Here is a 54,588-nt window from a genome sequence, read left to right as displayed (position 1 = left end):
GGTCGCCCGCCGGCCAGATGTCGGTCCGGCCTTCTGCGAACAGCAGATAGATTTCGGCGGACCAGCGCCCGATGCCCTTGACCGCGACCAGCTTGGCGATGGCTTCCTCGTCATCCGCAGGCAGATGGTGCAGATCGAGTTCGCCGCTCGCCACCAACGCCGCGAGGCTGCGCGCATAACCCGCTTTCTGGCGCGACAGGCCCGCCTCGCGCAGCGTCTCGTCGGTTGCGCCAGTGATATTGGCCGGGTTGTCGAGCGAGCCGACCAGCCCCTCCAGCTTGTTCCACACACTTTGCGCGGCCTTGGTGCTGACCTGTTGCCCGATGATCGTGCGCAGCAGCGTGGCATAGCCGCGCTCGCGCAGACGCGGTTCGGGATAGCCGACCCGGGCGAGTGCGGCCGCAAAGGCGGGTTCCCGCTCCGCCAGCGCGTCCAGCGCGGTTTTCAACTGATCGGCGCTGAGGCCCATGCGGTGATACCTTGATCGGGGCCGCATCTGGCGGCATGGCGGTGGAGACAGTCGCTATCGCAAAGGAACGTTCATGCCCAAGCTTATCGTCGTGACCCGCGAAGGGGAAGAACGCGAGCTCGCCGGTGAGGCCGGTCTTTCTGTGATGGAAGTCATTCGGGACGCGGGGATCGATGAAATTCTGGCGCTGTGCGGCGGCTGCTGTTCATGCGCGACCTGCCACGTTCATGTCGACCCGGACTTTGCGGCCAAACTGCCCAAGATGAGCGAAGACGAGAACGATCTGCTCGATTCCTCGGCCGACCGCGACGCGACCTCGCGCCTGTCGTGCCAGATCGAACTGACCGATGCGCTGGACGGGTTGAAGGTCCGCATCGCCGCCGAGGATTGAGGCGACAAGCGGGCGGCGCGGTCGCCGCCCGTACCCTCTATTTGAAGCGTAACACCGCCGTCGGTGCATCCTTGGTGGTCGGTGTCGCTTTCCACGTCACGGTCTTGCGCGTGCCCGTCGTCACCGCGCCGTCTTCCTGATTCTGGCTGACGATCTCGGCATCGGTATCGAGCGTGAAGGTGCCGTCGAGCTGGCTTGTCGGCCCCTTGTCGGTCATGCCGCCTGCCAGCCCCTTGCTGGCGTCGCTTTGATTGGCATAGCCCGGTGCCTTGATCCGCACCGTATTGTTCGCCCGCACTTCCAGCGCGATGAACGGAAACAGCACCTCCGCGTCCAGATTATACGGCCACAGAAAGCCGCGATCGAGCGTGCCGGAAATGGCATAATCGATGCTGAACTTGCCGTCGCCGAGATAGGTCACCTTGCGATAGCCAATTTCCTTGGCGAGCGTCGCGGCGATCGCGCGGTTCTTGGCATCGGTTGCGGTCTTGTCATCGGTTTCGGCGGGCTTGGTGTCCTTCGGGACCGGTTTCTGCTTAGCGATTTTCTGGAGCGTGGGCTCTTCATCGTCGGTGGCGGCGGGGTCGGTCCCCTTGGCATCGCCGTCGCCGCCATCCTTCATACCCTTGGCGAACTCGCCGCCCAGATCGACCGCGATCACCTCCCCGACATAGGTGAAGGTGAAGTGCCGGTCGGCGTCGATCCGCAAGCTCGACACGAACGTGCCGGGGGGTCAGCACGCAGCTGGCCAAGGCAAAGGGCAAGAGCAGCACGCCGAGCAGCTTTGGTGTCAGCCGCCGCGCGAGACGTGCCGCCATGTCGAACCTCCCGTTCAGCGTGACGCCACCGCGTACAGCGCGATGGCCGCTGCGTTCGACACGTTCAGGCTTTCAACCTTATGGGAGATCGGCAAACGCGCAAGCTCGTCGCAATGCGATGCCGTATTCTGCCGCATCCCTTCGCCCTCGGCACCCAGCACCAGCGCGACGCGCTGCGTGCCCATCGCCTGGGTTAAGGTCTGCGTGGCCTCGCCGGTCAGCCCGACGCGCCAGAAACCGGCTTCAGCGATCTCCTCGAGCGCGCGCGCGAGGTTGACCACACGCACCCATGGCACGATTTCGAGCGCACCCGAGGCCGCCCGCGCGATCGTGCCCGATTCGGGTGGCGCATGCCGGTCGGGCGTGACGATGCCGAGCGCATCGAACGCGGCGGCCGAGCGCATGATCGCGCCGACATTGTGCGGGTCGGTCACCTGGTCGAGCACCAGCAACGGGCGCTGGTCGCCTTCGCCCTGCTGCAGCAAATCGCCGAGCCACATATCCTCCAGCGGATCGACCTCAGCCACCAGCCCCTGATGCGGGGCATCGCCCGGCACCAGCCGTGCGAGATCGGCAACATCGGCATAGACGATCGGGATCACCGGCGGGATGTCGAGGCTGGCGGCGGCCTCACGCGTCACCCAGAGTTTGCGCACTACCCGTTCGGGGTTGGCGAGTGCTGCGGTGACGGCGTGGCGTCCCCAAAAACGGGGGCGACCGGCAGGGGCCTGTGACGGGCGATGTCCACGGCGAGCCATCAGTTGGTCTCCACGATCGAAGCGCGCAGCGCGCGCGCAGTAAGCATAAGGTCAAAGGCAAGCGGTACAGACACGGGTTTATTCATCCTCGTCGGAATAAGCGAAAGGCTCGGTCACCGCCGGTTTGGTCGGCAAGGGCGGGCGGGGCAGGGCCTTTTCGGCATTGGCGGCATTGACCAGGAACGACGCGAGAATGGTCGAGGCCTGGCGCATGTCATTGCCCTTCAAATGGTCGAAGGTGTCGATGCTGGAATGGTGGACGCGGCTGTCATAGTCGAGCGGATCCTGGATGAACTGGAAGCCGGGCGCGCCGACCGCCTGCATGAAGACATGGTCTGTGCCGCCGGTGGTGCGGATCACCACGTCCTTCGCCCCCATCGGGCCGAACGGGGCGAGCCACTCGCGGAAGATCGGCACCACCGCCGGATTGTTCTCGGCATAGATGCCGCGCACCTTGCCCGAGCCATTGTCGAGGTTGAAATACGCGGCCAGCTCGCCCCAGCCGGGCTTTGGCGTGATCGGCCAACGGTTGGACCAGCCCATGTACAGCGCAAGCCCGGTCTGTTTCGGGTCGCTCGGGTTGCCACGCGTGGCGAGGTGGCTTTCGACATAAGAAAGCGAGCCGAGCAAGCCCTGCTCCTCGCCCGCCCACAAGGCGAAGCGGATCGTGCGCTTGGGGCGGATGCCGGTTTTGGCGATGATCCGCGCGGCTTCCATCACCATTGCCGAGCCGGCACCATTGTCGGCAGCACCATCGCCCGCGACCCACGAATCGAGATGGGCACCGGCCATCACATAACCGGCCTTGGGATCGGAACCGGGGATTTCGGCGATGACGTTATAGGCGCGCGTGTCGCTATCGTCGAAGCGCACGTCGCTGTTGATCTCCACTGTCGGTGCAGGGCCGATCTTGGCGAGGCGGGCAAGGCGGCGATAATCCTCCGCTGCGATCTGAACTGCGGGCAGCGACGGCGTATCGCCGACCCCGAAGGTGTAGCCCTCGCCGCTGACGAGTTTGCCGTCGCGATACGCCATCGTCGCCATTGCGACCGCCCCCTCGCTCTTCAGGAAGGCATCGAGCTTCTTCGCAAAATCGAGGCGCTTCAGGCGGCGGTCGGCGGCTTCGGGATTGTAGGTGGGCTGTTGATATTGGTCGAGCTTGCCAAGTTCTTCGCCGGTATAGCGCTGGAAGGGAGCCTCGCCCGGTTCGGAGCCAGTGTTGGGCAGCGTGACCATGACGATCTTGCCCGACAGCTTGCCGCGCCACTTGTCGAAATCGCGCACGCGTGAAATCGGCGCGACGATGACCGGTGCCGCAATCGGCCCGTTGGTGCCGGGCGTCCACGCAATGGGGATCGCGGTGAGCTGGATCGGGCGCGGGGTCAGCATCTTCACGCTGGAACTGACGATGGACCAGCCGCGACCGAAATCGAAGCCTTCCTTGTGGACGTTCTTCAGCCCCCATTCGGTGAACTTCGCCTGGGTCCAGGTCTCCGCCGTGCGCATCGCGGGGGAATTGGTCATGCGCGGGCCGATCACGTCGGCGAGATGTTCTGCGGTCAGCATCACTTCGCTATGGGCAATGCCCTCGTCGATGATTCGCGTGGTTTGCGTGCGATCAACCGACTGGCCGAGCGCGGGCGCGGTGACGAGCGCTGCGCAGGTGGCAAGAAGCAAGACACGACGCATGATGAAACCCCCAACGAAAAATGACTGTGTCCGCGTGGGTATGCGCGGCGCGAGGCGCGTGCAAGGTCGCTCTTGTCGCAATGTGGTTGACCTTAGCCGTTGACAGGGGCGCATGTGGTCGGCATTGGCACGCCTCGCTTTTTTTGAAGCGACCATCCTTTCCCAAAGGATGCGCGCCTGGGGACAGGTGGCCGAGTGGTTAAAGGCAGCAGACTGTAAATCTGCCCGTGCAAGCGTACGCTGGTTCGAATCCAGCCCTGTCCACCAACCTTCTTGCCGGAAGGAAGCAAGCGATGAACTCGGTTTACACCGCGCTCGGCACCACCATTTTCGAAGCGATGTCGGCGCGTGCTCGGGCGACCGGCGCGATCAATCTTGGCCAGGGTTTCCCCGACGGGCGCGGCCCCGAGGATGTGCTCGCCGAAGCGGCGCGCGCGCTGATCGAGGAGTCGAACCAATATCCGCCGATGGCAGGCACGCCCGCGCTGCGGCAGGCGGTGGCGGACCATTACCGCGTGCATCAGGGGCTCGATCTCGATCCGAGCGAGGTAATCGTTACGTCTGGTGCGACCGAGGCGCTGGCAGCGGCGATCTTCGCTTTGGTGTCGCCGGGCGACGAAGTGGTGATGTTCCAGCCGCTCTACGACGCCTATCTGCCGCTAGTGCAGCGCGCCGGGGGCGTGGCGAAGCTGGTTCGGCTCGAGCCGCCTGAATGGCGCATCACCGCCGATGCGTTGGCGGCGGTGGCCAGCGACCGGACGCGGTTGGTGCTGCTCAATTCGCCGCTCAACCCGACGGGTACGATGATCGCGCCCGATGAACTCGCGTTGCTCGCCGATTTCTGTGTGAGCCATGATGCGATCGCGATCTGCGATGAAGTGTGGGAGCATGTCGTGTTCGACGGGCGGCACCACCGCTCGCTGATGGCGCAGCCCGGGATGCGGGCTCGCACGGTCAAGATCGGTTCGGCCGGCAAGATCTTCTCGCTGACGGGGTGGAAGGTCGGCTGGATGTGCGCCGCGCCCGCGATCTCCTCGGTGCTGGCCAAGGCGCATCAGTTCCTGACCTTCACCACGCCCCCCAATTTGCAGGCGGCGGCGGCGTTCGGGCTGTGCAAAAATATCGGGTATTTCGAGGACATGCGCGCGGGCTATCAGCGCTCGCGCGATCGTCTGGCGGCGGGGTTGACCGGACTCGGTTATAGCGTGCTGCCGAGTGCGGCGACCTATTTCCTCAATATCGACCTGATCGCCTCGGGCGTCGACATGGACGATGTCCTGTTCGCGCGCTGGCTGCTGGAGGAGGCGGGAGTGGCGACGATCCCGGTGTCTGCCTTTTATGCCGAGGACGCGGTACGGAGCGTCGTGCGACTGTGCTTCGCCAAGCAGGACGCGACGCTGGATGCTGCGCTGGAACGGATGGCGCGGCGACCGTGATGCGCTCGCGTCAAATCGTTTTCAGTAGCCCCCGCTCGGTCAGGTAGCCCGTCACCAGCCGCGCGGGCGTCACGTCGAAGGCCGGGTTCGCGGTGCCGGAGGCGGTGACGCGGATGCGCCCGCCTTCCCCTGCGACATGGGTCACTTCGTCGCCCGAGCGCTCCTCGATCGGAATGTCCGCCCCCGTCGCGGTGCTTGCGTCGAAGGTGGTGTAGGGCAAAGCGACATAGAAGGGCACGCCATTGTCCCGGGCGGCGAGCGCTTTCAGATAGGTGCCGATCTTGTTGCAAACATCGCCATTGGCGGTCACGCGGTCGGTGCCCACAATGACGGCATCGACCTGGCCCGTCATCATCAAATGGCCACCGGCATTGTCGGCGATCACGGTGTGCGGCACGCCATGCCCGGCAAGTTCAAAGGCGGTGAGCAACGCGCCTGATTGCGCGGGCGCGTCTCGTCGACCCAGACATGCACCGGAATGCCGGCGTCATGCGCCAGATAGATGGGCGCGGTGGCGGTGCCGTAATCGACCGTCGCCAGCCACCCGGCATTGCAATGCGTCAGGATGTTGAGCGGACGATCGGGGTGCTTCGCATGAAGCGCGCGGAACAGCGCGAGGCCGTGTTCGCCGATCGCCTGGTTCAGCGCGACATCCTCGTCGCAAATGGCATCGGCGCGCGCGAACGCGGCTTGGGCACGGTCAGTGGCGGGGAGGGGGCGTACCGTCTCCATAACCTGATCGAGCGCCCATTTCAGATTGACCGCAGTCGGGCGCGAGTCGAGCAACAACGTGTAGGCCGCATCAAGCGCGCCGTCCGATCCGTCCTCCGCCAGTGCCATCGCCAGCCCATAGGCTGCGGTCGCACCGATCAGTGGCGCGCCGCGCGTCCACATCTCCCGGATTGCCCGCTCGGCATCGCGCGCTGAGCGGAGTTCGACCCATTTCACGGTCCACGGCAGTTCGCGCTGGTCAAGAATGCGCGCGCCGGCACCATCGGCGGTGCGCGTGATCGAGCGTTGATGCGTGCCTTGGAGGATCATCGCGGGTCCTTAAAAGAGATCGTCGAAGGTGATGATATCCCCGCCGTCGCCCGAGCGATCGATCAGTCGCGCGTTCATCCCCGCACCGCGTGCTGCTGCGATTTCCTCGGGCGTGTCCGACAGGAACAGCACCTCGCCCGGCGACATCCCGATCGCCGCGGCGATCCTGGCATAGGAGGAGGCCTCACGCTTCGGCCCGGTGGTGGTGTCGAAATAGCCCGAAAAGAGCGGGGTCAGATCACCTGCCTCACTATGTCCGAAAAGCAGTTTCTGCGCGGGCACTGAGCCGGACGAAAAGACGTAGAGCTTGATCCCCGCCGCGTGCCAGCGATGCAAGCCTGCGGCCGCATCGGGATAGATATGCCCGGTAAAAGCGCCGGAGGCATAGCCATCGGCCCAGATCATGCCTTGCAGCGCCTTGAGCGGGGTCGCCTTTCGATCTTCATCGATCCAGCGCAGCAGCGTGGCGACCGCGTCGCCGGGTTCGCTGGCGGCGACTTCGGCCAGGATCGGCGCGGTTTCCGCCGGGTGCGCCGCAATATAGTCGGCCAGGCGTGTACGGGCATACGGAAACAACACCTCCGCGACGAAGGCGATGCTTGACGTGGTGCCCTCGATATCGGTGAGGATCGCCTTCACGCGGTTGCGGGTTCCAGGCGCGGGAAGCGCTCGGCAATGTCGCTGCCGGTAAAGGCGGCGACCCAGCCATCGGGGTTCACGAACAGCCGGATCGCGGTAAAGCGCGGGGCTGCCCCCATATCGAACCAATGCCGCATCCCGGCTGGCACCGAGATCAAATCCCCCGCGCAGCACAGCATGTTGAACACGCGCCCGTCATGGTGGAGCGTGAACAGCCCTTCGCCGTCGATGAAGAAGCGCACTTCATCCTCGCCATGCGTGTGTTCGGACAGGAATTTTTCGCGCAGCGTCGCGCGGTCGGGATGATCGGGCGCGATCCGCGCGACATCGATCGACTGATAGCCGCCCTCTGCCGTCAGCCGCGCCACTTCGTCCGCATAGACCGTGAGCACATCGCTGTCGGTTGTGACGGGCTTGAGCGGCCAGCGTTCGAAGCGGACTCCCGCCTGCTGCAGTGTCGCCTCGATCTCAGCAGCGTCGGTGGTGTCGAGCAGCGGCGTCGCGGCATCATCCTCGGCAAAGACTTGCAGGCGGCTCATCGAAAGCTCCTTTCGGCCAGTTCGGCGGCGATCATCCATTCCACCGCCTCGATCACGCGCTCGGCCTCGGCCATGTCCTGGCCCCAGCCATACAAACCGTGGCTGCGGATGAGATAGGCCGGGATTGCACCCGGTGCCAGCAGGCGAGGGGTGATTGCCGCGTCGAGCACGGCCATGTCCTGGCTGTTGTCGACGATCGGCAGCACCGCCGATGTCTCATGCGTCACGATGCCGGGCAGGGCCTTCAGCATTTCGTGGCCGGTAAGGGTATATCCATCGCCTGGCGTCGCGCGGCTGAGGCCTACTGCGGTGGCCGAGTGGCTGTGCAGTATTGCGCCGCATGCGGGAAACAGACGGTATAGCGTCAGGTGCAGCGCGGTTTCGGCGGAGGGTTTCTTTCCGTCGAGCGACACGCCTTCGGCATCCACGCGCATCACATCGTCACGCGTCAGGCGTCCCTTGTGCGACCGGATACGGTGACGGCGAAGCTGCCGTCGTCCAGCCGCGCCGAATAATTGCCCGATGTCGCGGGAGCCCAGCCTTTGCCATCAAGCCAGCGCCCGACCGCGACGATCGCGTCCTGCGCCTTGGGAAAGGAGATTGCGGTCATGCCTGTGCCGGGACACGGGCTGGAGCGGGTAACGGGAATCGAACCCGTGTATTCAGCTTGGAAGGCTGCTGTACTACCATTGTACTATACCCGCTAAGCCCAGCAATTCCGCCATTCTGTGGCGTCTCGTCAGACTGCGTTCCGACATTCCGATTGTCGGAATTCCGACAATCCGCGTCGATGCGCGTTTGCGATAGCGTGCACATGGCGTTGACGCAAGCCGCGCGGCTGGGGGTGCTGGTCACGCACTCGCCCCGTTGCGCTTGGCATTGCGCGCGTCGCGTTCGGCGCTCATCATGATCGCGCGCGCGGCCATGCCGGTGGTGCGCGGCATGTACACCTCCAGAATGCGCTTCGTTTCGTCGAGACTGTGGCCGGTGATCGCGGCGATCAGTTGATCGGCCAAGCCCAGCTCTCCAAGCACGACGACACAGGTGCGGCGGAAATCGCGGAATTGCAGATCCAGCAAATCGGCGGACAATTCGGCAAGGCCGTCGCGCTTTGCCTTGTCCGCTGCGCTCTGGCGGAGTTCGGCGAAGCGACGCTGGAAATACATCGCCCGGCTGCGGCGCTCCTTATTGTCGCCGCTGGTCCACGTCTTATTGTCGCGCTCGTCATACAGGAGCGTCGCAATGCCGACCGCACGCGCCCGCTCGATCGCGGCCTCGATGCGCGTGCGCTCATCAGCGACCACGGGCACCTCGATCCAGACCCTCGTCTTTCCCTGGCGCAGGCGAATGCCCATGACGCGCCCGTCGGGGGCCATGGCAGCCAAAGAGGCAAATACCTCCGCATCGAGCTTGTAGGACGGGATTTCGACATATTGCGTCTGGAGCGTGCGCAGCAAATCGCCTTCGCGTTGGCCGATCTTCCAGCCCAACAGCATGGCCAGCGCCATATTCGGCTCCCCGGCATCGTCTGCAGCGGCGAGCAAGGCCGCACGCGCCTCGGGACTTGCCACCTGCTGGCGCGGTGGCGGAGCGGGCAAATCGAAATCAAGCGCCGGGTTGGTCTCGATCCATTTCTTGCTCTTGGCATAGGCGCACAGCGTTCGCAGCACGCGCAGCGTGCCATGTGCCGTAGTGAGCCGAACGACACCCTTTTTGGGGACGAGCAGCGCATCGCGGAACACCGCGACATTGTCTGGCGTGATCGCCGCGATCGGCTCCGATCCTGCCCAGGCGGAAATCGCCTTCAACTTGCTGTCATATTCGATGCGGGTGTTTTCGCCGATGAACCGGTCATCGCCAAAGCGGCCGCCCTTCTTCACGCGCGGATAGCCATCGGCCTTATACTGGGCGATGACATGATCGACGGTGGCGCGCGCGACGAACTTGGCGATGGCGCGCGGTTTGGCACCGCCGGTGCGCCAGTTGGCGACTTCCTCGTTGCGCTTCTTCGCTGCGGCGATCGCGGCCTCGATGTCGCGGCCAAGCGCCTGGCTCTTCCATCCCGCCTTGCTGAGCGTGGGCGATGGCGTCCAATAATAGCGCGTGCCCGTGGCGGTTTTCTTGGCGACCAGACCGGGAACGGAGATTTTCATGGTGGCGGGCCCTCAGATGGTGGCGCGAAGGGTGTCCTAATGTCCGCCCATTTGGGCGGAACGGTCAAGCGGCGTGTTGCAGTGGCTTTGTCGGGTTCCGGACCTGCGCGCGCGCCATCGTCTCGGCCCGCGCGGCAATGGCTTCGGCGCTTTGACTGCCAAACCAGTAGAGTTCGTGCAGTTCCTCCAGGAGGGTGAGCCGCGTATCGGCGATGGCCGGATCGATGCGACCGGCAAGGATCCAGCGCGGGTACAGTGTGCGCCGCAGCCCGATCTCGCGGCGCAAGGCGTGCACCTTCTCCGTCCAGGTGGCGAACGGTTGCTTGGCTCCGCGTGCCTCGATCGGGAAAATATGTTCCCACAGAATGGCCGACATCACCCGCAACTCCCGCGCCATCGCCTCGTTGGTCATCCGCCCCTTGGCCACCAACGCCGGATAGAGTTCGCGCCGCGCCGCCATTTCCTCGCGCAGCTCGTTCGCGCAATCGTCAAGGCTATGCGCGCAGGGGCGGGACTGCGGATCCTCGCGATAGAAGCGGAAGTGCGGGTCGAAGGTCACAGCAAGCTACCCTGCCGCTCGCTCATAACGGCATGCCGTCATGCCACAGCCCCGCGCATGGCAGCATCGACGCGTCGCGATGTGGGCGCGGGGTGCTGCGATACATCCGCAGGACGGTAGGTAGAGCTGCGGTTATCCCCTTCCCCGTAGCCCCGGCCGGCCCTCACCAGTCCCGCTGTCTGCGACGCGTCGGCTACACAGACAACGGCGGTTTCACGCGCGTCGCGTCTACCGACATAGTAATTCGATCCGCAGCGGATTGAAATGGATCCGCTCACGACGGCATCCCGTCATGCTGCACGCCGTCGAGAAGGCGACCGGCAGCCTTCTTGCCGAGCATCGCGACCTTGTATTCGTGATAGATAGATCCCAGTTCAGAGATCGGGCGAAGGACACCTGCGCTATTCAGCCAGTGCGTGCCAGCACCCACTGCGCGATGGTGACTGGTCGTCTTGGGGCCATTAGTCTCACGCCAATCCCCCCATTGCTTGAACAGGAACGGCACGCTCGCAGCCGCGCACTGGTCGCGCAGGGAGCGTGCCCAGTCCGGATGCATCGGTCGCGCGCCGGGGCCGCTCTCTCCACCGACAATTACCCAGTCAAGCTTGCCCCAAGCAATCGAAGGAGCACCTACCAGTGCGTTTACGTTGAAGCGGACCGATTTGATCGCTTTCCACTCGGGCCCTGCATCCGAGGCAGGATCGAATCCCCCCTCGCCAAGAAAGACACGGGTCAGATCGATCGGTCCTAACAGGGGCTCGCACGAGAGGAACCGCGTCGCCGCCGGTGTCGCCAGCAAATCGGGAATGCGTTCGTCGGCACGCTGCTGATCCTCGACCGAGACGCCCAGCCAGACGTTCGGCAACGGCCATTGCCACTGCGACAGTATTAGCGATCCGTCGTCGGTCCAGAGCGCATCATTCTCGGTGTCGGCCAAATCGAGGTCAAGGATCAGCTCCTCGCATGCTATCTCAATCTGATATCGCCTTCCTGTTTCGCCACCGGCGGGAATATCGATGATCCCGGCAGACCCGCAATCGATCTGGCGAGCAGGCGTGCCCTGCCACCGCTCCGCGAAATAAGCCCGCATCCGCGCCGACCGCTTGGTCAGCACTTGGTGCTGGTGCTGCGGCGTGAGCGCCATCACCGCAAAGCAGCGGTCGATCCAGTCGTCTGGCACGTTCTCGTGGAACAGGTCGCCATGGGCGTTCCAGAAGATGCGCCGTGGGCGCTTCCACCGCAGCGGTTGGAGCAAGGCCCGCTCATTGAACCGCACTTCGCCCGTCCAGACATGCCCGGCCTTGCTCGGCTTTGTGAGCCCGGTAGACGGGTGCCCCGGAAGATTACGACCGCCTGCGCGCATCGCGTAGCAGTTGGTGCAACCGGGCGAACACACGGTACAGCCATTGACGACATTTACCGTCGCATCGGTCCATTCGATCTGGGTGCCGTCACCCATCCCCTCACCCTCCCTTGCGCGAGAGGGCGGCGGCGGCGACATACGAGAACCGGGCATTCTTGATTGCTAGGGGTAGAGCGTCGAAACGGGCCACATTCTCTGCAAGCACCTTCGCCAGCCATTCAGGTACGGCAGGCACTTCCTCCACCATCCCCCGGTCCACCCCCTCGCGCATGGCGGCTAGTGCGGCGCGTGCTTCGTCTTCGTAGCCTTCCCATTGGTCGCCATCGTGATCCCACGGATTGACGACATGCGAGATCGCCCTCGCCACCCGCTCGACCTCATCCCCGGCGTCGGGGCGGGCGCGAAGACCTGCGTACTCGGCTTCAGTGATTGCCAACCACCCACGCCCTAGTTTCTTCGTTCCCTCAACAGTGCGGACTTCGAACGGGTTTTCGTCGGTGAAGTGATACCGACCGGCATCCCCGGCATCGGGGTGGGCGGTGTGGGCGAGGCGAAAACGCGCAGCAAGCTGAATAGCGGTATGGCCGTCGTTGGGGAGGCGCACAGCATATCCTCGGGTATGCGAAACGATCGCCTCAGCAAGATCACGATCAGCCTGCGTCACATCCTCGCGCACCCGCGCTATAGCCTCTTCGAAACGGTCAGAACGATCGCCCTTCATCGGATCAGGGCCGATATCGGGATACGCCACCCGGTCCACCCCTTCGCGCATGGCGGCGGAATACTGCGCGGCAATCGCCTCGGCCTGCTTGCGATAGCGGCCCCTTGCAACATCCGGATCATGGTCTTCGTAATGTGCTGCCACGCACGTGCTGCTGTTGCAGCTCGCGTCGCCGATTTCCTCTGCGGTGCCCTTTTCGTAAGCGCACACCTCGTCCCAATCGAGGCCATCCGCCTTGGCTAGAACACGGCACACCCGCTCGACCTCATCCCCGGCGTCGGGGCGGGCGGTGTAGGAACGCGTATTCCATGCATCGGCTGCCTCGGCACGGGACGCGCGTGGAGGAAGTTTAAGGCACCTATCGGTGCGGCACCAAACCTCAAAATTGATCGTTAAAAAACGCCCTGTTACCGCACCGGGGGCACGGTAGAAGTTGCGTCACATCCTCGCGCATCGGCGCGGCTTCGGGCGGGGTCATGCCACTTGCCCCGTCAAATGCTTTTGGACAGCCAGGCCGTCGGCATTCAGCGCGAACAGCAGGATGCCAGCTTCACTTTTCCGGCTGGTGGTGAGGGCTGGGCGGAGGCCGTAAGGCTTGCTCAGGCGGATCGCCGTCGCTTCGCTGCAGCCGAGCATGCGAAACTCGGCATCCATATGCAGCACGGTTGATTTCTGGCCGCGCGACAGGCCGCGCGCCACTTTGGCATGGTCGATCATGCGTTGGCCTTTCGATAGAGGGTATCGCGATCGTAGCCGGAGCCGGCGATCCCGAATTTGGTGAAGCCGCGCTTGCGCAACAGCGTCGAGACAAGGCGGCGGGTGACGGCGAAACCGAGCGCATGGCGTGGCTGATCGAGGGCGCGCGCGGCATCCCCCAGCTCGACCTCGATGCGATCGGCCAGCCAGTCGCCAAGAATGGCGTTGGCGCGCTCGAGCTGCGCGGGCGTGAGAAGAGCGGCCATCACGCGTCTCGCTCCGCTACGGTGCAGACGGCGATCGGCGGGCGCTCGATGGTGCAGGACAGCTTTATTCCGCAGTCCTCGCATTGCGACACCCTGGCCGTATGATCGTGATAGCAGTTCGGGCAGGTCCAGCACTCGACGTGCGGGCCATTGCTGCAGCGGTCGCCCGGCTTGGCGTCGTTCATCGGACGGCTCCGATCCCGATTTCAATCAGGATGCCGAGCCATTGGACGCAAAGAATGCATCCTCGAGCCTCGTCACCGTGCGGGCGGCCGTCATTCGTGAGCGCGGAGCCGCGCCAATGGCCGTATTCGATGTGGGGAATGAGGTGGCGCATCAGAACGGCACCTCATCCAGCGTGATCTCTTCGGCGAAGCGCTTTCCAGCTTTATAAATCAGCTCCTCGACGTGCTCGATTGCTAGTTGGTCGCTGATCTTATTATCGATGATAATGCGCAAAATGGCCGATGATCGGAGCGCTTCGTCACCACACTCCCACTGGCATCCATCTTGGTGACCAATCAGACTATCCGCCAATTCCTTAAAGTGATCTCGATCCGGTATCGTTTTACATACTTGAACCTGTTCCCCGGTCCTGAGGTTGCTCACCTTCATCTCAAGGATTTCGACTTGTCTTTGCAGCGCAGTTAGCGCGTCTTCCATCTCGCTCATGCGGACTTCCTTTCGTGGTGGCACATGGCGGCGATCAACTCGTGGCCATGCTGGTTGAGGGTGAAAAAGGGCATGGTGCGGGCGTGCCAGTTGCGTTCGCCAAGCTGATGCTCGCGCACCAGCGCCGGGCGATCCGGGCGATCGAGCAAGAGCGTGCCGATCGTCCGCCAGCGAATGCCGTCGCGTTTCTGCAAATCGGTCTGGTGGCGCGGCACGGCGCGATCGAGCGCCCGCAGCGCGACGCGTTGCGCGGCGGACAGGCTGTGCCAGACGCGCGCGCGGGCCGATCGGCACGGGGCACAACGACAACCGGCCCGCGGGGTGCGAGCGTCATGCTTCACAGGCCGTACCCCATGGCAGTGAGCGCTTTCGCGACCAAATTCCACACATGAAGGCGCAAGCGCTCATGGCCGAATACCTTCCCTTCGCGCTGGATGGTGTTCGAGAGCATGGCCTTGTGCAGCGCCTCGAGCGAACGACCTCGCATCGTGCGCGCGCGATAGTCGCCGCGCTGCACCGTTCCACCGATATTATCGATGGTCATGCGAGCGATCTCGCTCTTCTCTCCTGTGATCGCTGACCAAAGCTCCACCCTGATGACGATCATGCCGCGTCTCCCGTCATCGGGTGGAAGCGCGCGACGCGGACGCGGCCATCGCGGCAGGGCGCGCAGCGACCGTCGACAAGGCGGGGCATATCCTCGCCGCATGTCTCGCATTCGCCGGGTACGCCTTCGGGCACCGGCACGCGGGCGGCGCGGATCGAGCGGGCGAGGTGTTCGCTTTCCAGTTGCTGGGCAGCGTCGACAAGATCAGCCATGGGGAACGCTTTCGGGAAGAGGCAGCCCGATCTGGCGGGCATAGGTTTCGAGCTCGCGCGCACGGTCGCGCGCGGCGGCGACGCGACTGGCCAGCCGACGCCAGAGCTGATCGCGCGCGTCGATCAGACGGCCAAGTTCATGGTCCTGCTCGCGCGTGCGGTTGCGGCACCCGATCGCCTCGAGCTGGGCGATGCGCGCATCGCGGCGTTGGAGATCATCGAGACCCATTACCGGCCTCCATGTTCTCGGAGCGATCCTCGGTTTGCAGACAGGTCCGCGCCTGGCGATAGTCGCGATAACCGCCCGCCTGCGCTATTTGTTCGAGCGCTTCATGGTGCGGCACTCCTGTCGTGCGGCTCAGCTTCTTCGCGCGCCGTTTCAGCCCCTCTAAAGTGGTGAAAAGACTGTTGTTCAGACCGGCCACCATCAGCCAAGCCTCCCCTGCGACCAGGCGATGACGACGCGCAGCAACATCATGCCGATCAGGCAGGCGGCGATGGCGACGGCCGCGCGGCCGACCAATCGATCATAGGCCTGCGCATCGTGGATCAGCGGTGCGAGCCGCGACCGCTGGCGCAGCCACATGGGATGCAGCGACCGGGGATGCACCGCGCGGTAGCGCGGACGGCGCGGGAGCGGCTTCATGCGGCGCGCCCTCCGTCGATCACGCTCACGCCCGCGCCCGCATATCGAGGCGGGCGCTGGCGGCGGCGAGGTGCGAGGTATCAACCACCGCGACCAGCCCGGCCGGGATCTGACCGGCAAGCCACGCATCGACGGCGGCGGCGGGCCAACGGCTGTCGCGATGCGCGGCGCGGCTGGTGGTGCCATCCGCCTGGCGCAGCGGGAGCGGTTGCGGAAAGCCATCATGCGCGATCAGCGCATCGACCAGCCTGCACAACCACGAGACCGCGCGGTCGCGATGGCCCAGCATACCGCCCACGGCGAACAGGCCGTATAGCGTGCCATTGGCGAAGGTGGGGAGCGACGGCAGCGGCGTGATGGCAGCGGCGTCGAAGGTTTCGGTGTCGGGCGGCTGTAGCCGCCGGTCGTGCAAGCTCATGATGCGCCTCCGTTGAGAACGGAGCGCGTTGTAACGCATAACGTTACTGTGTCAAACTAAAAAGTAACGTTATGCGTTACCAGCGCATTGCGTCAGTCGTCGCCGCCCTCTTCGCACGGGTGGTGCGTCTCGCGTTCGCAATGGATGTTGTCCAAAATGCGTGCGGCGCTGTAGCAGGCCGCGATCGCGGCGATGCACAGTCCGATCGCGGGCCATACCAGCCACCATTTGCCGGGAATGCCCAGTCGCTCCCACGCCTTTGACACCAGGATCGGTAGCGTGAAGAGCGACAGGGCCAGCCATGCGCTGGCGATCACGACATCATATTGGAGAAGGCGGTGAAGCACTTCTCGGTTATGCCGCGTCGCGCTGCCGTTGGTTGAAGGGCACAAGGGCCTCGGTGACCCGTTCAATATTGCGCTGCTGTTCCGGATCGGCGGCGCGGTAGCGCGACAGCAAGGCGCGCTCGTCGGTGGCGAGGCGCATCGGGTTGTCCTCGTCGCACAGCAAGTCGGCGGGGGAAACGTCCAGCGCTTCCGCCAGCCGACGCATCATGCCGAGCGACAGTTCGCGCTTGCCGCGTTCCATCCCCGATATCTGCATCTTGGACACGCCGACGCGAAAGCCGAGCTCTTCCTGGCTCAGCTTGGCCGCACGGCGCAGCTCGAGAATGCGGTTCGGCATGTCCTCCATACGAAGGAAAGATAGAACGGTCGCGGTCACAACGCAGCTACGTATCGCGTTACACGGGATTGTCAAATTGTAACGCATAGTGTTACCAGCTTTGGAATGAAGGCTGCTCCCGGAAAATTGAAGCAATGGCAACGGGAGCGCGCGCTCACCGATGCCGAGGCCGGTGCGCATTTTGGGACGACGCGGATGACGTGGCTGCGCTGGAAAAACGGCGACATGATCCCCGGACCCGCCTTCATGGTTGAGCTGTACGTCGAAGGCGTCGCGCAGCCCAACGACTTTTACGACCTCCCGGCGCTCCGGGTCGATCGGAAGGCGGCGTGATGGAAATGGCAAGACGTTCGCGGTCATGTGCGGGCCCCCTGGCGAATCATTCGCCTATGTTCCGCATTTGTTCCTCATTTCGTTCCAACAAGTCAAATGGCTCCGTAGGAAAAATCCTAGACGGATGTGCGTGGTGAGCGCGCGCGGCGGCCCGCTCGGCTGGCTCGACAAACCGTTCGATCGCACCGCCGACGGCACCCCCGCCCGCCCAGCTATGGAGCAAGACCTATGTCGCTGAACATCACGGCGTTTTCGCTGCGCACCTTGCGCAACGGCGCATTGCCGCTGACCCCGTTGCTTGATGCCACTGCAGGCGCGACGGTAGTGGCGCTCGGCGCGCAATCCGGCCCTATCCCTGGCCCTTGCCTGATCCGGCTGATCGCCGATGAGGATCAGCGCATTTCCGCCAGCAAGGCGGCGGGCTATGTCGCACCGGCGGCGACCGGGATCAAGCTCAAGGCGGGCATCGCCCAGGATTACGAGCTCCCGGCCGGTGTCTGGTATATCAACGCGGTGGCCGGTTAATCCCGTGTCGCCTTCGGTCATCACCGTTCGCGAAATCGAGCTGCAATTGCGCGCGCGCTGCGAAAGCGTGGTGCGCGATTGCCTGCCCAATGCGGTGCGCGACGGGCATTTCCTGCGCGTCGGATCGATCGCGGGCGAGCGCGGGCAATCGCTGGCGGTGACGGTCGATGGCCCGAACAAGGGGTTGTGGACCGATTTTCGGGCAAGCCCCGGCATGGTCGGGGCGAGCGGCGACATGCTGCACATGATCGCGCTGACCAAATTCGGCGGCAATCTGGGCGATGCGGTGCAATATGCCAAATCGTGGCTGGGGATCGACCATCTCGACCCGGCGCGGCTGGCGACGATCCGGGCCGAGACCATCGCGATCGATGCCGACGCCCAGGCCCGCGCGGCGCAGGAAACCGAGGCCAAGAAGCGCGGCGCGCGGTCGCTGTGGCTTAACGGCGTGCCGCTGACCGGCGATTGCCCGGCCTCGCGCTATTTGGAGGGGCGCGGCATCGATGTCGCGCGGTTGGGGCATTGGCCGAACGCGCTGCGCTACCATGACGCGGTGTGGAACCGCGACGCGGGCATGAAGCTGCCCTGCATGGTGTCGCAGATGATCACGCCCGATGGCGTCCATGTCGCGACGCATCGCACCTGGCTTGGCCGCGATCGGCATGGGCAATGGGTCAAGGCCGATGGTGCCGATCTGGGCGTGCCGCGCGGCAACGCCAAAAAGGTGCTGGGCAAATCGGGCGGCGCGTTCGTGCCGCTGCGCAAGGGCGCGTCGCGCAAGACGCTGGGCGCGCTTTCCGGCAGCAAGAGCGGGCGGCCCGAAACGATCTACATGACCGAGGGGATCGAGGACGCGCTCACCGTGGCGATGATCAAGCCCGATCTGCGCGTGCTGGCGGGCTATTCGTTGCGCAACCTCGGGCTGATCGCCTTTCCCGCCGCCATCGCGACGATCGTCATCGTGTGCGACCGCGACGACGCGCCACCCGGTGCCGACGAGACCGAGCGGCGCAAAGCGGCCGACAAGCTCGAAGCGCTCGAACAGGCCATGGCGCGGCAACAGGCGCGTGGCCATCACGTCCAGTTCGTGATGCCGCCAAGGGGCGTGAAGGACATCAACGCCTGGCTGCTGTCGGATCTTGGGGAGCGTGTCGCATGACCCGGCGCGCGCGCCCCGACCCGGCCACATTGCCCGATAATGTCGTGTCGATCGCAGCGGCGCTCGATGCGCCAGTCGATGCGCCCGCGCTCGCCCAGGCGGGCGATGCCGCGCCCTTTGGCGGGTATGATGAGGATGACGGGCTCGATCGCCCGCGCATTCCGCCGGGATGTCCGGTCAAGCCGCTCGGTATTGGCACCGATGGCCAGACCTGTTTCTATCTCAACGTGCTTGGTCAGCTCGTGGCGCTCGGCCCGCGCGACCATGGCAAGAATAACTTCAACGCATTGTTTGCGCCGCAGACGCATTTACTGTCGAAATATTGGCCGCGTTGGTCGGAGCCGAAGGTCAGCGCCAAGACGGGCGAAATCATCAAGCCCAGCGAAATCGTCGGGTTCAAGCAAGACGAAGCAAGCGAAGCCCTTATTGGCGCATGTGGCCTGGCGGGGATTTTTGATCCGCAGGGCCGGGTGCGCGGGCGCGGCGCGCATAAGGGGCGCGGCGGCGCGCTGATCGTCCATTTCGGCGACAAGGTGATGGTCGGGCGGCGGCGTATCAACGGCACCGCCGCTGACGCCGAATGGTTCCCGACCGGCCTTATCGACGGCTATGTCTATCCGGCCGGCGAAGCCACGCCGCGCCCGCATCACGAGCCGGTCGACGAACAGCCGGTCGAGCAATTGCTGGCGCTGATCGGCACATGGCCGTGGCGGCGTCGGCTCGTCGACCAGATGCTGGCCTTGGGGTGGATTGCGCAGACCTCGATTTCCGGCGCGCTCCCCTGGCGCTCGCATCTCTTCGTGACCGGCGGGCGCGGCACGGGCAAATCGAGCTTTAACGGCAAGGATGGCCTGATCGACCGGCTGCTGGGCAGCGCGGTGCTGCGCACGGGCGGCGCGACCGAGGCGGCGGTGCGGCAGAAGCTGCGCAACCAGACGATCGCAGTCATTTTCGACGAGTTCGAACCCAACGCGTTCAACGCGCACAAGCTGTCGGCAGTGCTCGAGCTGGCGCGCGTCGCCTCGTCGGGCAGCGACATGCACAAGGGATCCTCGGACCATCAAGCGGCCGATTTCACGCTCAATTCCTGCTTCCAATTCTCGGCGATCCTGATGCCGCAAATGGAGCCGCAGGACCGTAGCCGCTTTGCCGTGCTCGAGCTCGAGCCGTTGCCGCGCGACGCGCGCAAGCTGGATCTGGAGAGCGCGAAATTGCCCGCGATCGGCGCGGCGTTGATGCGCCGCATGTTCGATGGATGGTGGCGCTACAAAGAGACCTATGACCTCTATCACGACGCTTTGACGAGCGGCGGCCATGACGCGCGTGGTGCGGATACCTTCGGCACCTTGCTCGCCTGCGCCGATCTGGCGCTGTACGATCATGTGCCCGATGCCGACTTGCTCGACCATTGGGCGCGGCTGTGCGCACCCGAAAGCCTCGCTGAGATCAACGACGCAGTGCAGGACCATGATGCCTGCCTCAACCACCTGCGCACCACGCCGCATCAATTTCGCGGTGGCGATCTGCGCGAGGGGCTGGGCACGTGGATCGGCCGTGCGGTACGCGCCGGAGAAGGCGACCAGGGCGCGCGCGACAAGATCCAGGAGCTTGGGCTCAAGATCGTCAATCGCAAGCCGCTCGGCCCCGGCCCGGATGGGCGGGAACGGTGGGGCGCAATCGACGCGATGCCGGGCCAGCCGACCTATCTTGCGGTCGCGCTGTCGCACCGCGAGCTTGCCACGATCTATGGCCCGACCAAATGGGCGGGCGGCGGCTGGGCAACCACGCTCGCCCGTGCGCCTGGCGCAACGCGTGGCATCAAGACCAAGTTCGCCCGCGCATCGCTGACCGCCGTGCTCGTGCCGATCGAGCTGGTGATCGACCCCGACGAGGTGCCCGCTTTCGTTGCCTGCCCAGGCGGGCCGCTGGCATGATGGGCGCACCAAACCCAACGCGCGCGGGCAGCGTAGCGCAGCGGAGCGGTGCGCCCGCGCTCCGCCTCCACTACTATCGCGAGGGCGACGCTATCTATCGATCGCGCCCGTTTCGACTTGTTTTTTTACTTTGTCCCTTGCCCCCGGCCCAGTTGGGGCAGATAAGAGTGTGGCGCAGCCAGCCTCGCGGTGCCTACGGGCCGGGGGGGCGCGGTTCTAGAGTTCTGGAGCGACGAACGCACAGAACCAGCAACACATTGGTATTCAACGGTTCTGCGGTTCTGTTCCAAACCGCTACGCGTGATGTGCGCGTGTGCGTGCGTATGCGTGCGTGTAGGGAAGATACCGAGAACTACAGAACTTCAGAACCCAATCAAGAAAACGGGAGAAATACGCCATTTGCCGGGCGGCGCGCGGTTCTCTACCGGTTCTGCGGTTCTGGCGCGAATATAATATGGGGTGGATATGCGCTGCCCGGTCGCATCGTCGCCGAAACGCCCGATCCACAGTGTTACGGAGGGGCTGCGCCGCAAAACTTTTTGGGCTTGGTGCGCGGTGGATCTGGCCCGGCTGGCCTGCGATCGGGGTGGCCTGGCGCGGCTGGGTCGCGCGGGCGGAAACGGCGGATTTCTGCGGGTTTGCGGGGGGCGGATCGGGCATGTCGGAATGCCGGTGTCGGAATGCGGCGCGCAACATGCTGTAAAATCAGAGCTTTCCGGGGATGGTCATAAGCTTTCTAGGTTGAGCCCATGCGGCACGCTGGGCGGCGCAGGCGGGCCGATCGGACGGGGGGGCCTGAGTGCCCAGCCCGAGGGGGTAGGGCCCCCAACGGCCGCGCGCCCTGATGCTCGCATGTTGGCGCACGCGATATTCCGGATTTTGATCGACCTTCCGTTTTACGGGATTGATGCCGACCGGTCGAAAGGGGGCGAACGGCCAAGGTTGAGCGGCAAAACGGGGGTCGGGGGGATAGCTTGCCCTCGTCAGTGCGACGCCAGGATGCGCGATCGGCGCTCAATTCGAGGAGTGAAACGCGGGTCGGGGATAGTGGTGGTCCCGGTGCTTGGTCGCCATTGGGCGAAGTAATGAAGCTATGGGGAGGGCGCGGCCATGTCAACGCCTGACACCGGCGACGCTGCGATCGTGCGCCAAGTGGTTGACGACGCCAAGGCTTTGCTGGCTGACCGCGCAATGGAGGAGCAACAGCTCAACCTGCTGGAGCCGGTAACGCCTGAGGAAATGCTGGAGGCGCGCCAAGCGCTCGGCCCCGAGGCTGGTCGAATGGCCGTTTTGACCGAGGCGCGAAGCCGCAAGCGCGGTCGGCCGGCTGGCGCTCGCAACAAGCGCACCGATGATTTTGCGCGCTACATCCAGACCTTCGGGCAGCATCCGGCAATCACGCTGATGCAGCTGTCATCGACGCCGGAAGATGTCCTGATCGAAACCTCGAAGCAGGAAAAGGTTCACAGCTTTCGGAAGGATGGCACGCCCAACGTAGTTGTCGAGCGGATGAGCTATGCCGAGGCGCGAGCGCTGCGCGTGAGGTGTGCCGAAGCGCTGTTGCCGTACCTCGAAAGCAAAAAACCGGTCGCGGTCGACATGACCTTTTCGGGTGTTGCTGACCTGATCATCCAGGGCGTCACCCATACCGATGGCGAGATAGAGGAAATGCTCGAGGGCGATTTCCACGAAATTCAAGATGAGGAAATCAACAATGGCTGACGCGCCCGTTCTCACAAATGGGAACACCCTTTCGCCGATGGCGCGGGCAGTTCGTCGGCTGGTGTTGCTGGATCGGGCGCGGACGGCGCTTGGTGGTGCAGCGTGCCTTGCCGACATTCTCGGCATTGGCCGTCGCGCCGTCAACCACAAGCTTGCCGCCGATCGTGGCTTGAGCGCGGGTGAAATCGCGGCCGTGGCAAACGCACTCGATCAGCGTGCAGCCGAGCTGATCGCGCTTGCGAACGATATGCGGGCGGTCGCGGCATGACGGTTGCAGCCAAACCCATCGCACTCACGTCGCCGGGGCCGGTGGCGGAGGCGTTCATGCGCAGCCGCGCGTTCATCGTCGTGATCATCGGCCCGGTTGGTTCAGGCAAGACGATGGCGATGCTGCAGAAGGGCGTCCGCAATGGCGCGATGCAGGGCGCGCGGATCGATGAACGCGGCATCAAGCGCCGACGCGCGAAATTTGGCGTCATCCGTGAGAGTTACCCTAGTCTCGATGCGAACACGCTACCGTCATGGTTCAATATCACGCCAAAAGAGTATGGGCATTTCAGCGCCAAGGCACCGTACAGCCACAAATTCCAGCGTGTGCTGCGGCGCGATGCGTCTCGCCAGCCGACCGACGTGCTCGACATGGAAGTCGAATTTCGCGCGATCGGCGATCAGGGTGTAGAGGCGGCCACGCGCGGCTGGGAGTTGAACTGCGCAGGTGTCGACGAAGGCGATTTGCAGCCCGAGGAATTGATCAGCTACCTGTCGGGTCGCGTCGGGCGTTTTTCGAGCCTTGATCCCAAGCTAGTGGTCGATCCGCAGATACTGATCTCCAGCAACGCGCCATTCACCGATAATTATCTCTACAAGCTGGCGATCGAGAAGGAACTCGGCGGATTGCATGATCTCGCCAGCCCCGAATTGCTGGTAGCGCTCGAGGGGCGACCGCTGATCGAATGCTTCATCCAGCCGGGCGGGCTCGAGCCTGGCGCTGAGAACCTGCACAATCTGCGCGGCGGGCGTGGATATTACCTCCTGCAGCAAGCGACCAACAAACACCGGCCCGATTATGTCGACCGGATGATCCACAACAAGTTCGTGCCGGTGCGGCACGGCCTGCCGGTGCATCCGCAATTCAGCTATAGCGAGCATGTCGCCAAAGAGACGATCGAATGGGATCGCCGACGCAAGCTCATCGTCGGCGTCGACCAGGGATTGTTCGCAGCAGCCGTGCTGACACAGCGCACGGTGATGGGCGAGCTACGAACGCTGGGCGAGGTGGTCGCGTTTCAGGATGGCGGCAAGTCGCTGGCAAAGGTCGGCCCGACGGCGTTCGGCAAGATGCTCCGCGCCAAGATCATCGAGCGTTGCCCCGATATCACCGCCGACCAGATCCGCGTGGTCGCCGATCCTGCCGCATTCGCCGCGGCTGATCGCGATGCAGAGGCGCGCGAATTGGACTGGGTTCCGCCTTTTCAAAAGGCATTGGGCTTCAAGGTCTACAAGGCGAAAACGAACCGCGAGCAGCTTCGGCTCGAGGCGCAGCGCAAGGCGATGAGCGAACGCGGCGGATATCTGATCGACCCGTCGTGCAAGCATCTGATCCGGGGGCATCTCGGCGGGTATCACTATCGCAAAGCCGACATGACCGACGGCGAGACGCGGGGTCATCTCGAGATCGCCGACACGATCCACACCCATATCGAGGATGCCGAGCAATATGCCGCGCTCGAGGGCGAGCACGTCATCTCCGACATTCGAGGCAAGTCGCGGGAGCGGCGCACCGTGCGGGTGGACGGCGATTACAACGAACTTGGAGGGATATGATGGCACTTCTCGGCAAGATTATCGCGGCCCCGCTGAAGGCGCTGGGCATCATCTCGACACCCGGACAGGCCCCGACCGCACTGCCCACGGCAACGCGTGACGATGCGGCGGCGGCGGTGTCGGCCACGGACGAACTCCGGCGTCGCAAAGGCGGCGCGGCGGACCTCGTGAACGGCGCGGCGGGGGTCCAGGCCCCGCTGACCGGCGGCAAGCTCACCCTGGGAAGCTGAAAGGAACGATCATGGACGACACTACGACCAAAACGCGCGAGCAGGAATTGATGGAGCAATTCAATGCCGGGCTCGATCCTGCAGGGGCAACCGCATTGCAGATCCGCATCGACGAGCTGACTGCCCAGAACAAAACGCTCAACGAGGAACTTGGGCTCGACGAACAGGAAAAGATCGATCTCGAAGAACACGCGGCGAAACTGCAGAAGGATCTCGACGCGGCCAATGCCACGATTACGGCGCTGCAAGCGGCGGCATCGGCCTCTAAAACCAGCGTCAAGCGTGGCGAGAATGCCCCCAAGTCACGCAAGATCGGGCCGGTCGGCGATGGTCTCACCGGCGACGCGCTGACCGAAGCGCTGACGAAGGCCGATCAGGGCGGCAAAAAGGTCGAAATCGTGCTGAGCGACGGCACGCGGGAAATTACCGGGATCGCGCCGATCGTCGTCACCGGCGATGTGTGGCGGGATCACACGCTCGGCAAGATGCTGCGCGACGCGGTGACGGTCCACGGCCCGGCCAATGGCCAGGGCGGCTATGCGATCGATGGGTATGCGCTGCTGATCGACGGAAAACAGGTCGCCTATTGCAAGCGCAGCGATGTCATCAACGTCGCGACCGGCAGCACCGTCAACATCGCAGACGACATCTACTTCTAACCGACAGATGCGGGCGCGCGGTGGTCGCGCCCGTTTCTTCCAACAGGGAAATTCCGATGGCCGACGATACGCTGCAGGATGACGATCTGGTCAAGGCGCATCTGCGCAATCATGACCGCCTGGCGGCGTTGCGCGCGCGATGGAAAGCCTGTGGCGGGAAATCGACGAGCGCGTCAATCCGCTGGGTGCCGGTGGCTGGAGCAAGAATACGCCCGGCACCATCCACGGCGCGGCCAATTTCGATGTGACGGCGGTGGAAAGCCTCGATCGCTTTTGCGCGGCGATGGCGGGCATCACGATCCCGCGTAACACCCAATATATCCGGCTGCGCTTCGGCGATAAGGATCTCGACAAGATCCCGGCGGTGCGGCGGTGGTGCGAGCGCGCGGGCGATCGCCTTCATGCGATCCGCTATGCGCCCCATGCCGGGTTCGAAGTGCAGGCCCAGGAGGATTTTCGCCAGCTCGGCAGCTATGGCACCGGCCCGCTCTGGACCGGCGAACGCAAGGGCGTCGGTCTGTTCTACAAGGCGCTGCACCTGTCGGAATGTTACATCGACGAGGACTTTGCCGGGCGCATCGATACGGTGCACCGCAAATACAAGCGGACGCGCGCCAGTGCCTGCAGGAATTCGGTGCCGATGCGCTCACCGGCAAGATGCGCGAGGCGATCCAGCGCAACAAGCTCGATGAGGAATTCGAGATCCTGCACATCGTCTGCCCCAATGGCGATTTGCAGCCCGACGCGCTGGACCGGCGCAGCATGGCGATCGACAGCATTACCATCGCCATCGCCGACAAGGTGATCCTGCGGCGCAAGGGCTTCCATTCGATGCCGATTTCGGTCTCGCGGCACGTGACCGGGCCGGGCGATATCTATGGCCGGTCGCCCACGATCAAGGTGCTGCCGACGATCAAGGGCCTCAACCAGATGGCGCAGACGATCCTGCGTTCCGCCCACAAGATGGTCGATCCCGCGCTCGCCTTTTTCGACGATGATGGCATCACGTCGCTGGTGACGCGGCCGGGCGGGGCCAATCCCGGCCTGGTCAACGAACAGGGGCAGTTGATGGTCGCGCCGATGCCGACCGGATCAAACCTGCCGATCGGCCTCGAAATGCAGCAAAGCGAGCGCGCCGTGGTCAAGACCGCGTTCCTGGAGGATTTCTTCAAGATCCTGACCGATCCGGGGGATCGCATGACCGCGACGCAAGTGCTGGAAATGGTCGCAAAACAGGGCGTGCTCGTCGCGCCTTATGCTGGGCGCTACGAAAGCGAGAAGCAAAACCCGGTGACGCAACGCGATCTCGACCTCGCGTTGCGCGCGCGCCAGATCGAACCCTTTCCGGATGAGGTTATCGAAGCCGGGGCCTATCCGGTGATCGAATATGAAAACCCGCTGTCGCGCATGGCCCGCGCCGAGGAAGCGGCGGGCCTGACCCGCTGGATCGAGGCGATGGCTCCGCTGGCGCAAGTCGATGATGGCGCGGTGTTCGATCATATCGATGTCGATGCGGCGGCACCGGGCCTTGGCGATGTGCTGGGCGTGCGGCCCAGTTGGATCGCAACGCCCGATCAGGTCGCAGCGAAGCGCAAGGCGCGTGACGACAGCAAGGCAGCGGCATCCGGCGTCGAGCAATTGCAGGGAGCGGCATCGGCGGCGAGCGACCTCGCGCGCGCGAGCAGCCTGGCGAACGCAGCATGAGCACGACAAACCAACGCCGTTTGCAGGCGGTGCGCATGGCGCGCAACTTCAAGGATCTGTTCGCGGGGTGGCAGACGCCGGTGACGGTGTGGCGTCGGCTGTTCCTGACGGACGAGGAGCGCCTGCGCGTATCGGCGGAGCGCGTGCTCGCCGACCTGCGCGACTTTTGCTTCGCGCATCCCAACAATCGCCGGCTGCTGTTTTCGCAGGATCCGCTGGTGATGGCGCGGCGGCTGGGGCGACGCGAGGTGTTCGACCGGATCACAACCTACCTCAACCTGGACGAGGCGGCAGTCCAGAAACTCATGGAGATCGACGATGGCAATTGATGGCGAGAGCGGGACCGATGGCGGCGCAACCGGCGGCGGCGCGATGGATTTGATCGGAAGTGCGGGAGTGACGGGTGGTGGTGCGCCTGGCGCGGCAGAGAGCGGCGGCGCACAGCCGGGAGCGTCTGCCGTTGAGGGCGGCGTGGCCGATGGAAGCGCTGCGGTTCCCGACTGGTTCGAAAAGGTATCGGCCGAGACGAAGGATGGCGAGACCAGCTCGAACCGTGACTGGCTGGCGGCCAAGGGCGTGAAGGATCTTGACGGCCTGACCAAGATCGCGCGCGATACCGAGCGGGCCTTGCGCGAAAACGGCCGGATCAAGGTGCCGGGCGAAGATGCCAAGCCGGAGGATATCGCCGCCTTCAAGGCCGCGATCGGCGTGCCCGACAAGGTTGACGGCTATGAGATCAAGGCACCCGAAGGCGTGCCGCTCAACGAGCCTTTGATCAACTCGCTGCGCGAGAGCGCGCTCAAGCACGGTGCCCCAAAGGAAGCGTTTGAGGGGCTGGTGAGCGATTTCATCAAATTACAGATGGATGAGGCGGCGGCCGAGAGCGCGAAGCAAGACAATCTGGCACTGGAATGGGTCAAACAACAGGGGGCGAAGAAAGACGAGCAGCTCGCCCATGTTGACAGCGCCGCGCGCGCGCTTGGCTTCTCCAAGCAGGACATGGCGGGTCTGCGCGCTGGCCTGGGTGCAGATCGCGCGTTGACCATCCTTGCCAAACTCGGCGCAGGCATCGCCGAAGATACGATCATCACCGGCGGCAAGGGGCGCTTCGGCGTAACGGGGGCCGAAGCACAGGCCGAGATCGACAAGTTGAAGGCCGATCCCGAATTCCAGAAACGCGTGATGGTGCCCGGATCGGCCGAACGGACGCGGTGGGACCGGCTCAACGCGGCAGCGGCGGCTGGCAAGGCGCGCGCGGAACAACAATTGTAAAAAAGATCGAAAACCCAGCTTGACGCGCGAGTCGCGGCGTGAGATTTCACGATCGGCCTCGGGGGAGCCGCTCCCAATCCCCCGGCTAAGTCCTGGCCTAGCCTCGTCGCCCCGGGCCCCACGCTGGATGGCGTCGCCGATCGCGGGCGTTAAACGATAGAGCGGCCGGGCCTGCGTGCCCCCTAGCCCTTCGAAATCGGATCAAACCTTTTTCGCGAGGGCCATCCCATGGCTGATACAGTCAACACAACTGCAAATTATGAGTTCGCGAACAACCTCGAACTCAAGCTCCAATCGAACAAGGCCGTCCTTTGGGACACCTGTGAAGAACAGGATTGCACCAGCGCCGAGAAGGAAACGGTCAAGGATCTGATCGGCGACACTGACCCGGAAGAAGCAGACGAGCGCTTCGCCGATCTGAAGGAAACCGATCCCGGCCATGATCGCGTCTGGATCGTCAAGCCGAACGAGCTTTATTTCAACAAGTTCGTTGATGGAGCCGACCAGCTCGCAACCAAAATCAGCCTCGACGGCGGGTATACGATGGCTGCCATGGCGACGATCAATCGCGCACAGGACAGCCGTGTGCTGGAAGGCGCGTACGGTCCGATCATCTCGGGCAAGGATGGCACGACATCGACGCCATTTCCGGCAGGCCAGATCATTCCGGTCGGCACCGGCGCAGCGGCCGGTGCAGTCGGCATGAATGTCGCAAAACTGATCGCGGCAGGCCAGCTCCTGGACCAGGGCTTCGTCGATCAGGAAGAAGACCGCTTCATGGTGATCGATGCCGTTCAGAACGCGCAGTTGCTGAGCGAAATTCCCGCGACCTCGGCCGATTTCAAAGGTGCTTATGGCGGCACCTTCGTGAAGGGGCGCATCATGTCGTTGCTCGGGTGGAATTTCGTCCACATGGAGCTGCGCAATCCACGTCTGCGCGCCTTCAAGCTCGGCCTCACGGTCGATGCCAACGGCTATACCAAGAACCCGTTCTGGACGCGCTCCGGCATTCGCAAGGGCGTGTGGCGCAAATTGCGCACGGCGATCAAGGATCAGCCGTCGAAGGTCGACACGCGCAGTGTGTTCGCTGGCACCACGGTGGCAGCGACGCGAACGCAGGCGGGCAAAGTCGGCCTCATCCTCAACAGCGAGCAGTAAAAACCCTGGGTGCGGCGTCCGGTCGCGGACGCCGCTCTCTCCATAGGAGACACAACATGGCTGATTATTATGGCCTTGAATTTGTCGGTGCGGCCGACGGTAGCCAGAACCCGCCCAAGAAGCTCGATGTTCGTATGGTTGGGGGCAAGAAGCGTCGCGTGCGCTCGACCAAGCCAGCGGTTGCGCTGGCGATTGGCGACCGCCTGTATCTGGGCAAGCTGCCGCAGGGGGCATCGCTCCATTCGATCTCGGGCATTACGGATACGTCCTTTGCCACGACGACGATTTCGATCGGCACGACGACAATCCCGGCAAAATATGTGGCCGCGAAGACCCTGACTGCGACCGATGCTCCCACGCCGCTCGGCCCCAAGGCGTCGGCCTTCGTGCTGGATCCCAACACGGTCGATGAAGACCTTTGGGCCACCTTTGGCGTCGCCGATATCGGAGCGGGCGTCATCGCCGGTTTCGACATCGAATATACGACCGCGAACTAGCGGCCACGAGCTCGGCCTGACCTGTGGTGGCGTCATGGCCCGAGGCCGGGGTGGTGGCCGATCTCCACCACCCCGGTAACCGCAGACACTTCCGTCAACCAAGACAAGGGAACGATCGATGGCCCAGGTCAAACTGACAATCCAGCGCGGCAAGAACACCCTGAAGGACATCACCGTCGCGGCAGGCACGGCGGAAGCGCAGAGCGACACGATGTCGCTCAACATCGATTTCACCAAGATCAGCAAGGGCGATGCCCTGATGATGATCGAGGCGCTCGAACAGAAAATCTTCGCGTCCAAATGGCCGCTGCTGTGAGCTGATCGATGGCGGATTACGTCTCTATCGCCAATTTGGCGGCCTCCGGTATTGGCGAGGACGATCAGCTTCGGTCGATCGACGACGACACGCATCTGTCGCGTTCGATAAAGGCAGTATGGGATATCGAGCGGCGCGCGGTAATCCGCGCCCATACCTGGAATTTCGCGATGCGGCGGCAGCAACTTGCCGCACTCGCTCTCGACGAAGTGCCGTTCCCGTGGGGCGCATCGTTCAAAATGCCTGCGGACAGCGTGCGCCTGGTCGAGGTGCTGGGCCGCGCGGCAAGCGCCAATCGCCGCGATTACCAGCTCGAGGGCAATTGCATCCTCAGCAACAGCACCGGGCCGCTGCCAATCCGCTATCTGGCGGATGTCGAGGAACCGGCCCTGTGGGATGATCTGTTCGTGGTCGTCTTTGCGCGCCGCCTCGGTTGGGCGATTGCCGATCGCATCACTGGTGACCGGGGGCGCAAGGATGATGCGTTTCGAACGTATCGCGAAGCGTTGTCGGATGCGCGCCGTGTCGATGCGCGCGAAAATCCGCAGATCGTGTGGGAGCCTACCGACTGGGAACTGGCGCGTACCAGCGGCGCGGCGCGCGGGCCGCTTTATGGAAATTCTCCCTGGATTTGGCCCTGATGACGCTGCAGCGCCCAATCGCAACCAGCTTCAACGGCGGCGAGCTTTCGCCGCGCATGGGTGGCCGTGTCGACACGGCGATCTGGTCCGTCGGCATGGACACGTGCGAGAACTTCGTGCCCACGGTCGAGGGGGCGTTGGTGAAGCGGCCGGGCTTTGAATATATCCGGCCTGCCGCGCCGACCGCGCAGTGGGTGACCGAGTTCCGCTTCAACCTCACGCAGGATTATGTGATCGAGTGGAGCGACTATCGCCTCCGCTTCTACACCAATGGCGGCCGGATCGAGACCGCGCCGGGCGTGCCCTATGAAGTGATCGTGCCCTATACGGCGGCGGAAGCGCCCTATGTGTCGTTCCAGCAAAGCTACGATCGGCTATATCTCGACCACGAAAACCATCCGCCCGCACGCCTGACGCGCACCGGTGCCGAAACCTTCGTCTACGATGTCGCGCCACTGGTGAACGGTCCGTTTGCCGATCAGAATGTCGACGAAACGCGGACGGTGACCGTCAGTGCCGCGACCGGTGCGGGCATCACGCTTTCCGCGTCCAGCGCGATTTTTCTCGCCGGGCATGTCGGCGCGCCGTTCAAGATCGAGGCCGCGGATTTCTCGACCATTCCCGCATGGGAAGTCGGCATTGATGGCGTTGCCGTTGGCAGCAAGCGTCGCTCGGACGGCAAGGTCTATGTCGCGGCATCGGCCGGGCGCACCGGAACCAGCCAGCCGATCCACACCAGCGGGACCGAGTGGGACGGTAGCCAGAGCGGCACCGACATCAACGGCAAGGGCCCGTTCGGTGTGCGGTGGACCTATCTGCACGATCGCTATGGCACGGTGATGATTACCGCCATCGCGGGCGATGGCTTCTCGGCAACGGCGGACGTGGTGCGGCGCTTGCCCGACAGCCTTACCACCGTGCCGAGCTTCCGCTGGTCCCATGCGGCCTTCAGTGCGGCGGCCGGCTGGCCCAGCGTCGTGCTGGCCAATGGCGGTCGGCTTTGCCACTTCAAGCAATTCGAATTGCTGGCGAGCGTCGCAGGCGATTATCTCAACCACATCACCACCACGTCGAGCGGGCTGCTGGCAGGCGACCTGGCCTTTCGGCGGACGCTTTCGACCGAGGATCCCATCCTGTGGGCGGTGGGGGATCGCAAGATCGTCGTCGGCACGGCGAGCCGCGAGATCGCGATCGGCGCGATCAACAGCGCGCAGGCGATCGGCGGCGATAATATCGAGGCGGTGCCGCAAAGCTTTTATGGCAGCGACCGCGTGTTCCCGCTGCAGATCGGCACCACCGGCATCTTCGTCCAGCGCGGCGGCCGGAAACTCCGCCAGGCGCAATATGATTTCGGGCAGGATCGCTACATCGCCGAAAACATGACGGTGTGGTGCCGCCACATCACGCGCGGCGGCGTGCTGCAGCTCGCCTATCAGAAGGAACCCGAGGAACTGCTGTTCGGCGTGCGCGGCGATGGGCAGATGCTCGTCCACCCGCACGCGCCCGAGCAGCAAATCAAGGGCTTCTCGCGCATCATCCATGGCGATGGTGCGGTGCTGAGCGCGACGACGATCGCCAGTGCCGATGGCAAGCGCGATGAAGTGTGGGCGCTCGTGCGCCGGGCGGACGGCGTAAAGAGCGTGCAGCGCATGGCCGCCTGGCGCGACGATGGCGATCCGATTTCCGCCGCATTTTTCGTCGATAGCGGCACGACGGCAACGGCGGCAGCCGGGCAAACGCATTTCACCGGCGCGACCCAGCTTGCCAACCGCGCCGTCGCGGTGCTGGCGGAAGGCGGCGTGATCGACGGGATAACCGTCGCGGCGGATGGCAGCTTCGACATTCCGGAAAGCGTCGTGCCGCAGGACCGGGCCTACACCATCACCGTCGGCATACCCTATACCGCAACCGTCGTCACACTGCCGCCCGAACTGAAATCGCAGACTGGCACATCGCAGGGCGTGCGCCAGCGGATCGTGCGGCTGGCCTTGCGATTGATCGAAACGGCGGGCCTCAAGATCGGCGTCCAGGGCGGCAAGCTCGACAATCTGATCGATCGCCCCAGCGCGGGCTATATGGACGCGCCCGTGCCGCTGTTCACCGGCGATACCGAGCGACCGGTCAGCGGCGGATGGGATCGCAGCGGTCGCGCGACCTTCACATCGTCGCAGCCATTGCCAGCGGTGATCGTCGCGGCGCTCCCCAAGATCGAGGTGACGGGATGACGGTATCGTTTCGCCCGATGCGCGCGCCGGACGCGATGACGATCGAGCGCCAGCCGTCGCAGCGCGTGCAGCTCGGCCTCAACAGCGTAATGACGATCGAGGCGGCGGCTGACCTGGCCGAAGGCGGCGAGGCATGGACGGCGTGGCGCGGCGATAGCCCGATCGCCTGTGTCGGCCTGCGCGAGACCTTTCCCGGCGTGCAGGCGGTTGCCTGGGCAATCCTCAGTCGCGGCCTTGGCGGCGACTATGTGGCGATTACGCGCTTTACCCGGCGTCGCATCGCCGCCAGCCTGTATCGCCGGATCGAAGCGATCTGCATCGCGGCAATCGATGCCGAGGCGATCCTGCTGTCGTTTCCGGGGCTAGACCCCGCGCAGTTGCTCGAGGCGGTGCTGTGCGTGAAGGGGCCGCAAGTGCGCTGGGCCGAGGCGCTTGGCCTTGTGCCGACGCATGTGCTGCGCAAATTCGGCGCGGCCTCCGAAACGCATATCCTGTGCGAGAGGATCGCCTGATGGTGCAGGCGGTCCAGGCGGCGGGTAGCCTTATCAGCGGTGTCGCCAGTTATGAAACCGGAAAATACAATCGCGACCTATCAAACACGATGGCGACCGAGGCCGAGCGGGACGGCGCGGTCACCGAAGGCCGGGTGCGCGATGCTGCGCGCCAGGCGATCGGCCAGCAAGTGGCCGCACAGGGCGCGAACGGGTTTCAACAGGGCACCGGTTCCGCACTCGACGCGCTGACGCAAAGCCAGATCAACGCCACCTTGGATGCGCTGACCGTGCGGCGGCAGGCGGCCGCCAAAGCGCGCGGCCTGCGCATCCAGGGCGCGCAAGCCTATTCGGCGGGGGCCAATGCGCTGACGCAGGGCATGTTCGGCGCGGCGGCGCATGGGGTCGACTGGGCGAACAGCAACAAGGGGAATTCAGGCGGCGGCGCATCGGGCAATGCCTATGGCGTTTCCGGTTCGGACGGCATCGTCTGAGGGCGCAGGAACAAGACTCGATCTCGTTAGCAGCGAATTGTTGTGCTGAAAGCGGGGGTGTGATGCGTGGCCTATTCGGCCTGGCACGCCGGAAGATTCATACTTTCCGGTGCGCGTCTATATTCGATAATGCAAGAAGTTGCACGTTCACGAGCACCGACTTCCCATCGGGTCATGAGGGCGGCGGTGTCGTAATCGCCGAACGTCTTTACTTGCTCATAGGTCGCCAAATACAGATCGGTGTGTTGTTTGCTGCACATAGGCTCTGCGGCTTTCGCCAACGGTTCAGCAAATTCATTTGGCTGGGACATGGCCAAATCCAAGGCGTTCAGCAAAACACAATTATCGTAAATCACGTTCGCCTGCACGCGAGCCCGAAGCACAGCGGTTTGGCGTTGGATTTGAGATTTCACCCGCTCAATGGTCACGTCCAGCCTCTGCTTCATGCCGCTATCGACATGTCCACCTGCGGCGAAAACAATGGCCAACGCTATAAACACATCGGTCCCCTTGATTGTCGAGTCGCGCTCACTTATAGCAGCGCTCGGCTGGTAAATCCCAGCCAAGGGATTGAGACCCCTGTATCCAAAGGCGCAGCCCGCGCCACACGCCCCGTGTGGGCGCGGTTTTTTATGGTCGGGCGTGTCGCGAGCACCGAAAGGTGCGCCGTTCCTTTGGCGGTAGTCTCAATCGTGGCACGTCCGGCCACCAGCATTGAGGCGCTGCGGCCGGACGTTTTCAAAGGAAAGCGTCCATGAACACTGCACTTATGTCATATCAGTTTGAAGAAGAGCCGGTCCGCGTCGTGATGATCCTCGGAGACCCGTGGTTCGTTGCGAGCGATCTGGCGAGGGCACTGGGATACTCCCATGCGCCCCACATGGCCCGCGTGCTGCACGACGACGAAAAGGGTGTCCACATCGTGGACACCCCTGGTGGGCCGCAGGAAATGAACATCATTTCCGAAAGCGGCATGTATGCGGCGGTGTTCAAGTCGCGCCGCGAGGAAGCCGAGCGGTTCCGCAAGTGGGTGACCAGCGTCGTGCTGCCGTCGATCCGCAAGACGGGCAGCTTCGAAATGCCCGGATATGAACCACCGCCCCAGATCGCGCTGGATCATGACCCGATCCGGCTCAATGCCGGGGTTGCGGTCGTGCGCGAGGCGCGCCGCCTGTTCGGGCCGGAAGCGGCGCGCAGCGTGTGGACGCAGGTCGGCCTGCCTGCCCCGATCGTCGGCGCGGTCGCGCTGTTCAGCGGCGACAATCTCGCCGAGCCGCTCAAGGCATGGCTGGAGGATAAGACCGAGACGACTGCCGTCTGGGCGGCGCGCGGCATCGGCCTGACCGATATTGACCGGATGACGACGACGCGCATCTCCGCACTGCTGCGCCTGTTCGGCTGGGTGCGGCACGAGAGCAAGCGCGATGGCGTGAAGGTCAACCTCTGGTTCCGGCCCGATGCGGCCCCGGCCGGTGCGAAATGAGCGCGCTCAGCGACATCCGGTCCTCCCGCGACCAGGAGGACAAGGCCAATGTCGCCGTCGGCGCGATGGTCTGCCTGCAGCACCTCATCTCGGGGCAGGCCAGCAACACGATGATCGACGCGGAGCCGCTCGCCAACCTGCTCGACCTTGTGTTCAGCGCCGCGCGCGATGCGATCCCGAACGGGTGGCCCAAACATGGCCGTGCCGTCAACGATGAGGACCAGTGAGACTTGACGAAAAGGGCGTGTCGTGAGAGGGAGCGACAAGCGTCGGCCTAGCCTCGATACGCCCCGACCCCCATGCTGGACTGCATCGCCGATCGCGGGCGTTAAACGATAGAGCGGCCGGGCCTGTGTGCCCCCTAGCCCTTCGAAATCGGTCAACCCCGTTTCGATTGGTCAGCCGTGTCTTTAGCGCTCTGCATCCCAGCTAAGATCGACCTTGTGGTCAGCGCCGCGCGCCATCCTGTTCCTGCACGCGATGGTCGGTCCTGATGGCGCAGGAACAAATCTATCAACCACAGGTCGCGCCGGGCAATACGGCTGGCATTCCCTTGGCACAGCCGCAGGATTTCGGCGCGGGCGTTGGCCAGGGCATTGGGCAGCTTGGCGGCGCGCTGGAGCAAGGGAAAAAGATCGACCGCCAACTCCGTGCCGATGAGCAGGCGACGACGGCGGCGTCCAACCTTGCGCGCGTGCGGCTGGCGCTTGACGAACAGCGCAATACCGCGCGCGCGAACGCCGCGCCGCTGGCTGCGGGCCATGCGCAGGCGATGGCGGACAGTTTCGATGCCGCCACGCAGGATATTACTGCGGGCATCACCGACACTCGCGTGCGTCGATCGATCGAAGCCCAAATTCAGGAACAGCGCGCATCCTTTGTTGGAAATGAGGATGCGTGGCAGGCAGCGACAGCGGCCAAGGAAAGCGTCGGCAACATCCGTGAAACGGGCAACCGCTGGTCGGCGTTCGTCCGCACCAGCGCCGATCCTGATGCTTACGTCACGGCGACCAAGGCGATCGATGGGCTGATCGACAGTCAGCAAGGGATCGGTGAATATCGGGAGCCGGTGCGGCGCGAACTGCACGCACAACTTGCGATGGCGGCAGGCCAGCGACTACAGGATACCAATCCGAAGGCATTGGTGGTGGCGCTCGACAGTGGCCACTTCAACGACGTGCTGGATGGCCAGCAGATCGACCGCCTGCGCGATGGCGCACAGGTCGAAATCCGTCGTAACGACGCAATCTTGCAACACCAGATCGCGCTGCAAAAGGCCGCGACCAACGAGGCGATTGCGACGGCCAAAGCGCAACAGGCGGCCGGGATCGTCGTGCCCGATGCGGTGCTCGATCAGCTTGCCCAGGCGGCGCGCGCCAATGGCGATACCAGCAACGCAACCGAACTGAGCGCGCTGCGCATCCGCAATGGCGTCAATCGTGAGACACAGGGATGGGTGCCGCAGCAATATGATGCCGATATGGCGCGGCTGCGCGCGCTGGGGCCGAAGGCATCGCCCGACGATCAGGTCCGGCTCCATGCGCTCGAGACGATCGCGCCCGGCCGCAAGCAACAGTTCGAGCACGACCCCGGCCAATGGGCAGCGATCAACGGCACGCCACCTCCGCCGCTCGACTTTGCGGACCCGGCCACCTGGGCGGCCCGGCGGCAATGGCAAAAGACGGTCAGCAAGGCAGCGGGCCAGCCCGTGCCGTTCCTGCAGCCCGCCGAGGTCAACCAGCAAAAGGCCATTTTCGCCAGCGGTGACAAAGGGCGGCTGCAGGTGATCGACACGATCGCGCCGCTTGGCGGCCGCGATGCCTTGCAGGCGATGCGCCAGATCGCACCCGATGATGCGGTGGCACAGCGCCTTGTCGGCTTGCCGATGATCTACCGGGCGAGTGCCGCCAGCGGTGCGGCTGCGCGCCAGGCCGACCGATCGCTGATCGACGACATGAAGCCGGATGGATCGGGCAGACTGGCGCTGCAAAAGTACAACACCGATGTGGCACCGGCGCTCGCCCGGTTCGCGCCGCAGGATGCGAACGCCGCGCGCGAGATCGGGGGGAATCTGTACGCCGATTGGGCGCGCGCGCACGGCGTCCATACCTTCAATCCCAGTCAATATGGCACTTTCCTGCAAGTGGCCGTCGGCGGTGTGCCCGACGGGCAAGGCGTGTTTCATGGCGGCATCGGCTATTGGAACAATGTGCCGGTCAAGCTTCCGGCGGAACAAAGCCAGGCGCAGTTCGAAAAGGTGCTCAGCTCGCTCAAATGGAGCGATGATCCGAAGGTGCCACGCCCGGTCTATTCGGACCATAAGACGACGATCACGCCGCAGGTGTTGCGCAGCTATGTGCCGGTCGCCCGCAGCGACGGGTTTTACGAGTTTCATGGGCCGGGCGGCATCGTCGTCGCCTCGAACACTGGCGGCATTTTCAAGCTCGACCTGGGGTATCTTGGCCGGAAGTACCTCAAGTGACCGACCAGCGCGGCCCTTTCATCTCCGATGCGCCCGTCGTCGAACTCGCGCCGAAGTCTCCCGATGCGCCGGTATCGGCCAGCGAGATCATGGGAGCGCATTGGACGCTATCCCGACAGGATGACCTCCAGGCACCAAAGACGGCGGAGGATGAGGCTTACAAGCCAATTGTTGAAGCTCTGCGTGGGCCCAGAGCGTACTCGCTTCTGGACAATTTGCTGCATACGAGCCCCTATCAGAACCCGAGCGCGCCTATGGACGATCCGTCGCCATATGACCGCAATAAGATATGGCGGGATATCGCTGAGCGGCGTGCTGCCGACCCTACTTTCCTTGCTAACGTTCCAGCCGCTAATCCAAGGCAATTTTCGGATTGGGTCCACGCCGAGGAACTGAAGCGTCGGCACACCGCGCAGAATGTCGTTGGTCGACAATCTGGTTGGACGCAGGGCGCATTGGGTTTTGTAAGCGATGTCGTATCGGGTCTCGCCGACCCGATCAACGCAATGACGCTGCCAATAGGCGGCGGCGGAAAAACGATCCTGCAGACAATGGGTCGCGAAGCGCTGGTAAACTCCTTGACCGAGGCGGCAGAGCTTCCGGTGATCTCGCGCAATCGAGCCGAGATGGGTGAACATATGTCGGTAGGCGACATGGTCACCGATGTCGGTACGGCAGCAATCGGCGGCGCATTGCTGCCCGGCGGCCTTCACGTTGCTGGCAAGGCGCTCGATGCGGGTGGCAAGGCCCTTGGAGCGGCAGGCCGCGCCATTGCCGGGACCGACATCGGGCAAGCCGTTGGGCGCACCGTGGCACCGCTGGCACTGCGCACCGCCGATCTGGGCAAGGTGAGCGATGGCGAGGTTGCGGCGGCCTTCAGCAAGGCTGTCCCAGCCGAAGTGCGCACGCCCGACCAGCAAGCCGCCTTGCACGTGATCGACCGGCAGAGCGAGATCGACGCGATCAACCCCTATGTCGACACGCCAACGGCGCGCGACGTTCATGCCGACCGGCTACAGTCCGCGCTTGCGACCCTCGCCCAGGCAGGCGATCCCGATGGCATCGCGCCCGCACTCGCACCGCGCTCCCCCGTTTCACAGACTGTTTCACGAGAAACCGTAGCGACGGCGTTAACACCGGACCGCGTCATCGGATTTGTGTTGCATGATCTGGAAGGCGGCAACGCCGTCGTCCACTATTCGCAAGCAGACGGCGGAACGACCAAATTCGGCATCGCGCAGAAGTTTAACCCTGGTGTCGATGTCGCCAATCTGTCGGAAGCGGAAGCGCGGGCAATCGCGCATCGTAAATATTGGTTGCCCGAATTTGACCATGTGGATCCCCGCACGGCGGCGGTCGCCTTTGATGCGCAATATATCGGCGGTGCGGGAGAGCGCATCCTGCGGGAAAGCGGCGGTGATCCGGCGCGCGCGATCGAGGCATACCGCACCTATCTTAATCATCTGGCGGACACTGTTCCGGGCAAGGAAAAGTTTCGACGCGGCTGGAACAATCGCGTCGACAAGCTGGCAGCATTGATCGGCGGAGACGAACGTCTCGCGTTGCGACCGGATGTGAGCGGCGATGGTGATGCAGTCGCGGCATCGCAACGTGCGATTGATGACGCGGAAACCGAGGCGCGCATTGCCGCCTTTGAGCGCGATCGAGCAATGGGAAATACTCCCGAGGCCCTGCCCCCCGAACCGCGTATGGCAAGCGCGGCTGATATCGGACCGCTGGAGCGCAGCGGCATCGATCCACAGACGTACGGCGGGAATATTGCGAATGGCGATGGCGCTACGCCGCAACCGCTCCCGCCACGCACCAATCTCCCGGATGCGCCGGTCGCCAACGATGTGGACATCCGCAACGCCGTGCGCGCCTATGTCACGCAAACGCGCGAGAGCCTGAAGCCTGAAATCATGGCCGAGCGGCTGGGGATCGAACGCGATGCCGTCAAGGCCGCGCTCAACGCCATTGCCGATCTTCCCGGCATCGGGTTGCGGCAGCGGCGGCCGGGTGTCTTCGCGCGGCAACAGGATGCCGCGCCGCGCGATTTGCTCGGCTTCCTGGCGGACCATGGCGGCATTCGTAACGACGAGGGCCATGATCTGATCAAGGGCCGCAATCTGCCGCGCGTCGCGCCGAGTGGTGGCGTGCTGATCCGCAGCAAGGGCATGAGCATCGACCGCGCGCGCGAGCTGGCAGCGGAGGCGGGATATTTCCACGATGCCCCGCCCGAGCTGGGCGGAGACCATATCACCGAAGACGATATGCTCCAGCTGATCGAACATGCCGTTTCGACGCCGCATTATGCGCGGGGCGACCTGGAAACCGCGACCGCGCGCGAAGTGGCACGCGCGCGGCAAACGCAGTTCGCGGCGGCGCGCGAAACCATCGCGAACACGCTGGATACACATGGCATCGCCTTCACCCCGGTCGAGCATTTGCGCGCCGCGGATTGGGTCGCGAGTGGCGAGCTGACACCGGAAGCGGCGATTGCCCGCGTGGTGAACGAACATGCTCGCGACGCCCTTGACGCATTCGCACAGGAAGCGGAGAATACGCGCTATGCCGACCTCGCCGACGAATTCGAACACACTCTCGCAGCGCGCGATCACGGCGCTGGAGGAGGCGTCGACCAATCCGGCATTTCCAGCGGACTTGCGGGCGGAGGGCGCGCGCGCGGCGAGCAACCTGGCGGCGCTGCAGCGGATGCTCGCGAAGAAGCCGGACTAAACGGCCCGGTCCTGGCGGAAGCGCCGGGGCCATCCCTCGACGATCCCAACGGCCCGGCCGGAAAGGCGATTGCCGAAAGCCTGACGCATGACGTTAAGGCTCAGATCGCCGAAGACGTTGCCTTCACCACCGCCAAAGGTTCCACCTATCTCGTGCATTCGGACGGTTCCACGTCCCGGGACAAGTCGTTTCACCCAGAGCACGGCGCGAAGGATCAAGGGCCGCAACCACGATCACAGGCTACGATTTATGTCAGCGCTAGCGATGCTGTAAAATTAGCTGAATTTCAGGCGCAAGGCGGGCCCAAGGTTGCGATCGCCGTGACAAGCGATGGCCGGTGGGGTGTCAAATACCTCGAGGGTAAAGATGTTGGTCGGTTTGAGCGCCGCACAGTCGTGGCGGCGTTCAAACAACCCGCCGTCGGCCTTACTCCAGTCGAGATCTGGAAGGATGGCGAGAGGGTGCATTTTGGTAACGAGATTACAGAAATACGCCGAGGTAGAGATCAACATGCTGCAGCGCTCGACCCCAACTTCCCAGCGCGGGAACGCCAGCGAGCCCAATTGAAGGCTGATAGCCCGATCCGCGCCAAGACGGATCAGGAAAGCACGATCGGTGCGCCGCTGTTCGATGCGGTCGATCAGGGCAATATGTTCCGTCTGGAGGAAGGCGGCCCGCTGCGATCGGCAGAGGACGTGCTGCGCGAACTCGACGCGGATGATGCGGCAATCAAGGCGGCGAGGAACTGTCTATGAGCCTGGACCGCTGCATCCCCGGCATGGTCGAGCGTGGGGAAATCACGCCCGAAAAGGGCCGCGAAATGGCCGGGCTCTATGGGGAGCTTGAGCAGCAATTCCGCCGCCAGTTTGGCGACCAGGCGGCGGCGGCGATGGCAACCGATGCCACCTTGAAGGCGCTCGAGGCGGATGCGATCCGCAAACGGCGCGTGGCGCTGGCCCAGGTGCAGGCGCAAAAGGCCGCGCTCAAGAATATGGCGAGCTATGGTGGCGGTCGCGATGGCGGCCCGATCGACCCCAAGGGGGCGGTGGCCATGTTCGCGCCCGACCCGAAAGCGGGCTATTCCAGCGTGGAGGGGCGCAGGCGCGCGATCCGGGCGCGCAGCCATGCGATGATGTCCGAAGTGCTGGCGAAGCACCACACCGGCATTGTGGGCGAAGTCCGCGACAAGGCCGGGCTGGAGCAGCTCGTGCGGGAACGCTTCGGCGAGGACACCGGATCGGCGAGCGCGCGGCAATTGTCCGATGCGTTCGAGCGTACCTCCGAAATGCTGCGCACCCGCGCCAATGCCGCTGGCGCATCGATCGGCAAGCTGGAAAAATGGGGGCTCCCCCAGGCGCACGATACGCGGGCGGTGCGCGCGGCCGGGTTCGACGCCTGGCGCGCGGAGATCGCCCCCCGCCTCGATCGGACCCGGATGCTCGACCAGCGCACCGGCATGCCCTTTTCGGAAGCGGGGTTCGAACTGGCGCTGCGCGACGTGTTCGAAACCATCCGCACCGATGGCTGGAACAAGCGGACGGCCGGGCAGGGCAGCGGGCGCGGTGCCCTTGCCAACCAGCTCGGCGAAAGCCGCTTCCTCGTGTTCAAATCGGCCGACGACTGGATGGCCTATCAGGCGAAATTCGGCGTCGGATCGGCCTTCGATGCGATGATGGGGCATATCGACGGCATGTCGCGCGACATCGCGTTGATGGAGGTGCTCGGGCCAAACCCGAATGCGACGGTCGGCTGGATCAAGGATACGATCCAGAAATCCGCCGCGCTCGACACCGCCTCGCATAGCAAGGCGACCGATCGCGCGTTCGCGGCGACCAAGCAAATCGACCGTTACCACGATGAAATTACCGGCGTGGCCGGGCGGCCTGAAAATCGCACGATCGCTTTGGGGTTCAGTGCGGTGCGATCGATCGAGACCGCCGCGAAGCTGGGCGGTGCGATGCTGTCGGCGGTGCCAACCGACCCGGCCTTCGGGCTGGTGACGCGCAAGTTTAACGGCCTGCCGGCCGCTGGAATGCTGCGCGATTACGTCAAGCTGTTCCGGCCTGGCGCGCAGGCAGACCAGGAACTTGCGGTGCGCCTGACCGGTATTGCCGAGGAATGGGCCAAGCGCGCAGGCGGGCAGCAACGCGTGCTCGGTGAAGAGCTGACCAGCGAGGTCGCCAAACGTTTGGCGGAGGGAGCGTTGCGGGTCACCGGGCTCAACCGCTTTACCGAGGCGGGGCGCTGGGCAATGGGCATGACCTTCGTCAGCCATATTACCGGCGAGCGCGGCAAGGCATTTGCCGATCTCGACGGGCCGTTTCAACGAACGCTGCAACGCTACGGCATCACGCCCGAGGGATGGGACACCATCCGTCGCACGCCGCTGGAGCGCGATGGCGGAGCCGACTGGATCAAGCCGAACAACGTCGAGGATCATGCGCTCGGCGACAAGCTGTACGAGATGATCCTGTCCGAAACCGACTATGCCGTGCCGACGCCCGATATCCGCACGCGCGCCTGGTCAACTCGGTCGCGCGAAGGGGACATGGATCGGCGAGGCCATTCGCTCGGCTGCATTGTTCAAGGGCTTTGGCGTGGGCATGATGATCATGCAGACGCGCCGGATCATGGAAGCGGCCACGCAGGGCAAGTGGAACGCGGCACGCTATGCGGCGGGGCTGTTCATCGCGACGACGATCGGCGGCGCGATCGCGCTGCAACTCAAAGCGCTGGCGGCATTCAAGGATCCACGCCCCATGCCTGCGGATGTCTTGCCGACCGAGAAGCAATTTGATCAAATTAGCCGGTGGCGGAGCGGTGAAGGGAAGCGTCCTACTCCGACCGATGCGCAGGCATTTTGGGGCGCAGCGGTCCTGCAGGGCGGCGGCTTCGGCATCTTCGGGGATTTCCTGCAGTCATCGCAGAACCGCTTTGGCGGGGGATTTCTCGGCTCGCTGGCGGGGCCGCTGTTCCAAGACGGGCAGGCCGTCTTTAATGTCGCTGGATCGCAGCACCCCGCCTGGGCCGCCGCACAGCTTGCGCGATTGGAGATCCCCGGCGGCAGCACCTGGTACGTCCGCACCGCCTTCGATCGCATGGTGATGGATCAGATCCAGGAGCAGATTGACCCCAATTATCGCCAGTCGTGGCAGCGCATGAAAAAGCGCGCCGACGACCAGCGCACGCATTTCTGGTGGGCTCCGGGTGAGACGGCACCCGGTCGCGCACCAGATTTCGAGAATGCCCTTGGCAAGGAAGGACCTCCGCAATGACCGTCGCCGCGCTTCCCGCATCCGTCACCTATGCCGAGAATGGCGTCACCACGAGCTTTGCCGTGCCATTCCGCTTCAAGGCGGCGGGGGACCTGATCGTGTCGCGGATCGCCGCTGGGGTGGAAACGGTTTTGGCGCTGGGCACGGATTACACCGTCACCGGTGGCGATACCGATGCCGGGGGCACCCTGACACGGCTTGTCGCGACCAACGGCGCATCCCTGAAGATCACGCGCTCGACCGCGCGAGTGCAGCCGATGCAATATACAAACGGGGGGTGTGTTCCCGGCGAAAAGTCACGAGGAAGCGCTCGACCGGCAGATGCTGATCGGTCAGGAACAGGACGATCAGCTAACCGATGTGAGCAGCCGGGCACTGATGTTGCCGCCGGGCGAAAGCGCGCCCGATCTGCCGCCCGCCAGCCAGCGGCTCGGTGGCGGGAAGATCCTTGCGCCCAACCCGGACACTGGCGCGATCGAGGTGCAGCCGATCGACACCGCCTATCAGGGGCCGCCCGGTGAGGCCGACAATAGCTATTCGAGCCTGGTTGCGTTCCGAGCCTCGGACGTGACGCGCAAGGTAGCATCGCTGGTCGGGTGCCGGGCATTCCAGACGCGCGATATTATTTCGAACGCGGCGCAGGTCCCTATGTCGAGAACCTGCCCCATGTGATTAAGGCTGACAGCACTAGGCTCGATGAAGGGGCATGGGTCCGCCAGAAGGGCAACGCCATCGGTTACCAGTGGGCCGGCACCCCGACCGATGTCGATAGCGCCCTGCGAAACCTCCCAACGCTGCTAGACGCTTTTGCGAAGACGACCCAGACACAGATCATCGCGGGCACTGGACCGGAGATCTGTCGACAGCAATCCGTGCTGCGGTCCAGGGAAAAGATCATTTCGTGATCCCGCCCGGAATCTTCCCTTTCAATGGTGATATGGTCGAGATCACTACCCCCGGACTCGTCGTCCACGGCATGGGCGGCGTGCTGAAGAAGATGGGGGGCACCGGCTCCGATGGCGTCGGTATTCTCGTTTCCACCCACGCCCAGCTCATCAATATGCACATCGACGCCACCGTTCCGAACCCCACGTTGGGCAGCAACTTCAATGATTTGGTGCAGGTGAACTTCACGCCTGCGACACCGTCGAGCCGGGTCTTGATCCAGAACTTAAAGGCCAAGGGCTCCTCCTCGAACGTGCTCGTGCACCGTGGTGGCCTCTTGGAGGTCGATGGTCTCTTCGCCTGGAATACATACGCAAACGGCCTCCAGCTTGTCGCGTCTAATATGTTCGGCCGTCGCATTCGGATCTATACGACCGTCACGCAAAACGGCATCTTCGCCACCTCGTCGGGCGGTAGTCTCGACACTGGCGACGTCATCAGCAACGTCCATCTTGAAGACGTATACATCGAAAACTCTGCGGATACCGGAATCGAATTAGGTTATGGCTGCCACGACTGCACCGCGACCAACTTCATAACGGTGAATTGCGTGAATCCCGGCGCATTGGGGCGGGACAACCAGCGTTGCACCTTCAGGAATGGGCGCATCTACGCACCCGCCTATTCAGATCAGATCAGCAGTTACAATGCCGTTGCGATGGTGCCTTATTTCCGGGGGGCAAGTTACGAAACTGGCAGTTCGTTTGAAGACATCGAGGTTATTGGGCCATGCAAGGTGGCAGCGTTTTTATCTCGGTCAATCTGCGGTGCGGGTCACTGGGCTAAAAGCCAATGCATTTGCTCCAGGTACTGCCCCGGCAACTGACGGAAGCAACCTTTTAGGCGCTGGGCTGATGCTCGCAGGGGACGTCAGCAAGGTTTACGCTCGCGGAGTCGTTGATGGCTATTCAACAGGGTTCACCGCTACATTTGACGGTGCCCCGCACGCCTGCTCGGGCCTTGATGTAGACATCAAGGCAACCCGCGTCGACACCGCAGTCAGCCTCTACAACATCGACGCGCGCGAGACTACGATACGCTTGGCACCCGGATCGTCCTACCGAACTCTAGCGATCAAGCTTGCTGAGGCCAGTCTTATACCCTCATCCTCAGTCCAGAACCGCCGGGTCACCTTCGAGAATCACGCGAGGCCGGACGCCATAACCTTTACCTCTCCGCCCGGCGGAGACTTTGATACCAACGGCGGCCAGCTTCTGTTCCCCGGCGGTCGGTTTGTACCGGCACCAGTGGCGGTGGACGACTTCTCACCGGTGCTGACGCAAGCCTACGCGATCGGAATCTACACGGTCATGAACATGACGACCAACAAGACGGCGACGTTCGTGGTCGATGGTGGATCGGGGCTCAGCCTTAAACTAAAAGGCGATGCGAGCTTTGGTGACGATTCCAGCGCGACGGGCATTCGCCTTGTCTTTGTTAGCGGAGCGCTTGGCTTCCAGCAGAAGGACACCGGTGCAACATCGGGCATCTGGCTCAAGATCACCGGATCAGGAGTGGCATAATGTTCAAGATATGCGTCACCGATGCTGACACTAGCGACAACCTCTACTGGGATGGTGGAATGTTGCGCCGAAGTCCCGAGCGCGGGCTCTCTTTCTCCTCCGAAGGGGGTGCGAGGGCCTACCTCCAGAAGGATTTCAACGATCCGAGTTCCCCGGTTCATCCGCAGCTATGGGACGATACGACGGTACCGCCGACCGAGCGGTTTGAGATAGTGCCCGCGTGAGCGCACAAGTGCCGCGTGCTCCGACATGGAAAGACTGGTGGGCACCCGCAGCGATCGTGATCACGCTGATCGGCGCGACGATGACAGGCGGCGGCTACCTCAACGAGCTCCAACAGCACGAGCGCCGGATCACGGCCCTCGAAGAGAGCAATAAACAGCTCAACATGATCAACGAGCGAACGGCCAGAATCGAGGCCAAACTCGAAATGATCGCGCCGCCAAAATCCGGACCAATGCCATGATCGAGGGCGGCGTCATCCTCTGCCTCGTTGGTTTCTTGCTGGCGCTGGCAAACCCGGTCGAACGGGCGATCGCGCAGCGCCGCTATGCCCAGGTCGGGGCATTCGAGGACACGTTGCGCGGGGCGTTCCCGCTCCATCCGCCGACGCCAGCGTTCGACGATCTCGTCTCACGCGCCGAGGCAGCGCTGGAACAGGACGCCCTTTCGCGTGGCATCCGCGCCACTGCGGCGACGTACGACCAAGCCTCCGAAGGCGATGCCTGCCGGGACTTACCCCACACACTATCCCGTACCCGAAAGGAAATCCGATGACGCTGCTCGCAAAGTGGCGCGCCTGGTTGTGCGCGCGTCTCATCGATGACTGGCACCGCGCCTATACCTTCTCCTCGATCCGGCTCGCCGCGATCGGCGCGCTGATCGAGACGTTCGTGCAGGCCTTTCCCGGCACTGCGTCGGAAGTCTGGAATGCGATGCCGCAGGATCTGCGCGCGCTGCTCCCGTCGTGGCTGACCGGATCGTTCCCGATCCTGCTGCTGGTCGCGATCGCCGTCGCGCGCATCACCCGCAAGGTGCCGACCGATGGCCAGTGAACCGCGCAAGCTGACCCCGGCCAGCAAGGTCGGTGTCGGCGCTGGAATCGGTGCGCTGATCGCCGCAGCCGTCACACTGGCGCTTCCCGGCACCCGCGCTGCCGAGGGCACCGTCTATCACGCCTATCAGGATAGCGGCTCGGTCTGGACGATCTGCAGCGGCCATACCAGAGGCGTCCGTCCGGGCATGACGGCAACCAAGGCGCAATGCGACGCTTGGCTGAAGGCCGATCTTACCGAAGCGACCAGCGAGGCGGTGGCGATCACGCCAGAACTGCTTTCCGGCCCGGTGTCGCTGCGCGGGCAAGCCGGTGACTTCATCCTCAACGGCGGCGCTGGTCACTGGCGCGGTTCGCCGATGGCGCGCGAGGCGGCGGCGCATCGCTGGCGCGCGGCGTGCGAGGCGTTCCGGGGGGTATATCGTGCTGTTCCGTCCACGCGGTGCGGTGCCGAAGCGATATGCCTGCAAGCGGTCGACCAAAGGGGTCGTCTATTGCGCCGCGCCCGGCCTGGTGAACCGGCGCGAGAAGGAACGGCGTGACTGCCTGGCGGGAGTCGCCGGCGCATGAATATGCTGAGCGAGGCCGAGCAACTGGCCGAGGACGCCTTGCCGCAGGTGCGCGCCGCCAACTGGGTTTTCCGCGTAATATTCGCCCTGGCTGTCGCCGGGGCGATCGGCGCGGCGTTCTGGTGGGTCGCGATCCGCCCGGGCCAAATGGCGGCGAAGGTTGGTCAGGCCAAGGTCGACGCCTCGCTGGGACAGGCCACCGGCGACATCGCCACCGCCGCGATCCCACAAATCAACGATGCCACCCGGCAAAAGGTCGAGGTGGACGTACAGGTCCAGAAAGGACAGATCGATGTTCGACAAGCGCCCGATGCAGGCGTGGCGGTGCATGGCGTCGCTGATGCTCTGCGCCGCAATCTCTGCCTGTATGACGACCTCTACCGTGCTGACCCAGGCTGCCAGCCCGTGCATGAAGATCCTGATGGCGTCGGGCCTGCTGGATCCAACGCCGGGGGCACCGCTCACCCTGATTGATGGCTCTGCCGGTGGTCTGGGCGCGCACGATGTCGCGCAAACGGGCCAGCTCGTGAAAGCCAATATCGACAAGCGCACCGCCGTGAAGCTGGGCAGTAGCTGCGATGCCGAGTGGACGGCGGCGCTGGCAAAAGCAAAGCCGCGTGCGCGGTTCCTGGGGATTTTTTAGGGGGCCAATCCATTCCGACCGAAACGGCAATATCCGCATAAGTCGGAATTTAAATGCAAGCTAAGTCGTTGATTTGTGGCGTCTGCTAAAACTTGGAAGGCTGCTGTACTACCATTGTACTATACCCGCTCGCCGGCTGCGCGCGCTGCTGCGGCGATCTGCCCCGGTTAGCGTGGGTAAAGCCGGTGCGCAAGATGCGGCCCTTGCACTTGTGCGACATCCACGACAGGATCGGACGCTTTCGCGAGGGAGTGTTGCGTGGCCGACGATCAGACCGTGATCTGCCCCGGCGGGGATGGCGACACGGCGGTGACGCTCCCGGCCCGGCCCGAGGCGTTGCGGCTCGCGCCCGAGCATACCGCCGTCGTGGTGATCGACATGCAGAACGCCTATGCTAGCAAGGGCGGCTATGTCGATTTGGCGGGTTTCGACATTTCGGGCGCGGCGGGGACGATCGGCAAGATCGCGACGGTGCTCGATACGGCGCGGGCTGCGGGCGTGCAGGTGGTGTTCCTGCAAAATGGCTGGGACCCCGAGTATCGCGAGGCGGGCGGGCCGGGCTCGCCCAACTGGCACAAATCGAACGCGCTGAAGACGATGCGCCAGCGCCCCGAACTGGCGGGCACTTGCTGGCGCGCGGTGGGTGGGATTATGAGATCGTCGATGCGCTGACCCCGCAACCGGGCGACCTTCGCGTCCATAAGACGCGCTATTCGGCGTTCTTCAATTCGCAGCTGGATTCGACGCTGCGCTCGCGCGGCATTCGCAACATCGTGTTCGTCGGGATTGCCAGCAACGTCTGCGTCGAGAGCACGTTGCGCGATGGCTTCCATCTCGAATATTTCGGAGTGATGCTGGAGGATGCCACGCATCATCTCGGCCCGCCCGAAATGCAGGCGGCCAGCGTCTACAATGTCGAGAAATTCTTCGGCTGGATCAGTACGGCCGCAGATTTCTGCGGGTCGTTCGGCCAGTCGCCCAAGGAGTAGGTTCATGCCCTTCGAAGCGATCAATCCCCCGCAATTCCCGACCCCGATCGCGCCGTATTCGGCTGGGGCCAAGGCGGGGAATACCGTCTATGTCTCGGGCGTGCTGGCGCTTGGCGAGGGCGGGGCGGTGCTGCATGTCGGCGATGCCGCCGCACAGACGCGGCATGTGCTGGACGTTATCAAGGTGACGCTGGAAGCGGCGGGCGCGACGCTGGAAGATGTCGCGATGAACCACATCTTCCTGAAAGACCTGGCCGATTATGCGGCCTTCAATGGCGTGTATGCCGAATATTTTCCGGGCGCAAAGCCTGCGCGCTACTGCATCCGCGCCGATCTGGTGAAGCCGGATTGCCTGGTGGAAATCGCCTCGGTCGCGCATCTTGGTTGAGATGCTCGGCACGCCATCGCTGTCGATGCAAGGCTGAATCATGCCGCACGCCGCAGGCCTGTATTACGAGACCCACGGCAGCGCCGCTGCGCCGCCGCTCCTCCTGTCGTCGGGCCTTGGCGGCTCGGCGAGCTATTGGGCACCCAATATCGCGGCGCTTGCCGAGCGCTATCACGTCATCGCCTATGACCATCGCGGGACTGGCCGCAGCGATCGCGCTTTGCCCGAAACGGTGTCGGTCGAGGACTTTGCCGCGGACATGCTGACGCTGCTCGACACGCTCGGCGTGGCGCGCGCGACGATCGTCGGCCATGCCGCGGGCGGTGTGGCGGCGCTGGCGCTGGCGCTGTTGGCACCGGAGCGGATCGACAAGTTCGTCGTGGTCAATGGCTGGGCGTCCCCCGATCCGCATTTCCTGCGCTGTTTCGACGCGCGGCTTGCATTGCTGCGCGATAGCGGTGTGGAGGCGTATCTGCGGGCGCAGCCGATCTTCCTGTATCCGGCCAACTGGATTTCGGCGCATCACGCGGCGCTGGAGGCGGAACTGCCCGCGCAACTGGCGCAGTTTCCGGGCGTCGCCACGATGGAAAAACGCATCGCCGCGCTGGCCACCTTCGACATCGCCGATCGCCTGCGTGAGATCCACCGGCCAGTGTTGGTCGTGTGTTCGGATGACGACATGCTGGTGCCGTCCAATGCCGGGGTCGCGCTTGCCAACGGTTTGCCGATCGCGGGTTTCTGCCGGGCGGAACATGGCGGCCATGCCGTCAACGTGGTCGATCCGGATGCGTTCAACAGCTTCGTGCTCGCCTGGCTGGCGGGCGAAATCGCGGAAGGGTAACACCATGCAAGTCGGCGTCTTCGTCCCCATCAACAACAATGGCTGGTTGATTTCCGAAAACGCTCCGCAATACCTGCCGTCGTTCGATCTCAACAAGACGATCGCGCAATCGGCGGAAAAACACGGGCTCGACTTCCTGCTGTCGATGATCAAGCTGCGCGGTTTCGGGGGCAAGACCGAATTCTGGGAATATGGCCTGGAAAGCTTCACGCTGATGGCGGGGCTGGCGGCGGTGACGGAGAAGATCAAGATCTTCGCGACCTGCCCGACGCTCATCATCCCGCCCGCCTTCGCCGCGCGGATGTGCAACACGATCGATTCGATCAGTCATGGGCGGTTCGGGCTCAACCTCATCACCGGCTGGCAGCCGCCCGAATATACCCAGATGGGGCTGTGGCCCGGCGACGAGCATTTCCGCAATCGCTACACGATGCTCGATGAATATGCCCATATCCTGCGCGAATTGTGGGAAACCGGCGAGAGCGACTTCAAGGGCGATTATTATCAAATGGACGATTGTCGCGTCCGCCCGGTGCCGAGCGGCGACATGAAGATCATCTGCGCGGGCTCCTCCGATGACGGGCTCGCTTTCTCGGCGAAATGGGCGGATTATGCCTTCTGCCTGGGCAAGGGGGTGAACACGCCGACGGCGTTCGCGTCGAACAATGCGCGGCTGGCGGCGGCCACCGCAAAGACTGGGCGCGACGTGTCGATCTTCGTGCTTGTCATGATCATTGCCGCCGAAACCGATGAAGCGGCGATGGCGAAGTGGCAGTCCTATAATGACGGTGCCGATCTCGAGGCGATCGCCTGGCTGGCCGACCAGGGCGCGAAGGACACCCACAATAAGGACACCAACGTCCGCCAGCTTGCGGCACCGGAAGGGGCGGTCAACATCAATATGGGCACGCTGGTCGGCTCCTATGCCAATGTCGCGCGGATGCTCGACGAAATGGCAGCGGTGCCCAATACCGGCGGTGTGCTGCTGACCTTCGACGACTTCGTCGAAGGCGTGGAGGCATTTGGCACGCGCATTCAACCGTTGATGCAATGCCGTGCCGGGGTGGGGCGATAGCGGACTGCCGCCAGTCGCCGGGATTGTCCTTTACGCATCGCTAACCCTTCCTGCGCTACGCCGCCTGCGATGTTTCATGACACTGCCCTCGCGCGGGCCGCCAAGGCGGCCGATCCCCGCCCGGTCTCGGCGGTCAGCACTGGCTGCGGGTTGGCGGGTCTCGGCGGCCTGTTCCTGTGGGTCGCGATCGCGCGTTATTATGGCATGGACGGGCCCTATGCGGCGCTCGTCAATATCGCGGCCTGCGCGCTGCCGATGGTGCTGTGGGCGGTATTGGTCGACAAGGTCCACCGTCGCGCCTCGACCGGCATTGACTGGAGCACCCCGAAGCCGTGGCGTGAAACGCTCGATGTGTCGCTGACCAAGCTCGCGGGGTTGTGGGCGACCTGGGCGGGCATCGCGCTGATCTATGGCACCGGGCGCTTTTACTGGAGCAACCAATGGGGCGGCTTTCCCTTTGCGATGGCGTGTTTCGGCGTCGCCGCACCGCTGCTGCTGGTCGGTTCGATCCCCTATGTGCTGTGGATCGATCGTCGCCTGGTCGCGCCCAAGGATGGCGCTTGGGCGCTCGGCGCGTGGCTGATGGGGCTCGACGAGCCGATCGACCGTGAGGCGCTGTATAACCATTTGCGCAGTTGGGGCGTGAAGGCCTTTTTTCTGGCGTTCATGCTGGCGGTGGTGCCGCCGGGGTTCGCCGGGTTCATCCACGGGAATGTCGCGGAGGTGCTGCACAATCCGGTGGCGCTGGCCAATTGGTTGATCGGCTTCATGTTCGTGATCGACTGCGCGTTCGCGACGGCCGGCTATATCCTCACCTTCCGTCCACTCGATTCGCACATTCGCAGTGCAAACCCGTTTGCGGCGGCGTGGATGGCGGCGCTGATTTGTTACCCTCCCTTCACGCTGATGGCCGAAAACGGGCCGCTCGATTATCATCCCGGCACCTATGGCTCCGATGGCTGGTCGGTCTGGTTCGCCGGACATCCGGTGGTGCTGGTCGCGATCGGTACGGTGCTGGTCGGTTTGACGGCAATCTATGCCTGGGCGACGGTCGCGTTTGGTTTTCGCTTTTCCAACCTGACGCATCGCGGCATTTTGACGCACGGGCCTTATGCGTTTTCGCGCCACCCGGCCTATCTGTCGAAGAATTTGTTCTGGTGGATTTCGACCGTGCCCGTGCTGACGACGGGCTCCTGGCTCGACGCGGTGCGGGCGACGATCCTGATGGGGGTGGTCAGCGGAGTCTATTATTGGCGTGCCAAGACCGAGGAGCGGCATCTCGGGATGGACCCGACGTATCGCGATTATTCGGAATGGATCGAGCGCAACGGGCTGGTGCCGCGTTTCTTCGCCTGGGTTGGCGGCAAGCGCACCGTCCGGGTCTAGCGCCGCGCGGTTTCGGGGCATCCGAGGATGCCCCGAGGGTCCGCAGTGTTCAGGCTATCAGCGGGAAGAGAGCTGCACCGGGCGCGCGGCCGCGCGGGCAAGCACGCTGTCGGCAATCTGATGCGACCAGATCGCGTCGCCCGTCGGCGTTTCCAGCATTTCATTGTCAAGCGCGCGGGCGCGACGGAAGGCGACCAGTGCTTCAGCCGTGCGTCCACTGCGCAAATACGCGGCGGCCAGTTCGATATGGCGTCCGCCATCATCCGGGTTGAGCCGAACCCGTGTCTCCAGCGCCGAGATGGCATCTGCATTTTGGGCAGCAGTCTGCGTTGACGGTGTCGCTGCCGTGGGGTTCGCCACTGCCGGTGCCGACAGCGGCGCCAGGACAAGCAAGCTCAAAGCGATCATTTTGGTCATGGGATTCATCCTCTCACCGAGTCATTCGGTTACAGAATGATGACACTTATGAGGCACTTTTGTGAAGTGGTATTTTTGGATGAGAAAAAGGCCCGGCTTTTCCCGCCGGAAAGCCGGGCTAAACCATTCAAAAAGCACAATACGCCTCGGAAAGTCAGTCCGCGCGCAAAGTCTCCTTGCCGGTCGTCGGATCGGCGAGGGTGACATTTTCGGCTGCCTGGATGCGCCAGTCGCCATCGCGGCGCGTGGCGATCGCGAGGATCAGCGTGTCGGCGACATGGGGGCCAGCAGGATGCGCGGCCCCAGCGGTGAGCCGAGTCCAGAAATGCAGGATGGCCGCGTCCTCCCCGACCCAATCCACATCCGCCGGATCAACCCGTAATACCGAGTCGCTGTAAATCGTCTCATGGATGAAGCGGTGTCCGGCGACGATTTGGTCGATCCCGCGCCAATACATCGCATAGCGGTTCACGAAGGTGGCATCCGCATGGAAGAGCGCGCCAAACGCGACCATGTCATGCGCGTTCCAGGCCGCTTCAAAGTGCTCGGTAATCCGTTCCGGATGATCGACCATGTTCGTTCCCCCAAGGTGTAACACCAAGGACGATCATACCGCGTTGATGTGACATTTTGACAGAAATAATCATCGTTGCGTGAGGCTATTCCATCACGGTGACTAACGCCGGTCGTTCCTCTTTATGCGGTCGTCTACTGGGTGTTCGCAGTGCGCGCGCGGGACAGTTCGGCCAGTGCCGCGCGCACGTCCTCAATATGTCCGGCGAACGCCTCCGCAGGGTCGATCTCGCCCGAATTGGCCT

The 54,588-nt window shown here is 63.9% G+C and carries 67 protein-coding genes, 2 tRNA genes and 4 pseudogenes (2 of these 73 only partly in view); 43 read left to right on the top strand and 30 right to left on the bottom strand.

Features of this window, described 5'->3' with window-relative positions:
* Positions 1-469: the 5' portion of a DNA-3-methyladenine glycosylase family protein gene (locus tag NW75_RS13240; RefSeq protein WP_033965664.1), read on the bottom strand. The gene continues 155 nt to the left of window position 1, outside the view; the window shows 469 of its 624 coding nt (coding positions 1-469); the start codon lies at positions 467-469; its stop codon lies beyond the left edge, outside the window.
* Between the two features lie 73 nt (positions 470-542).
* Between NW75_RS13240 and NW75_RS13235 the strand changes: the two genes are divergently transcribed.
* On the top strand, positions 543-860 hold the full coding sequence (locus NW75_RS13235; protein ID WP_033965663.1) for a 2Fe-2S iron-sulfur cluster-binding protein: 318 nt from the start codon (positions 543-545) through the stop codon (positions 858-860).
* A 37-nt stretch (positions 861-897) separates the two neighbouring features.
* Here NW75_RS13235 and NW75_RS13230 read toward each other — a convergent pair whose 3' ends face one another.
* The 3 genes from NW75_RS13230 to NW75_RS13220 all read right to left on the bottom strand — a co-directional run bounded on the left by NW75_RS13230 (position 898) and on the right by NW75_RS13220 (position 4,125).
* Positions 898-1,569 carry a hypothetical protein gene (locus tag NW75_RS13230; protein ID WP_231565194.1) on the bottom strand — a complete coding sequence of 224 codons (672 nt, stop codon included), beginning with the start codon at positions 1,567-1,569 and terminating at the stop codon, positions 898-900.
* A gap of 123 nt (positions 1,570-1,692) precedes the next feature.
* Positions 1,693-2,436 (bottom strand): 23S rRNA (guanosine(2251)-2'-O)-methyltransferase RlmB, encoded by a 744-nt coding sequence (rlmB, locus tag NW75_RS13225; RefSeq protein ID WP_033965662.1) that lies wholly within the window; start codon positions 2,434-2,436, stop codon positions 1,693-1,695.
* Between the two features lie 78 nt (positions 2,437-2,514).
* Positions 2,515-4,125 carry a M20/M25/M40 family metallo-hydrolase gene (locus tag NW75_RS13220; RefSeq protein ID WP_033965661.1) on the bottom strand — a complete coding sequence of 537 codons (1,611 nt, stop codon included), beginning with the start codon at positions 4,123-4,125 and terminating at the stop codon, positions 2,515-2,517.
* 181 nt (positions 4,126-4,306) lie between these two features.
* Between NW75_RS13220 and NW75_RS13215 the strand changes: the two genes are divergently transcribed.
* Positions 4,307-4,392: transfer RNA gene (locus tag NW75_RS13215), tRNA-Tyr, on the top strand.
* 26 nt (positions 4,393-4,418) lie between these two features.
* Positions 4,419-5,561 (top strand): aminotransferase, encoded by a 1,143-nt coding sequence (locus NW75_RS13210; RefSeq protein ID WP_033965660.1) that lies wholly within the window; start codon positions 4,419-4,421, stop codon positions 5,559-5,561.
* Positions 5,562-5,571: 10 nt separating this feature from the next.
* Here the strand turns inward: NW75_RS13210 and mtnA are convergent.
* From mtnA to NW75_RS25210, 22 genes and pseudogenes are all read right to left on the bottom strand, one after another.
* Positions 5,572-6,602: pseudogene (gene mtnA, locus NW75_RS13205) on the bottom strand (S-methyl-5-thioribose-1-phosphate isomerase).
* A 9-nt stretch (positions 6,603-6,611) separates the two neighbouring features.
* Positions 6,612-7,241, bottom strand: coding sequence for an acireductone synthase (gene mtnC / locus NW75_RS13200; protein ID WP_033965659.1), 630 nt, complete (start codon positions 7,239-7,241; stop codon positions 6,612-6,614).
* Complete coding sequence (locus NW75_RS13195) at positions 7,238-7,780, bottom strand: 1,2-dihydroxy-3-keto-5-methylthiopentene dioxygenase (protein WP_033965658.1); 543 nt, start codon at positions 7,778-7,780, stop codon at positions 7,238-7,240. The genes mtnC and NW75_RS13195 overlap by 4 nt, the downstream gene beginning before the upstream one ends.
* Positions 7,777-8,390 (bottom strand): annotated as a pseudogene (locus NW75_RS13190) (methylthioribulose 1-phosphate dehydratase). The gene NW75_RS13195 and the pseudogene NW75_RS13190 overlap by 4 nt, the downstream one beginning before the upstream one ends.
* 20 nt (positions 8,391-8,410) lie before the next feature.
* A tRNA-Gly gene (locus NW75_RS13185) sits at positions 8,411-8,484 on the bottom strand.
* A gap of 147 nt (positions 8,485-8,631) precedes the next feature.
* A complete protein-coding gene (locus NW75_RS13180; protein ID WP_033965657.1) occupies positions 8,632-9,933 on the bottom strand; it encodes a hypothetical protein in 1,302 nt (433 codons plus the stop codon).
* Between the two features lie 64 nt (positions 9,934-9,997).
* Positions 9,998-10,492, bottom strand: a complete 495-nt coding sequence (locus tag NW75_RS13175; protein WP_033965656.1) for a hypothetical protein — start codon at positions 10,490-10,492, stop codon at positions 9,998-10,000.
* A 274-nt stretch (positions 10,493-10,766) separates the two neighbouring features.
* Positions 10,767-11,951, bottom strand: coding sequence for a phage Gp37/Gp68 family protein (locus tag NW75_RS13170; RefSeq protein ID WP_033965655.1), 1,185 nt, complete (start codon positions 11,949-11,951; stop codon positions 10,767-10,769).
* 4 nt (positions 11,952-11,955) lie between these two features.
* Positions 11,956-12,786 (bottom strand): hypothetical protein, encoded by an 831-nt coding sequence (locus NW75_RS13165; RefSeq protein ID WP_033965654.1) that lies wholly within the window; start codon positions 12,784-12,786, stop codon positions 11,956-11,958.
* Positions 12,787-13,050: 264 nt separating this feature from the next.
* Positions 13,051-13,293, bottom strand: a complete 243-nt coding sequence (locus tag NW75_RS13160) for a hypothetical protein (protein WP_033965652.1) — start codon at positions 13,291-13,293, stop codon at positions 13,051-13,053.
* The gene (locus NW75_RS13155; RefSeq protein WP_033965651.1) at positions 13,290-13,538 is read right to left on the bottom strand and encodes a hypothetical protein; all 249 of its coding nucleotides are present in this window, start codon (positions 13,536-13,538) and stop codon (positions 13,290-13,292) included. Before NW75_RS13155 ends, NW75_RS13160 begins: the two co-directional genes overlap by 4 nt.
* Positions 13,538-13,723 (bottom strand): hypothetical protein, encoded by a 186-nt coding sequence (locus NW75_RS13150; RefSeq protein WP_033965650.1) that lies wholly within the window; start codon positions 13,721-13,723, stop codon positions 13,538-13,540. Before NW75_RS13150 ends, NW75_RS13155 begins: the two co-directional genes overlap by 1 nt.
* Before the next feature lie 151 nt (positions 13,724-13,874).
* Complete coding sequence (locus tag NW75_RS13145) at positions 13,875-14,210, bottom strand: hypothetical protein (protein WP_033965649.1); 336 nt, start codon at positions 14,208-14,210, stop codon at positions 13,875-13,877.
* Positions 14,207-14,551 (bottom strand): hypothetical protein, encoded by a 345-nt coding sequence (locus NW75_RS13140; protein ID WP_033965648.1) that lies wholly within the window; start codon positions 14,549-14,551, stop codon positions 14,207-14,209. The genes NW75_RS13145 and NW75_RS13140 overlap by 4 nt, the downstream gene beginning before the upstream one ends.
* Complete coding sequence (locus NW75_RS13135; RefSeq protein ID WP_033965647.1) at positions 14,548-14,817, bottom strand: hypothetical protein; 270 nt, start codon at positions 14,815-14,817, stop codon at positions 14,548-14,550. Before NW75_RS13135 ends, NW75_RS13140 begins: the two co-directional genes overlap by 4 nt.
* Complete coding sequence (locus NW75_RS13130; RefSeq protein WP_033965646.1) at positions 14,814-15,029, bottom strand: hypothetical protein; 216 nt, start codon at positions 15,027-15,029, stop codon at positions 14,814-14,816. Before NW75_RS13130 ends, NW75_RS13135 begins: the two co-directional genes overlap by 4 nt.
* Positions 15,022-15,258, bottom strand: a complete 237-nt coding sequence (locus NW75_RS13125; RefSeq protein WP_033965645.1) for a hypothetical protein — start codon at positions 15,256-15,258, stop codon at positions 15,022-15,024. Before NW75_RS13125 ends, NW75_RS13130 begins: the two co-directional genes overlap by 8 nt.
* A complete protein-coding gene (locus NW75_RS13120) occupies positions 15,245-15,457 on the bottom strand; it encodes a glyoxalase superfamily protein (RefSeq protein WP_033965644.1) in 213 nt (70 codons plus the stop codon). Before NW75_RS13120 ends, NW75_RS13125 begins: the two co-directional genes overlap by 14 nt.
* Positions 15,457-15,675: a hypothetical protein gene (locus NW75_RS13115; protein ID WP_033965643.1), complete on the bottom strand. Its 219-nt coding sequence runs from the start codon at positions 15,673-15,675 to the stop codon at positions 15,457-15,459. The genes NW75_RS13120 and NW75_RS13115 overlap by 1 nt, the downstream gene beginning before the upstream one ends.
* 25 nt (positions 15,676-15,700) lie before the next feature.
* Positions 15,701-16,093: a hypothetical protein gene (locus NW75_RS13110; RefSeq protein WP_033965641.1), complete on the bottom strand. Its 393-nt coding sequence runs from the start codon at positions 16,091-16,093 to the stop codon at positions 15,701-15,703.
* A gap of 92 nt (positions 16,094-16,185) precedes the next feature.
* A complete protein-coding gene (locus tag NW75_RS13105; RefSeq protein WP_033965640.1) occupies positions 16,186-16,440 on the bottom strand; it encodes a hypothetical protein in 255 nt (84 codons plus the stop codon).
* 7 nt (positions 16,441-16,447) lie between these two features.
* Positions 16,448-16,786, bottom strand: a complete 339-nt coding sequence (locus NW75_RS25210; RefSeq protein WP_052192394.1) for a helix-turn-helix domain-containing protein — start codon at positions 16,784-16,786, stop codon at positions 16,448-16,450.
* Positions 16,787-16,882: 96 nt separating this feature from the next.
* Here NW75_RS25210 and NW75_RS25205 point away from each other — a divergent pair, with 96 nt between their 5' ends.
* From NW75_RS25205 to NW75_RS22970, 19 genes and pseudogenes are all read left to right on the top strand, one after another.
* Positions 16,883-17,110 (top strand): hypothetical protein, encoded by a 228-nt coding sequence (locus NW75_RS25205; RefSeq protein ID WP_033965639.1) that lies wholly within the window; start codon positions 16,883-16,885, stop codon positions 17,108-17,110.
* 228 nt (positions 17,111-17,338) lie between these two features.
* Complete coding sequence (locus NW75_RS25200; RefSeq protein WP_033965638.1) at positions 17,339-17,635, top strand: hypothetical protein; 297 nt, start codon at positions 17,339-17,341, stop codon at positions 17,633-17,635.
* Between the two features lie 4 nt (positions 17,636-17,639).
* Complete coding sequence (locus NW75_RS13085; RefSeq protein WP_033965637.1) at positions 17,640-18,794, top strand: DUF7146 domain-containing protein; 1,155 nt, start codon at positions 17,640-17,642, stop codon at positions 18,792-18,794.
* The gene (locus NW75_RS22975; protein WP_052192393.1) at positions 18,791-20,728 is read left to right on the top strand and encodes a hypothetical protein; all 1,938 of its coding nucleotides are present in this window, start codon (positions 18,791-18,793) and stop codon (positions 20,726-20,728) included. Before NW75_RS13085 ends, NW75_RS22975 begins: the two co-directional genes overlap by 4 nt.
* A 1,110-nt stretch (positions 20,729-21,838) precedes the next feature.
* Positions 21,839-22,450, top strand: coding sequence for a hypothetical protein (locus tag NW75_RS13070; protein ID WP_033965632.1), 612 nt, complete (start codon positions 21,839-21,841; stop codon positions 22,448-22,450).
* A complete protein-coding gene (locus tag NW75_RS13065) occupies positions 22,443-22,718 on the top strand; it encodes a hypothetical protein (RefSeq protein ID WP_033965631.1) in 276 nt (91 codons plus the stop codon). The genes NW75_RS13070 and NW75_RS13065 overlap by 8 nt, the downstream gene beginning before the upstream one ends.
* Entirely contained in the window at positions 22,715-24,274 is a 1,560-nt protein-coding gene (locus tag NW75_RS13060) for a hypothetical protein (protein WP_033965630.1), read from the top strand. Before NW75_RS13065 ends, NW75_RS13060 begins: the two co-directional genes overlap by 4 nt.
* Positions 24,271-24,504, top strand: a complete 234-nt coding sequence (locus NW75_RS13055; RefSeq protein ID WP_156143035.1) for a hypothetical protein — start codon at positions 24,271-24,273, stop codon at positions 24,502-24,504. Before NW75_RS13060 ends, NW75_RS13055 begins: the two co-directional genes overlap by 4 nt.
* 11 nt (positions 24,505-24,515) lie before the next feature.
* Entirely contained in the window at positions 24,516-25,163 is a 648-nt protein-coding gene (locus NW75_RS13050) for a hypothetical protein (RefSeq protein ID WP_033965628.1), read from the top strand.
* A gap of 139 nt (positions 25,164-25,302) precedes the next feature.
* Positions 25,303-26,867 (top strand): annotated as a pseudogene (locus NW75_RS13040) (portal protein).
* Positions 26,864-27,196 (top strand): Bbp19 family protein, encoded by a 333-nt coding sequence (locus NW75_RS13035; RefSeq protein ID WP_033965625.1) that lies wholly within the window; start codon positions 26,864-26,866, stop codon positions 27,194-27,196. The pseudogene NW75_RS13040 and the gene NW75_RS13035 overlap by 4 nt, the downstream one beginning before the upstream one ends.
* The gene (locus tag NW75_RS13030; protein ID WP_033965624.1) at positions 27,186-28,139 is read left to right on the top strand and encodes a hypothetical protein; all 954 of its coding nucleotides are present in this window, start codon (positions 27,186-27,188) and stop codon (positions 28,137-28,139) included. The genes NW75_RS13035 and NW75_RS13030 overlap by 11 nt, the downstream gene beginning before the upstream one ends.
* A 228-nt stretch (positions 28,140-28,367) precedes the next feature.
* Positions 28,368-29,297 carry a phage capsid protein gene (locus tag NW75_RS13025; protein WP_033965623.1) on the top strand — a complete coding sequence of 310 codons (930 nt, stop codon included), beginning with the start codon at positions 28,368-28,370 and terminating at the stop codon, positions 29,295-29,297.
* 56 nt (positions 29,298-29,353) lie between these two features.
* Positions 29,354-29,794, top strand: coding sequence for a hypothetical protein (locus NW75_RS13020; protein WP_033965622.1), 441 nt, complete (start codon positions 29,354-29,356; stop codon positions 29,792-29,794).
* A 118-nt stretch (positions 29,795-29,912) separates the two neighbouring features.
* Positions 29,913-30,110: a hypothetical protein gene (locus NW75_RS13015; RefSeq protein ID WP_033965621.1), complete on the top strand. Its 198-nt coding sequence runs from the start codon at positions 29,913-29,915 to the stop codon at positions 30,108-30,110.
* A gap of 8 nt (positions 30,111-30,118) precedes the next feature.
* Positions 30,119-30,751, top strand: a complete 633-nt coding sequence (locus NW75_RS13010) for a hypothetical protein (RefSeq protein ID WP_033965619.1) — start codon at positions 30,119-30,121, stop codon at positions 30,749-30,751.
* Positions 30,751-32,976 (top strand): hypothetical protein, encoded by a 2,226-nt coding sequence (locus tag NW75_RS13005; RefSeq protein WP_033965618.1) that lies wholly within the window; start codon positions 30,751-30,753, stop codon positions 32,974-32,976. The genes NW75_RS13010 and NW75_RS13005 overlap by 1 nt, the downstream gene beginning before the upstream one ends.
* A complete protein-coding gene (locus NW75_RS13000; protein ID WP_033965617.1) occupies positions 32,973-33,488 on the top strand; it encodes a hypothetical protein in 516 nt (171 codons plus the stop codon). Before NW75_RS13005 ends, NW75_RS13000 begins: the two co-directional genes overlap by 4 nt.
* Positions 33,488-33,961, top strand: coding sequence for a hypothetical protein (locus tag NW75_RS22970; RefSeq protein ID WP_052192392.1), 474 nt, complete (start codon positions 33,488-33,490; stop codon positions 33,959-33,961). Before NW75_RS13000 ends, NW75_RS22970 begins: the two co-directional genes overlap by 1 nt.
* A 71-nt stretch (positions 33,962-34,032) precedes the next feature.
* On the opposite strand, the gene NW75_RS12990 is transcribed toward NW75_RS22970, so the two are convergent.
* A complete protein-coding gene (locus NW75_RS12990) occupies positions 34,033-34,527 on the bottom strand; it encodes a hypothetical protein (protein ID WP_033965616.1) in 495 nt (164 codons plus the stop codon).
* Positions 34,528-34,715: 188 nt separating this feature from the next.
* On the opposite strand from NW75_RS12990, the gene NW75_RS22965 reads away from it, so the two are divergent.
* The 21 genes and pseudogenes from NW75_RS22965 (at position 34,716) to NW75_RS12880 (ending at position 53,353) form a co-directional block, all read left to right on the top strand.
* On the top strand, positions 34,716-35,444 hold the full coding sequence (locus NW75_RS22965) for a BRO-N domain-containing protein (protein ID WP_081988755.1): 729 nt from the start codon (positions 34,716-34,718) through the stop codon (positions 35,442-35,444).
* Positions 35,441-35,671 (top strand): hypothetical protein, encoded by a 231-nt coding sequence (locus NW75_RS12980; protein ID WP_033965615.1) that lies wholly within the window; start codon positions 35,441-35,443, stop codon positions 35,669-35,671. Before NW75_RS22965 ends, NW75_RS12980 begins: the two co-directional genes overlap by 4 nt.
* A gap of 266 nt (positions 35,672-35,937) precedes the next feature.
* A complete protein-coding gene (locus tag NW75_RS12975; protein WP_033965614.1) occupies positions 35,938-37,926 on the top strand; it encodes a hypothetical protein in 1,989 nt (662 codons plus the stop codon).
* A 455-nt stretch (positions 37,927-38,381) separates the two neighbouring features.
* Positions 38,382-41,420 (top strand): glycosyl hydrolase 108 family protein, encoded by a 3,039-nt coding sequence (locus tag NW75_RS12970; RefSeq protein WP_197057806.1) that lies wholly within the window; start codon positions 38,382-38,384, stop codon positions 41,418-41,420.
* Positions 41,417-43,462: a hypothetical protein gene (locus NW75_RS12965; RefSeq protein WP_033965612.1), complete on the top strand. Its 2,046-nt coding sequence runs from the start codon at positions 41,417-41,419 to the stop codon at positions 43,460-43,462. Before NW75_RS12970 ends, NW75_RS12965 begins: the two co-directional genes overlap by 4 nt.
* Entirely contained in the window at positions 43,425-43,940 is a 516-nt protein-coding gene (locus tag NW75_RS25195; RefSeq protein WP_197057805.1) for a hypothetical protein, read from the top strand. Before NW75_RS12965 ends, NW75_RS25195 begins: the two co-directional genes overlap by 38 nt.
* Positions 43,941-44,219: 279 nt before the next feature.
* Positions 44,220-44,612: a hypothetical protein gene (locus tag NW75_RS12955; RefSeq protein WP_033965610.1), complete on the top strand. Its 393-nt coding sequence runs from the start codon at positions 44,220-44,222 to the stop codon at positions 44,610-44,612.
* 229 nt (positions 44,613-44,841) lie between these two features.
* Entirely contained in the window at positions 44,842-45,711 is an 870-nt protein-coding gene (locus tag NW75_RS12945) for a hypothetical protein (RefSeq protein WP_033965608.1), read from the top strand.
* A gap of 28 nt (positions 45,712-45,739) precedes the next feature.
* Positions 45,740-46,408, top strand: coding sequence for a hypothetical protein (locus NW75_RS12940; RefSeq protein ID WP_033965607.1), 669 nt, complete (start codon positions 45,740-45,742; stop codon positions 46,406-46,408).
* Positions 46,408-46,632: a hypothetical protein gene (locus tag NW75_RS25190; protein WP_033965605.1), complete on the top strand. Its 225-nt coding sequence runs from the start codon at positions 46,408-46,410 to the stop codon at positions 46,630-46,632. Before NW75_RS12940 ends, NW75_RS25190 begins: the two co-directional genes overlap by 1 nt.
* Positions 46,629-46,874 (top strand): hypothetical protein, encoded by a 246-nt coding sequence (locus tag NW75_RS12930; protein ID WP_033965604.1) that lies wholly within the window; start codon positions 46,629-46,631, stop codon positions 46,872-46,874. The genes NW75_RS25190 and NW75_RS12930 overlap by 4 nt, the downstream gene beginning before the upstream one ends.
* Positions 46,871-47,185 (top strand): hypothetical protein, encoded by a 315-nt coding sequence (locus NW75_RS12925; protein WP_033965603.1) that lies wholly within the window; start codon positions 46,871-46,873, stop codon positions 47,183-47,185. The genes NW75_RS12930 and NW75_RS12925 overlap by 4 nt, the downstream gene beginning before the upstream one ends.
* Positions 47,182-47,463, top strand: coding sequence for a DUF7940 domain-containing protein (locus tag NW75_RS12920; RefSeq protein ID WP_033965602.1), 282 nt, complete (start codon positions 47,182-47,184; stop codon positions 47,461-47,463). The genes NW75_RS12925 and NW75_RS12920 overlap by 4 nt, the downstream gene beginning before the upstream one ends.
* Complete coding sequence (locus tag NW75_RS22960; protein ID WP_052192390.1) at positions 47,453-48,004, top strand: glycoside hydrolase family protein; 552 nt, start codon at positions 47,453-47,455, stop codon at positions 48,002-48,004. The genes NW75_RS12920 and NW75_RS22960 overlap by 11 nt, the downstream gene beginning before the upstream one ends.
* A gap of 24 nt (positions 48,005-48,028) precedes the next feature.
* Complete coding sequence (locus NW75_RS12910) at positions 48,029-48,505, top strand: hypothetical protein (protein ID WP_033965601.1); 477 nt, start codon at positions 48,029-48,031, stop codon at positions 48,503-48,505.
* Entirely contained in the window at positions 48,441-48,674 is a 234-nt protein-coding gene (locus NW75_RS12905; RefSeq protein WP_156143033.1) for a hypothetical protein, read from the top strand. Before NW75_RS12910 ends, NW75_RS12905 begins: the two co-directional genes overlap by 65 nt.
* A 258-nt stretch (positions 48,675-48,932) precedes the next feature.
* Positions 48,933-49,663 (top strand): annotated as a pseudogene (rutB, locus tag NW75_RS12900) (pyrimidine utilization protein B).
* Positions 49,664-49,667: 4 nt separating this feature from the next.
* Entirely contained in the window at positions 49,668-50,051 is a 384-nt protein-coding gene (gene rutC / locus NW75_RS12895; RefSeq protein ID WP_033965598.1) for a pyrimidine utilization protein C, read from the top strand.
* A gap of 40 nt (positions 50,052-50,091) precedes the next feature.
* Positions 50,092-50,892 (top strand): pyrimidine utilization protein D, encoded by an 801-nt coding sequence (gene rutD / locus NW75_RS12890; protein WP_033965597.1) that lies wholly within the window; start codon positions 50,092-50,094, stop codon positions 50,890-50,892.
* Positions 50,893-50,896: 4 nt separating this feature from the next.
* Entirely contained in the window at positions 50,897-51,967 is a 1,071-nt protein-coding gene (gene rutA, locus NW75_RS12885) for a pyrimidine utilization protein A (protein ID WP_033965596.1), read from the top strand.
* 69 nt (positions 51,968-52,036) lie between these two features.
* Positions 52,037-53,353 carry a methyltransferase family protein gene (locus NW75_RS12880; protein WP_171010557.1) on the top strand — a complete coding sequence of 439 codons (1,317 nt, stop codon included), beginning with the start codon at positions 52,037-52,039 and terminating at the stop codon, positions 53,351-53,353.
* 57 nt (positions 53,354-53,410) lie between these two features.
* Here the strand turns inward: NW75_RS12880 and NW75_RS12875 are convergent, their stop codons facing one another.
* The 3 genes from NW75_RS12875 to NW75_RS27400 form a co-directional block, all read right to left on the bottom strand.
* The gene (locus NW75_RS12875) at positions 53,411-53,770 is read right to left on the bottom strand and encodes a BTAD domain-containing putative transcriptional regulator (RefSeq protein WP_033965595.1); all 360 of its coding nucleotides are present in this window, start codon (positions 53,768-53,770) and stop codon (positions 53,411-53,413) included.
* Positions 53,771-53,924: 154 nt separating this feature from the next.
* Positions 53,925-54,344: an SgcJ/EcaC family oxidoreductase gene (locus NW75_RS12870; protein ID WP_033965594.1), complete on the bottom strand. Its 420-nt coding sequence runs from the start codon at positions 54,342-54,344 to the stop codon at positions 53,925-53,927.
* Positions 54,345-54,478: 134 nt separating this feature from the next.
* A protein-coding gene (locus tag NW75_RS27400) for a hypothetical protein (protein WP_269430332.1) crosses the window boundary here: on the bottom strand, positions 54,479-54,588 show its final stretch. The gene runs 127 nt beyond the window's last position; 110 of the gene's 237 nt are visible here — the last part of the coding sequence; its start codon lies beyond the right edge, outside the window — the gene reads right to left on this strand; the stop codon is at positions 54,479-54,481.

The organism is Sphingomonas sp. Ant H11 (assembly GCF_000797515.1).
Taxonomy (GTDB): Bacteria; Pseudomonadota; Alphaproteobacteria; order Sphingomonadales; family Sphingomonadaceae; genus Sphingomonas.
Note: the sequence above shows the minus strand (reverse complement) of the source record. Positions and strands in the feature narration are given on the sequence as shown.

Bases quoted from the DNA above. Each gene is read 5' to 3' on its own strand.
- NW75_RS13180 (WP_033965657.1), bottom strand. From the start codon at position 9,933: ATGAAAATCTCCGTTCCCGGTCTGGTCGCCAAGAAAACCGCCACGGGC.
- NW75_RS13020 (WP_033965622.1), top strand. From the start codon at position 29,354: ATGGCTGATTATTATGGCCTTGAATTTGTCGGTGCGGCCGACGGTAGC.
- rutD (WP_033965597.1), top strand. From the start codon at position 50,092: ATGCCGCACGCCGCAGGCCTGTATTACGAGACCCACGGCAGCGCCGCT.
- NW75_RS12940 (WP_033965607.1), top strand. From the start codon at position 45,740: ATGCTCGCAGGGGACGTCAGCAAGGTTTACGCTCGCGGAGTCGTTGAT.
- NW75_RS13005 (WP_033965618.1), top strand. From the start codon at position 30,751: ATGACGCTGCAGCGCCCAATCGCAACCAGCTTCAACGGCGGCGAGCTT.
- NW75_RS12925 (WP_033965603.1), top strand. From the start codon at position 46,871: ATGATCGAGGGCGGCGTCATCCTCTGCCTCGTTGGTTTCTTGCTGGCG.
- NW75_RS13065 (WP_033965631.1), top strand. From the start codon at position 22,443: ATGGCTGACGCGCCCGTTCTCACAAATGGGAACACCCTTTCGCCGATG.
- NW75_RS25200 (WP_033965638.1), top strand. From the start codon at position 17,339: ATGTCGCTGAACATCACGGCGTTTTCGCTGCGCACCTTGCGCAACGGC.
- NW75_RS13155 (WP_033965651.1), bottom strand. From the start codon at position 13,538: ATGGCCGCTCTTCTCACGCCCGCGCAGCTCGAGCGCGCCAACGCCATT.
- NW75_RS13130 (WP_033965646.1), bottom strand. From the start codon at position 15,029: ATGGCTGATCTTGTCGACGCTGCCCAGCAACTGGAAAGCGAACACCTC.
- NW75_RS13025 (WP_033965623.1), top strand. From the start codon at position 28,368: ATGGCTGATACAGTCAACACAACTGCAAATTATGAGTTCGCGAACAAC.
- NW75_RS12875 (WP_033965595.1), bottom strand. From the start codon at position 53,770: ATGACCAAAATGATCGCTTTGAGCTTGCTTGTCCTGGCGCCGCTGTCG.
- NW75_RS13010 (WP_033965619.1), top strand. From the start codon at position 30,119: ATGGCGGATTACGTCTCTATCGCCAATTTGGCGGCCTCCGGTATTGGC.
- rlmB (WP_033965662.1), bottom strand. From the start codon at position 2,436: ATGGCTCGCCGTGGACATCGCCCGTCACAGGCCCCTGCCGGTCGCCCC.
- NW75_RS13035 (WP_033965625.1), top strand. From the start codon at position 26,864: ATGAGCACGACAAACCAACGCCGTTTGCAGGCGGTGCGCATGGCGCGC.
- NW75_RS25210 (WP_052192394.1), bottom strand. From the start codon at position 16,786: ATGGAGGACATGCCGAACCGCATTCTCGAGCTGCGCCGTGCGGCCAAG.
- NW75_RS12980 (WP_033965615.1), top strand. From the start codon at position 35,441: ATGAGCGCGCTCAGCGACATCCGGTCCTCCCGCGACCAGGAGGACAAG.
- NW75_RS22965 (WP_081988755.1), top strand. From the start codon at position 34,716: ATGAACACTGCACTTATGTCATATCAGTTTGAAGAAGAGCCGGTCCGC.
- NW75_RS13055 (WP_156143035.1), top strand. From the start codon at position 24,271: ATGATGGCACTTCTCGGCAAGATTATCGCGGCCCCGCTGAAGGCGCTG.
- NW75_RS22970 (WP_052192392.1), top strand. From the start codon at position 33,488: ATGGTGCAGGCGGTCCAGGCGGCGGGTAGCCTTATCAGCGGTGTCGCC.
- NW75_RS25195 (WP_197057805.1), top strand. From the start codon at position 43,425: ATGCCTGCGGATGTCTTGCCGACCGAGAAGCAATTTGATCAAATTAGC.
- NW75_RS13220 (WP_033965661.1), bottom strand. From the start codon at position 4,125: ATGCGTCGTGTCTTGCTTCTTGCCACCTGCGCAGCGCTCGTCACCGCG.
- NW75_RS13125 (WP_033965645.1), bottom strand. From the start codon at position 15,258: ATGGGTCTCGATGATCTCCAACGCCGCGATGCGCGCATCGCCCAGCTC.
- NW75_RS13195 (WP_033965658.1), bottom strand. From the start codon at position 7,780: ATGAGCCGCCTGCAAGTCTTTGCCGAGGATGATGCCGCGACGCCGCTG.
- NW75_RS12870 (WP_033965594.1), bottom strand. From the start codon at position 54,344: ATGGTCGATCATCCGGAACGGATTACCGAGCACTTTGAAGCGGCCTGG.
- rutC (WP_033965598.1), top strand. From the start codon at position 49,668: ATGCCCTTCGAAGCGATCAATCCCCCGCAATTCCCGACCCCGATCGCG.
- NW75_RS13015 (WP_033965621.1), top strand. From the start codon at position 29,913: ATGGCCCAGGTCAAACTGACAATCCAGCGCGGCAAGAACACCCTGAAG.
- NW75_RS13235 (WP_033965663.1), top strand. From the start codon at position 543: ATGCCCAAGCTTATCGTCGTGACCCGCGAAGGGGAAGAACGCGAGCTC.
- NW75_RS25190 (WP_033965605.1), top strand. From the start codon at position 46,408: ATGTTCAAGATATGCGTCACCGATGCTGACACTAGCGACAACCTCTAC.
- NW75_RS13000 (WP_033965617.1), top strand. From the start codon at position 32,973: ATGACGGTATCGTTTCGCCCGATGCGCGCGCCGGACGCGATGACGATC.
- NW75_RS13160 (WP_033965652.1), bottom strand. From the start codon at position 13,293: ATGATCGACCATGCCAAAGTGGCGCGCGGCCTGTCGCGCGGCCAGAAA.
- NW75_RS25205 (WP_033965639.1), top strand. From the start codon at position 16,883: ATGAAGGCTGCTCCCGGAAAATTGAAGCAATGGCAACGGGAGCGCGCG.
- NW75_RS13070 (WP_033965632.1), top strand. From the start codon at position 21,839: ATGTCAACGCCTGACACCGGCGACGCTGCGATCGTGCGCCAAGTGGTT.
- NW75_RS13110 (WP_033965641.1), bottom strand. From the start codon at position 16,093: ATGAGCTTGCACGACCGGCGGCTACAGCCGCCCGACACCGAAACCTTC.
- NW75_RS12910 (WP_033965601.1), top strand. From the start codon at position 48,029: ATGAATATGCTGAGCGAGGCCGAGCAACTGGCCGAGGACGCCTTGCCG.
- NW75_RS13135 (WP_033965647.1), bottom strand. From the start codon at position 14,817: ATGATCGTCATCAGGGTGGAGCTTTGGTCAGCGATCACAGGAGAGAAG.
- NW75_RS13150 (WP_033965650.1), bottom strand. From the start codon at position 13,723: ATGAACGACGCCAAGCCGGGCGACCGCTGCAGCAATGGCCCGCACGTC.
- NW75_RS13145 (WP_033965649.1), bottom strand. From the start codon at position 14,210: ATGAGCGAGATGGAAGACGCGCTAACTGCGCTGCAAAGACAAGTCGAA.
- NW75_RS12965 (WP_033965612.1), top strand. From the start codon at position 41,417: ATGAGCCTGGACCGCTGCATCCCCGGCATGGTCGAGCGTGGGGAAATC.
- NW75_RS12975 (WP_033965614.1), top strand. From the start codon at position 35,938: ATGGCGCAGGAACAAATCTATCAACCACAGGTCGCGCCGGGCAATACG.
- NW75_RS13210 (WP_033965660.1), top strand. From the start codon at position 4,419: ATGAACTCGGTTTACACCGCGCTCGGCACCACCATTTTCGAAGCGATG.
- NW75_RS13050 (WP_033965628.1), top strand. From the start codon at position 24,516: ATGGACGACACTACGACCAAAACGCGCGAGCAGGAATTGATGGAGCAA.
- NW75_RS13170 (WP_033965655.1), bottom strand. From the start codon at position 11,951: ATGGGTGACGGCACCCAGATCGAATGGACCGATGCGACGGTAAATGTC.
- NW75_RS13060 (WP_033965630.1), top strand. From the start codon at position 22,715: ATGACGGTTGCAGCCAAACCCATCGCACTCACGTCGCCGGGGCCGGTG.
- NW75_RS13115 (WP_033965643.1), bottom strand. From the start codon at position 15,675: ATGAAGCCGCTCCCGCGCCGTCCGCGCTACCGCGCGGTGCATCCCCGG.
- NW75_RS22960 (WP_052192390.1), top strand. From the start codon at position 47,453: ATGGCCAGTGAACCGCGCAAGCTGACCCCGGCCAGCAAGGTCGGTGTC.
- NW75_RS12880 (WP_171010557.1), top strand. From the start codon at position 52,037: ATGTTTCATGACACTGCCCTCGCGCGGGCCGCCAAGGCGGCCGATCCC.
- NW75_RS12920 (WP_033965602.1), top strand. From the start codon at position 47,182: ATGACGCTGCTCGCAAAGTGGCGCGCCTGGTTGTGCGCGCGTCTCATC.
- rutA (WP_033965596.1), top strand. From the start codon at position 50,897: ATGCAAGTCGGCGTCTTCGTCCCCATCAACAACAATGGCTGGTTGATT.
- NW75_RS22975 (WP_052192393.1), top strand. From the start codon at position 18,791: ATGACCCGGCGCGCGCGCCCCGACCCGGCCACATTGCCCGATAATGTC.
- NW75_RS12905 (WP_156143033.1), top strand. From the start codon at position 48,441: ATGAAGATCCTGATGGCGTCGGGCCTGCTGGATCCAACGCCGGGGGCA.
- NW75_RS13030 (WP_033965624.1), top strand. From the start codon at position 27,186: ATGGCAATTGATGGCGAGAGCGGGACCGATGGCGGCGCAACCGGCGGC.
- NW75_RS13120 (WP_033965644.1), bottom strand. From the start codon at position 15,457: ATGGTGGCCGGTCTGAACAACAGTCTTTTCACCACTTTAGAGGGGCTG.